Origin of the sequence: Bremerella sp. JC817 (assembly GCF_040718835.1) — a bacterium.
Taxonomy (GTDB): Bacteria; Planctomycetota; Planctomycetia; order Pirellulales; family Pirellulaceae; genus Bremerella.
In genome coordinates this window covers 57,672-115,342 of record NZ_JBFEFG010000268.1, presented here as the reverse complement: position 1 = coordinate 115,342, position 57,671 = coordinate 57,672, and the positions used below count along the sequence as shown (strand labels likewise).

Annotated in this window: 43 protein-coding genes (2 of these 43 cut by a window edge); 20 read left to right on the top strand and 23 right to left on the bottom strand. The window is 56.1% G+C overall.

The window, feature by feature from the left end:
- A protein-coding gene (locus tag AB1L30_RS11970) for an SWIM zinc finger family protein (protein WP_367013658.1) crosses the window boundary here: on the bottom strand, window positions 1-1,217 show its 5' portion. Its footprint begins 211 nt before the window's first position; 1,217 of the gene's 1,428 nt are visible here — the first part of the coding sequence; its start codon is at window positions 1,215-1,217; its stop codon lies beyond the left edge, outside the window.
- Window positions 1,218-1,461: 244 nt separating this feature from the next.
- Between AB1L30_RS11970 and AB1L30_RS11965 the strand changes: the two genes are divergently transcribed.
- Complete coding sequence (locus AB1L30_RS11965; RefSeq protein ID WP_367013657.1) at window positions 1,462-2,667, top strand: SHD1 domain-containing protein; 1,206 nt, start codon at window positions 1,462-1,464, stop codon at window positions 2,665-2,667.
- A 78-nt stretch (window positions 2,668-2,745) separates the two neighbouring features.
- The gene (locus AB1L30_RS11960) at window positions 2,746-4,542 is read left to right on the top strand and encodes a serine protease (protein WP_367013656.1); all 1,797 of its coding nucleotides are present in this window, start codon (window positions 2,746-2,748) and stop codon (window positions 4,540-4,542) included.
- A gap of 8 nt (window positions 4,543-4,550) precedes the next feature.
- Here the strand turns inward: AB1L30_RS11960 and AB1L30_RS11955 are convergent, their stop codons facing one another.
- Window positions 4,551-5,624 carry a methyltransferase gene (locus tag AB1L30_RS11955; RefSeq protein ID WP_367013655.1) on the bottom strand — a complete coding sequence of 358 codons (1,074 nt, stop codon included), beginning with the start codon at window positions 5,622-5,624 and terminating at the stop codon, window positions 4,551-4,553.
- Between the two features lie 348 nt (window positions 5,625-5,972).
- Here AB1L30_RS11955 and AB1L30_RS11950 point away from each other — a divergent pair, with 348 nt between their 5' ends.
- The 10 genes from AB1L30_RS11950 to AB1L30_RS11905 all read left to right on the top strand — a co-directional run bounded on the left by AB1L30_RS11950 (window position 5,973) and on the right by AB1L30_RS11905 (window position 21,519).
- Complete coding sequence (locus AB1L30_RS11950) at window positions 5,973-6,911, top strand: DUF1559 domain-containing protein (protein WP_367013654.1); 939 nt, start codon at window positions 5,973-5,975, stop codon at window positions 6,909-6,911.
- Window positions 6,912-6,970: 59 nt separating this feature from the next.
- A complete protein-coding gene (locus AB1L30_RS11945; protein ID WP_367013653.1) occupies window positions 6,971-7,405 on the top strand; it encodes a hypothetical protein in 435 nt (144 codons plus the stop codon).
- A gap of 43 nt (window positions 7,406-7,448) precedes the next feature.
- Entirely contained in the window at window positions 7,449-11,042 is a 3,594-nt protein-coding gene (locus AB1L30_RS11940; protein ID WP_367013652.1) for an exo-alpha-sialidase, read from the top strand.
- Between the two features lie 14 nt (window positions 11,043-11,056).
- Window positions 11,057-11,971 carry a dihydrodipicolinate synthase family protein gene (locus AB1L30_RS11935; RefSeq protein WP_367013651.1) on the top strand — a complete coding sequence of 305 codons (915 nt, stop codon included), beginning with the start codon at window positions 11,057-11,059 and terminating at the stop codon, window positions 11,969-11,971.
- A 46-nt stretch (window positions 11,972-12,017) separates the two neighbouring features.
- Window positions 12,018-14,606, top strand: a complete 2,589-nt coding sequence (locus AB1L30_RS11930; protein WP_367014094.1) for a sodium/solute symporter — start codon at window positions 12,018-12,020, stop codon at window positions 14,604-14,606.
- Entirely contained in the window at window positions 14,606-15,790 is a 1,185-nt protein-coding gene (locus AB1L30_RS11925; RefSeq protein WP_367013650.1) for an AGE family epimerase/isomerase, read from the top strand. The genes AB1L30_RS11930 and AB1L30_RS11925 overlap by 1 nt, the downstream gene beginning before the upstream one ends.
- 186 nt (window positions 15,791-15,976) lie before the next feature.
- Window positions 15,977-17,125, top strand: a complete 1,149-nt coding sequence (locus AB1L30_RS11920; protein WP_367013649.1) for a substrate-binding domain-containing protein — start codon at window positions 15,977-15,979, stop codon at window positions 17,123-17,125.
- 359 nt (window positions 17,126-17,484) lie between these two features.
- On the top strand, window positions 17,485-18,441 hold the full coding sequence (locus AB1L30_RS11915) for an isoaspartyl peptidase/L-asparaginase (RefSeq protein ID WP_367013648.1): 957 nt from the start codon (window positions 17,485-17,487) through the stop codon (window positions 18,439-18,441).
- A 66-nt stretch (window positions 18,442-18,507) separates the two neighbouring features.
- Window positions 18,508-19,575 (top strand): isoaspartyl peptidase/L-asparaginase, encoded by a 1,068-nt coding sequence (locus AB1L30_RS11910; RefSeq protein ID WP_367013647.1) that lies wholly within the window; start codon window positions 18,508-18,510, stop codon window positions 19,573-19,575.
- A gap of 675 nt (window positions 19,576-20,250) precedes the next feature.
- On the top strand, window positions 20,251-21,519 hold the full coding sequence (locus tag AB1L30_RS11905; RefSeq protein ID WP_367013646.1) for an MFS transporter: 1,269 nt from the start codon (window positions 20,251-20,253) through the stop codon (window positions 21,517-21,519).
- Here AB1L30_RS11905 and AB1L30_RS11900 read toward each other — a convergent pair.
- From AB1L30_RS11900 to AB1L30_RS11880, 5 genes are read right to left on the bottom strand one after another with little or no spacing between them, the layout of a single operon-like run.
- The gene (locus AB1L30_RS11900) at window positions 21,511-22,701 is read right to left on the bottom strand and encodes a glycosyltransferase (RefSeq protein WP_367013645.1); all 1,191 of its coding nucleotides are present in this window, start codon (window positions 22,699-22,701) and stop codon (window positions 21,511-21,513) included. The two genes, AB1L30_RS11905 and AB1L30_RS11900, sit on opposite strands and share 9 nt — an antisense overlap.
- A 44-nt stretch (window positions 22,702-22,745) precedes the next feature.
- Entirely contained in the window at window positions 22,746-23,396 is a 651-nt protein-coding gene (locus tag AB1L30_RS11895; protein ID WP_367013644.1) for an acyltransferase, read from the bottom strand.
- 25 nt (window positions 23,397-23,421) lie between these two features.
- Complete coding sequence (locus AB1L30_RS11890; RefSeq protein ID WP_367013643.1) at window positions 23,422-24,582, bottom strand: DegT/DnrJ/EryC1/StrS aminotransferase family protein; 1,161 nt, start codon at window positions 24,580-24,582, stop codon at window positions 23,422-23,424.
- 8 nt (window positions 24,583-24,590) lie between these two features.
- Entirely contained in the window at window positions 24,591-25,940 is a 1,350-nt protein-coding gene (locus AB1L30_RS11885; RefSeq protein ID WP_367013642.1) for an ABC transporter ATP-binding protein, read from the bottom strand.
- Window positions 25,941-25,945: 5 nt separating this feature from the next.
- Entirely contained in the window at window positions 25,946-26,833 is an 888-nt protein-coding gene (locus tag AB1L30_RS11880) for an ABC transporter permease (protein ID WP_367013641.1), read from the bottom strand.
- A gap of 360 nt (window positions 26,834-27,193) precedes the next feature.
- Here AB1L30_RS11880 and AB1L30_RS11875 point away from each other — a divergent pair, with 360 nt between their 5' ends.
- Window positions 27,194-28,555, top strand: a complete 1,362-nt coding sequence (locus AB1L30_RS11875; RefSeq protein ID WP_367013640.1) for a glycosyltransferase family 4 protein — start codon at window positions 27,194-27,196, stop codon at window positions 28,553-28,555.
- Window positions 28,556-28,574: 19 nt separating this feature from the next.
- On the opposite strand, the gene AB1L30_RS11870 is transcribed toward AB1L30_RS11875, so the two are convergent.
- From AB1L30_RS11870 to AB1L30_RS11820, 11 genes are all read right to left on the bottom strand, one after another.
- Entirely contained in the window at window positions 28,575-31,673 is a 3,099-nt protein-coding gene (locus AB1L30_RS11870; RefSeq protein WP_367013639.1) for a CusA/CzcA family heavy metal efflux RND transporter, read from the bottom strand.
- 62 nt (window positions 31,674-31,735) lie between these two features.
- Window positions 31,736-33,199 carry an efflux RND transporter periplasmic adaptor subunit gene (locus AB1L30_RS11865; RefSeq protein ID WP_367013638.1) on the bottom strand — a complete coding sequence of 488 codons (1,464 nt, stop codon included), beginning with the start codon at window positions 33,197-33,199 and terminating at the stop codon, window positions 31,736-31,738.
- Window positions 33,200-33,372: 173 nt separating this feature from the next.
- Window positions 33,373-33,837, bottom strand: coding sequence for a hypothetical protein (locus tag AB1L30_RS11860; protein ID WP_367013637.1), 465 nt, complete (start codon window positions 33,835-33,837; stop codon window positions 33,373-33,375).
- Between the two features lie 150 nt (window positions 33,838-33,987).
- Complete coding sequence (locus AB1L30_RS11855; protein WP_367013636.1) at window positions 33,988-34,734, bottom strand: class I SAM-dependent methyltransferase; 747 nt, start codon at window positions 34,732-34,734, stop codon at window positions 33,988-33,990.
- A 38-nt stretch (window positions 34,735-34,772) separates the two neighbouring features.
- On the bottom strand, window positions 34,773-35,543 hold the full coding sequence (locus AB1L30_RS11850; RefSeq protein WP_367013635.1) for an ABC transporter ATP-binding protein: 771 nt from the start codon (window positions 35,541-35,543) through the stop codon (window positions 34,773-34,775).
- Window positions 35,540-36,604: an iron ABC transporter permease gene (locus AB1L30_RS11845; protein ID WP_367013634.1), complete on the bottom strand. Its 1,065-nt coding sequence runs from the start codon at window positions 36,602-36,604 to the stop codon at window positions 35,540-35,542. The genes AB1L30_RS11850 and AB1L30_RS11845 overlap by 4 nt, the downstream gene beginning before the upstream one ends.
- Entirely contained in the window at window positions 36,597-37,757 is a 1,161-nt protein-coding gene (locus AB1L30_RS11840) for an ABC transporter substrate-binding protein (RefSeq protein ID WP_367013633.1), read from the bottom strand. Before AB1L30_RS11840 ends, AB1L30_RS11845 begins: the two co-directional genes overlap by 8 nt.
- Before the next feature lie 47 nt (window positions 37,758-37,804).
- Window positions 37,805-38,962, bottom strand: coding sequence for a PepSY-associated TM helix domain-containing protein (locus AB1L30_RS11835; RefSeq protein ID WP_367013632.1), 1,158 nt, complete (start codon window positions 38,960-38,962; stop codon window positions 37,805-37,807).
- Between the two features lie 28 nt (window positions 38,963-38,990).
- Window positions 38,991-39,482: a carboxypeptidase regulatory-like domain-containing protein gene (locus AB1L30_RS11830; RefSeq protein ID WP_367013631.1), complete on the bottom strand. Its 492-nt coding sequence runs from the start codon at window positions 39,480-39,482 to the stop codon at window positions 38,991-38,993.
- A gap of 37 nt (window positions 39,483-39,519) precedes the next feature.
- Window positions 39,520-40,464 (bottom strand): DUF1559 domain-containing protein, encoded by a 945-nt coding sequence (locus tag AB1L30_RS11825; RefSeq protein WP_367013630.1) that lies wholly within the window; start codon window positions 40,462-40,464, stop codon window positions 39,520-39,522.
- Window positions 40,465-41,061: 597 nt separating this feature from the next.
- Window positions 41,062-42,297 (bottom strand): MFS transporter, encoded by a 1,236-nt coding sequence (locus tag AB1L30_RS11820; RefSeq protein WP_367013629.1) that lies wholly within the window; start codon window positions 42,295-42,297, stop codon window positions 41,062-41,064.
- A gap of 191 nt (window positions 42,298-42,488) precedes the next feature.
- Between AB1L30_RS11820 and AB1L30_RS11815 the strand changes: the two genes are divergently transcribed.
- From AB1L30_RS11815 to AB1L30_RS11800, 4 genes are all read left to right on the top strand, one after another.
- A complete protein-coding gene (locus AB1L30_RS11815; protein ID WP_367013628.1) occupies window positions 42,489-43,118 on the top strand; it encodes a sigma-70 family RNA polymerase sigma factor in 630 nt (209 codons plus the stop codon).
- A gap of 40 nt (window positions 43,119-43,158) precedes the next feature.
- Window positions 43,159-46,083 carry a serine/threonine-protein kinase gene (locus AB1L30_RS11810; protein ID WP_367013627.1) on the top strand — a complete coding sequence of 975 codons (2,925 nt, stop codon included), beginning with the start codon at window positions 43,159-43,161 and terminating at the stop codon, window positions 46,081-46,083.
- Window positions 46,084-46,426: 343 nt separating this feature from the next.
- Entirely contained in the window at window positions 46,427-47,740 is a 1,314-nt protein-coding gene (locus AB1L30_RS11805) for an HlyD family efflux transporter periplasmic adaptor subunit (protein ID WP_367013626.1), read from the top strand.
- The gene (locus AB1L30_RS11800; protein ID WP_367013625.1) at window positions 47,737-50,931 is read left to right on the top strand and encodes an efflux RND transporter permease subunit; all 3,195 of its coding nucleotides are present in this window, start codon (window positions 47,737-47,739) and stop codon (window positions 50,929-50,931) included. The genes AB1L30_RS11805 and AB1L30_RS11800 overlap by 4 nt, the downstream gene beginning before the upstream one ends.
- A gap of 15 nt (window positions 50,932-50,946) precedes the next feature.
- On the opposite strand, the gene AB1L30_RS11795 is transcribed toward AB1L30_RS11800, so the two are convergent.
- The gene (locus AB1L30_RS11795; protein ID WP_367013624.1) at window positions 50,947-52,302 is read right to left on the bottom strand and encodes a PLP-dependent aminotransferase family protein; all 1,356 of its coding nucleotides are present in this window, start codon (window positions 52,300-52,302) and stop codon (window positions 50,947-50,949) included.
- Window positions 52,303-52,495: 193 nt separating this feature from the next.
- On the opposite strand from AB1L30_RS11795, the gene AB1L30_RS11790 reads away from it, so the two are divergent.
- The 3 genes from AB1L30_RS11790 to AB1L30_RS11780 are packed head-to-tail and all read left to right on the top strand — an operon-like array spanning window position 52,496 to window position 54,866.
- A complete protein-coding gene (locus AB1L30_RS11790; protein ID WP_367013623.1) occupies window positions 52,496-54,271 on the top strand; it encodes an NADPH-dependent assimilatory sulfite reductase hemoprotein subunit in 1,776 nt (591 codons plus the stop codon).
- On the top strand, window positions 54,268-54,453 hold the full coding sequence (locus AB1L30_RS11785; protein WP_345092803.1) for a hypothetical protein: 186 nt from the start codon (window positions 54,268-54,270) through the stop codon (window positions 54,451-54,453). The genes AB1L30_RS11790 and AB1L30_RS11785 overlap by 4 nt, the downstream gene beginning before the upstream one ends.
- Window positions 54,454-54,488: 35 nt before the next feature.
- Complete coding sequence (locus tag AB1L30_RS11780) at window positions 54,489-54,866, top strand: DUF983 domain-containing protein (protein WP_367013622.1); 378 nt, start codon at window positions 54,489-54,491, stop codon at window positions 54,864-54,866.
- Between the two features lie 275 nt (window positions 54,867-55,141).
- On the opposite strand, the gene AB1L30_RS11775 is transcribed toward AB1L30_RS11780, so the two are convergent.
- From AB1L30_RS11775 to AB1L30_RS11760, 4 genes are all read right to left on the bottom strand, one after another.
- The gene (locus tag AB1L30_RS11775) at window positions 55,142-55,918 is read right to left on the bottom strand and encodes a class I SAM-dependent methyltransferase (protein WP_367013621.1); all 777 of its coding nucleotides are present in this window, start codon (window positions 55,916-55,918) and stop codon (window positions 55,142-55,144) included.
- Window positions 55,919-56,042: 124 nt separating this feature from the next.
- Entirely contained in the window at window positions 56,043-56,993 is a 951-nt protein-coding gene (locus AB1L30_RS11770; protein WP_367013620.1) for a hypothetical protein, read from the bottom strand.
- 157 nt (window positions 56,994-57,150) lie between these two features.
- A complete protein-coding gene (locus AB1L30_RS11765; RefSeq protein WP_367013619.1) occupies window positions 57,151-57,519 on the bottom strand; it encodes a fumarylacetoacetate hydrolase family protein in 369 nt (122 codons plus the stop codon).
- Window positions 57,465-57,671: the 3' portion of a DUF6797 domain-containing protein gene (locus tag AB1L30_RS11760; RefSeq protein ID WP_367013618.1), read on the bottom strand. It continues 2,958 nt past the right edge of the window; 207 of the gene's 3,165 nt are visible here — the last part of the coding sequence; the start codon falls outside the window, past its right edge; it ends in the stop codon at window positions 57,465-57,467. Before AB1L30_RS11760 ends, AB1L30_RS11765 begins: the two co-directional genes overlap by 55 nt.

Here is a 57,671-nt window from a genome sequence, read left to right as displayed (position 1 = left end):
TTCTCGTCGACTAGTTTCCTCGCGCCGCGAAGGCGTGGCTGATCGGTCTCGACGACCTGCGGATTCATAGGCAATCGCCGCTGAAAATAGAAACCATTCGCCAGGTCAAAACCTGCCAGTCCACTGGTTGCCAGGCCTGCCAGTGCGATGTTCGCATCTGCCACACTCCACCCGAGGGCGCTCGCAATCTCGGCCGGGTCAATCGTCTCCTTCGGTGGCTGACCTGCTCGACCTGTGGTTTCACCCGCCAGCCAATCTTCAAGGTCGTCGACACGATCTTCCCAAGCGCCGTTGGCGAGTGCCGATAGAACTTGTCCCTCGCCAGAGAATCCACGGTAAAGCTCTGGCGAAACCACCAACCAATAGCGAAGCGATTCCGATTCGGCCATCCAGGCATGCACGCCAGACTCTGGATCGCTGTAAAGTTGAACTTCGCGAATCAGCGGCAAGATCGAACGGAGCGAATCGAGTCGGTTCAGTCCGCCGACCGGGATCGCTCCTGGCGACATTCTGGGGGACAGCCGGGGCCGCCCTGCTTGGACGAGGAGGTAGTTCAACTGTCCCCGACTTCGACCGGCTCCGCTGCGTGCCGTTCCGCCGCCTGCTTGTTGAAGTAATGGCATCAATAATCCTGGCGAGAATCGATGCACGAGTTCCAACCTGGTCTGGTAGACCTGAACTTCGCACAAGCCTTTGATCCAACGTTTAGGCAACGTCACCTTCTTCTCGAAGACTTGGGCGCCGCTATGTTCGACCGAAATGCCTTCATGGGAAATATCGAGCGAGACATTCGTATCACGGCCGATTCGATCGAGATGCTGAATCATTTCGCCATTGAAGTCGACATTGGTTGTTCCCCACCGCATCTCTTGTGTCTGAAGTGCTTCACGGTCGATGTCGAGGCGTACGTAAACGCCACAGCAGCCACTAAACCCTTCAAACCGAACGACGCTAGGACTGGTGGTCACGATCGGATCGAGTTGTGGTGGCCGAGCATCGAAGTAATGCGTTCGCACAACCCGGCTCAGAGCTCGCAGCATCCTGGCTGTTTGGCGAGGGTAAACAAGCTGACTGCGGAGAAATGGCCCGGCGTGAACTTTATCGGCCGAAGTTGCCGAAGTCCGAAGCTGATCGCAGGCCGCCAATTGGATGCCGTGATCGTCGACCGCGGAGGCGAACGAGTAATGGTAGCCAAGCTGTTCTAACGTCGTGCTCATGGCGGCAGGCAAGTCGTCCGCGAGTCGAAGAGAAGATTAGGTTGCGAAGAGTTTAAAAGTGTCGGCGGCGAATTGCCACCGTTGTATCACCACCAATCGTGACACACCACAAAATTAACAGTCGCATTGTGAATTTAACATTTGCCAAGTGTCTGCTATGAAAGGCTTTCGCAGACTTGTACCTGAATATCAGAACGGTACCATGGGGCTTGATTCTGACTCATCTTTTCTGGGGCACATCTCGATGGTTTGGACACGACCTGGCGCGGTGCTATTGCTCGTCATGCTTTCGACGACAATGGTTTCGGGCCGTGAATGGACCGACTCTACTGGCAAATTCAAGATCGATGCGGAATACGAATCGTTCCGCGACGGCGCGCTTACGCTTCGTAAGGCAAATGGAGACATGGTGACCGTTCCGTGGGAACGTCTTTCTTCTGCCGATCAGCAATTCCTGAAATCTCGCCCAGAGGTCAAAGCCTATCTCGGGGAACAATCGCCAGCAGCGGTTGGACCACCGAGCGTCGTGAAGATCTCGACACCGACCGGCGTGACCGAGGGAGAGGTGCGACGTTTTAAAGCTCCGCTGTGGGGTTTCCGAAACATCACCTTTTCGCCGAGCGGGGCCTGGATCGCTGCTGGCATGTCGAGTGGAAAGTTTCAGCTGCTCGACGTCGAGCATGAGGCGGTTCTTAACGAGATATCGAAACTCGATGATCTCGGCGACATTCTCGCTTGTTGCTTCTCACCTGACGGGACGAGGCTTGCCACCGCTGGCTACCGAAAACAGATCGCGATCTGGAAAGTCAGTCCTCGCGGTGACCTCAGTCGTGCTGGCACTTTGACAGGGCACAAGGGTCCCATCAGCAGTATGGCCTTTTCACCTGATTCGACGAAGCTACTTACCGGTAGCTCCGATCAGAAACTGATCTACTGGGATCTCGCGACCCACCAAATGATTCACGAGTTCAAAGAAGTTCATGCGGACGTAAAAGAATGTGTCTTCACGCCCAATGGCAAACAGGCACTCGCGACCGAAGGCCGGAAGTTGCATCTCTTCGATCTAGAAAACAAACGTTTCCTGGAAACGATGGAGTTTAACAAGAGCTACCCGCAACGAGTGACCATCTCGCCAACTGGCGAGTACGTTGCCGTTTCCAGCAGCTATGACATCCGCATCGTCAACACAGTGACTGGCGTGGGTCGTTTGATGCACGATACGGAGATTCAGTGGTCGCTCAAGTTTCTACCGGATGGCAAACGCCTTGTAACCGGTGCCAAGGCGAAGCTGAGCGTCTGGGATATCACCACCGGTGAATATCTCAAGACGATCGAGCTGACCAATATCCGTAACGTGCAGGAACTGGCCTGTTCACCCGATGGTGATCATGTCGCGGTCACCGGCGTCGGTCCGAAGCAAGACGTGATCGTCGTGCGAATTTCTGAATAGACCAACTCGCGACTAAAAAATCCCCCACCCTCATCACCTCACTCTCGAAAGCCGTCCACCATGGCTTGTCGCAATCGAATGTTTTGGAAACGCTTAGCTCTGCTCGCTCTCCTCGTCACCGCTTCGGCGATCGGCTGCAATACCGATGTCTCGCCCGACGGTTCCAACTCCGGCGGACTTCCACTATTTGGACGAAAGGGGAACGGAAGTGGTGGTGCGCTCTCGTCATTCGCCGATCAACCGGCGTATCAGATTCGCCCCACCGAATTGCAATACTCGCTAGTTCCGACGCGCAAGATGACCTACAAGATCCAAACCGTTCTGACCCTGCCTGACAAAGAGCAGTATCACGGTGGCAAGATCTCGTATGAAGTCAGCACTGGCGATCCGAATCGCCTGCTGGAAATCAAAGATGGCGAATCGACCGGGACCGCCTTCGTCGTCCATCCCGATGGTTTCCTCGTAACGTGCGCCCACGTGGTTCAAGGGGCGGTCAACGTCGATGTCCATCTGGGTGGCAAAACCTACATTGCCAAAGTCGTTGACCTCGACACGCGGAACGACTTGGCGTTGATTCGGATCGATGCCCACAACATGCCGGCGCTGCCGATCATCGACTCGTCGACCATTCGTCTCGCGGAAGAAGTTCGCGTGGTTGGCTTCCCGCTGACTGATGTGCTGGGCGAAAGTCTGAAGATTGCCCGTGGCACGGTCTCCGGCATCAACGAAGGCAAGCCAGACCAGATGTTCCAGCTCGACGCGACCGTCAACCCAGGCAACAGCGGCGGTCCTGTCGTCGACGAAAAAGGGCAAGTGACGAGCGTCGCGTCGGAATTACTCTCAGGCGATGGCGTCTCGAACGTTGGTTTCGCCGTCCCATCGAACCTGGTAACCGCCATGCTCGCGCGGAACAACATTTCGTTCACGGCCGGTTCCAGTTCCGCTCCACAGCTTTCAGGTCCTGACCTGGCCGAACATGTGAAGCCATCAATCGCACTAATGAAAGTCAGAACCGGTCCCAAGGGGGTTGGGTCCAGCGATAACCGACTGGTCCTATTCAGCTTTTTTGTCAGCGAGCAAACGAAAACCGGTAACCTCTATCGCGATATTCGCGGGACCACGAAACAGGAATCTGGCCGATTGGTCCTCAACCCGTTCGGTGAAACCCAATACGACGATGGTATCGAAACGTTGCCTCTGTTTGTGCGAGAACTCAGCACGATCGCCTTCGAGCCGCTCCCTCGTTTCACGTCCGATACCTGGGAAACGTCGAGTGTGCGGATCGTTCCGCAGAAAAAGAACTCGAAGTTGGTAATCGAGGAAGACCCACGCATGGCGGAACTGGCCCGAATGAATCCGCTCCTCCGTGGCCGCTTGCCATATGGATTCAATCCCAAGGTCAAAGAGGTTTCCTCGTACGAATTCCACCCCGCAATTGAGCAAGCCACCTATCGCGTCAAGTCACGCGTCACGAAAGACATCGCGGTGGAAAAGACCCATGACTTGAAAACCGTTCAAAAAGATCAGGCGATTCCCTTCTTGCATTTGAAAGGGAAAGCACACATGGTTTTTAGTACCAGATCTGGGGTGTACAGTTCGATTGATTACGAGGGAACTGCCGACATTACCGTGGATGGCAAGACACTCACGATTCCTATCAAGTACAGCTGTTCGCTCGTGGAAGACCGGCCTTCCTATCTGGACCAGACGGCCCCTTCCAATCGCCCTTCCTCGACGACTCCCTCGTCCTCCGCTCCTTACTCGCCTGACGATTCACCTAAGACCAGTGGTAGGGTGAGTCGTCCTGAAAAGAGACGTTATACCGAGGAGCTACCGAAGGTGAAAGGACTTTCGCAGCTCGATCTAAGCCGCTAAGACATCGACTACCTGGCGTGGCGTGTTCCTGGCAGCACGCCGCAGTGAACCAGCGTCGGCGCGATCGGTCCTGGGGTCAGCCCGGCTGCTTCGAGCATTCCGCGATACTCAGCAGCGCTGTAAGCTCGTCCTTCGGTGAACGAGAACAGCGACGCCGAATACAAAGCGATTGGCAACGGACCGTCGAGTGCGTCGTTCAAGAAGACGTCGTGAATCAGCAGTCGACCCCCTTCGGGCAACGCTGCGGCACACTTATCGACCAGTAGCTGGCATTCGGCTTCGTCCCAGTCGTGCAGAATGTTCGAGAGCAGAATCGTATCAGCCTTCTCAGGGAACGGGTCGGCGAACATATCACCTCGGACGAACTCGCAGCGATCGGCCACATCATACTCTTTCGCCATCTCTTCGGCGATATTCAGCACCATCGGTCGGTCGAAGATGATCGCTCGCAGATGCGGGTTCTTTTGGAGCATCACGTACGAATAGATCCCTGTCCCGCCACCGACATCGAGCAGGACCTTGGCATCGTCCATCGCGACCGCTTCGGCCAGCGCTGGTGCGACATTCTTGGCACGACCGGAGAGTGCCAACGTGAAGTGCCGCGCGAGATCTTCCGCTTCCATCGCCGACTTGATCCCATCCCGATAGATATACGCCGCGCCGCTGGCATCATCACCATCGCTACCCAGTGGACGATTGCTCTCTAGCAGGTTGACCATCGTCAACACGCCAGGGGTCTGGGCTGCCAGTCCCAAATAGTTTCCACAATCGAACATCTTGCCCGGCACCAGATGCTCGCTGGCCAGCTCGGTGAGGGCTAACTTGCCATCGGACTCGGCAATCAGCCCCATCGCTCGCAGCGCCGTGATCAACACGACGGCCGGACGCTTCTCGAGCTGCAGCTCTTTCCGCAGCGCGTCGAAGGTCAGCGGCGTCTTTTCTAAACGGCCGAACAGATCGAAGTGAGCCACCGCCGCAGTCAGCAGTTCCGAACCATGCATCCCGCGGAAATGCTCGAAGATCGGCGTTGGATCGGTGGTGGGCTGCTGAATGCCAGCGCTGTTGTGGGTTGGGTTTTGCATGGGAAGTTGCCTGAGATCTGATTTTTTGGGGTGGTGCTATCGAAAGCCCGCCTGATCGCCGTTTACGACCCGTTCACTGAAAAAAATATCACCCGGGTCATTTGCGCACATAAGCATGCCATTTTTCGGCAACCTATCCAAACGGGTCCTGTTAGTTTCGTGTATGTCGTTGATCCCATTCAATCCCCACGCCTCGGACCGACGTCGCTACGCCATTGGTAGCCCCTGCATTTCGCGATGCGGATTCGATCCTCGGCTTTCGTCCAACACGACACACACCATCGATGCATTTGATTCCGACTTATTCATTTTCATTCTCCGGATACCATTGCAGAAGGTTGAAACCCCATGAAAAGGAACGGCTTCACGCTCGTTGAGTTGTTGGTGGTTATTGCCATCATCGGCGTCCTGATCGCATTGTTGTTGCCTGCCGTCCAGCAAGCTCGCGAAGCGGCTCGACGCATTCAATGCACCAACAATTTGAAGCAGTTGAGTCTCTCGCTGCACAACTATCACGATACGATCGGTTCGTTTCCACCAGGCTGGATCTATTTTCAGGAAGGGCGCGGATCGAACACTCTCGGTCGGGCCTCGTGGGGCTGGGGAAGTTTCCTCTTGCCTTACATCGAACAGAATGCCCTCTACGACCAACTTCAGGTCGGAATCGTCGGCCTTGGTGTGGCGAACTTCGATCTGACGCAGACGCTGCTTCCAGCATACGTCTGTCCTTCGGACAATCCTGATCCGATCGTCGTCAACGGCGGCTTTCGCTTCGGGGCCTCCAACTATAGTGGCGTTCTGGGGCGATACGATACGGCTCAATCCGGAGCTGCCTGGTCGCCAGCCCTTTCGAGTTCCTCGAATCCCTTCTACGGTCGAACCGACTCCCAAATGGCGACCTATCAGTTTGAAGGGGTCCTCGGCCCAGGTCGCGGCGTTCGCTTCGCCGACATCACCGACGGGACGAGCAACACGCTGGCGATCGGCGAGAAAAGCCAGCTTCACGGCAACCAGATGGGCGTCTGGGCTGGAACGCGACTCGACAAGTGTGCGAACTGTTCGACCGGAGCGGTCTTTGCCATCACCGGCGTGGTCGATTTCGCGATCAACGAAGATGGTGGCAACAATGGCTTCCAGGAAGAACGCGTCTTCACCAGTCGACACCCAGGCGGAGCGATCTTCGCGTTGTCGGATGGCTCGACGACGTTTCTGCCCGAGACGATCGATATGACCACTTACCTGCGACTAGGCCAGCGGAACGATGGCCAGGTGGTCGGAAACTTTTAATCAAGGTCCTGCAGCGACTTCATCCTTCGTCAACTCATTTTTCGATTCAGGTGAATTCCATGTCGACACGATCGTTACTCGCATCCGCCGTTACCCTCGCCCTGCTGGCGGCGACCGGGTGCAGTCCCGCTGCGAATACGCAGAAGCTGATTCCGGTCTCTGGTACGGTCAAGGTAAACGGCTCGCCCGTCTCTGGCTTGAAAGTTTACTTTGAACCGACCGAAGGGCGTCGTTCTTCCGGCCTGACCGATGCCAACGGAAACTATCAGATGATGTTCTCCGACTCCGCCCTCGGAGCAACGGAAGGCCCGAATCAGGTACGCATCGTATGGAGTGGCGAAGATCCAAATGAAGACGAGTTCGCCGCACCTGCCACCGTCGATCTGACATCCGGCACGGCGCTGGCGATTCCGTCGCGTTACAACGCACGGACGCAACTCAATGCCGACGTGAGCGAGCAGAACAATCACTTTGACTTCGACCTGAAGATGTAGCCACGTTCCTCGATCGTCGCCTGTCTACGTGAAAGTTGCCTACATGAAATCTTCGCTCACAACAATCTGGATCAGTGCCCTGCTGCTGATGGCCGGTGCGGCGGTTGGCTTCGGTCAGGAGCAGCCCTCCGTCCAAATCTCGCCAGCGACCAGCTTCGAGACGATGCCCGCGGGTAATCTGCAACGCGCCAGCGATCTCTCAGGAACGTGGTCCGCCGAAGCGGGCCATGCGGAGATCACTCGGGCACACCATCGTTCGGGCCAGCAGTCCTTGCGTTTGTTCGGAGGCTCCATGCGCGAGATCCTCTGGACGCCAGAACCCATTTCTGGCGGCGTCGATCGCCTCGATCTCTGGTTCGAACGATGGACTTCCCGGCCCCCATTTCAATTCACGATCGAAGGCAAGTTCGATGACCAGTGGAAGATCCTTTACCAAGATAGCGGCAAGGCCCAGGTTGGTTCGTTCCGCCATCACCTCACGTTACCGTTACCCCAACAAGCACCCACGCAGGTTCGCTTTCGTAGTACTTCCCCGGCTGGAAGTGGTGTCTTGATCGACGACGTCTCGCTCGTTCGCGATGCCCCGATGCAGGTGAAACAGGTCAACGTCAACTATCCCGTGGTGCCCGTTCTTACCGGCTGCCGATACAACGCCGTCGCGGAAATCACGATCGAAACAGATGGCAATCTAGAGCCGCTAAGCATTCAGCAAATCGAACTCGAACTTGGCGGCACGATTGCCAAAAGCGATATCGAATCCATCGAGCTGCTCCGCTCTGCCGATGGAACCAAGCCCAATTGGAATCACCCTGAAAGCGTGGGGCCTGGTTTGCAGATCTTTGGTGGTGCTCACCCCCCTTCCAACGAGTTGCGATTCAATGGCACCAGTCCGCTCCAACCAGGAACGAACACGATCTACGCTTCCATCCTGTTGAGGAAGGACGCCGATCCTTCGCACACAACATTGCTTGTGTGCAAATCGGTCACCGTGGCTGGCAAGTTATACGAAGCCCAATACGAAAGGCCTGCAGCTCCCCTGCGGATCGGCCATGCGATTCGCCAGTCGCAAGACGACGACGTTCATACCTACCGAATCCCTGGGCTGACGACGACGAATGACGGGACACTGATCGCCGTTTACGATATCCGCCACAGTAATGGAGGAGACCTGCCTGGCAACATCGACGTTGGCATGTCGCGCAGTACTGATGGCGGAAAGACGTGGGAGCCGATGCAAGTCATCCTCGACATGGGCGAGAATCCCAAGTGGCGATACGATGGCGTCGGTGACCCGGCCGTGCTGGTCGATCGCAACACCGGCACGATCTGGGTAGCGGGACTTTGGAGTCATGGGAACCGTGCCTGGCATGGCTCTGGCCCTGGGCTTACCCCCGACGAAACGGGCCAGATCGTGCTTACGCGTTCCGATGACGACGGTAAGACGTGGTCGAAGCCGATTAACATCACTTCGCAAGTCAAACGCAAAGAATGGTGCTTGCTGCTGCAAGGTCCTGGCAAGGGAATCACGATGCAGGACGGCACGCTCGTCTTTGCTTCGCAGTTTCAAGACGCCAAACGATTGCCTCATTCGGCGATCATCTATTCCCAAGATCACGGCAAGACCTGGCATAGCAGCACGGCGGCCTGGCCAGATACGACCGAGGCGCAAGTCGTCGAAATCGAACCAGGCAAATTGATGCTCAACTGCCGTTATAACCGGGCCGGGTTACGCGTCGTGATGACGACGACCGACATGGGAAAGACCTGGCAGGAACATCCCAGTTCGCAAAAGCTGCTGATCGAGCCGGGAGCGTGCATGGCAAGCTTGATCAATGTTGCCTCAGAAACGACAGGTTCGCCGGGTCCTCGGCTGCTGTTCTCGAACCCAGATAGCCGAGCGGCCCGCGAACTGATCACCATCAAAGGCTCGCCCGATTCTGGGGAGACCTGGCCGCAAGAGTATCGCGTTCTTCTCGATGAAGGACGTGGGGCAGGATATTCTTGCATGACCATGATCGACGACAAGACGGTCGGCCTTCTGTACGAAGGAAGCCGATCGCAGCTCACCTTCCAGCGTATCCCGCTGCAAGACATCTTCGCACCGAAGCCACCTCGCAAACCAACACCAGAGAAGACATCGTTATCGCTTCCGAAAGTGTTTGGCGACCACATGGTGCTTCAAGCCAACTTTCCTGTCACCATTTCAGGAACAGCCGAACCAGGAGTGCCCGTTGGCGTCACGTTGGGAGCCGATACGATCGCGACAACATCCGACAGCAACGGAAGTTGGTCGGCAAGCCTTCCGGCCAGGAAGGCCAGTTTTGAGCCGCTTCGCTTGACGGTCTCCGCCGCTGGCGACTCAATTGAATTCAACGACGTTGTGGTTGGCGAAGTATGGCTATGTGCCGGGCAATCGAACATGGATTGGCCGCTTCGATCGACGCACGAAGGCAAGGCGGAAATCGCCATCACGTCTCAGCGCACGCTTCGGCTGCTCGATCTGGAAGATTCCGCCCCTGGCATTCCCCGGGCCAACAGCCACGCGCTGAACGAGACCTTGAAAGTCGCCAACTTCAAACAAGGCACTTGGGCGCGAGCTACCTCAGAGTCGGCCCAGAAGTTCTCGGCGGTTGCCTGGTACTTTGGTCGGCAACTCGAACAGCAGTTGCAGGTCCCGGTCGGGCTGATCGATGTTTCCTCGGGTGGATCGCCGACCGAAGCTTGGATTCGTCGCGGATGCCTGGAGGGCTCTGACGAACTTCGTCCATTGGTGCAAGGCAATTGGCTGAACAATCCGCTGCTGGGAGACTTCTGCCGCCAACGCGGCTACGACAACCTGTTGACCGGCATGCAAAATGGCGAGCCAATCGCAGGCGATGATCTTGGCCCAAACCATCCCTTCAAGCCTGGGTTTCTGTGGGATTCGGCGGTTGCCCCGATCGCTTCCTTTCCATTCCGGGGCGTGTTGTGGTACCAGGGGGAATCGAATGCGGAAACGGAAGCTCGTGCCGTGCAGCATGTGCCCCTGCTGGATGCCTTGATCAGCGACTGGCGAGAACAGCTGGCCCGGCCAGAGCTTCCGTTCCTGTTCGTTCAGCTTCCCGTCATCGAACGACCAGCGTGGCCCCTGTTCCGCGAAGGGCAACGAGTCGTGGCGGAACGAGTTCCTCACTGCTCGATGGCAGTCACGGTTGATACCGGCGAGCGGACCAATGTTCATCCAGCGGAGAAACGTCCGGTCGGCGAGCGACTCGCTCGGTTGGCCCTCTCTGAGGTCTACTCGATCGACATCGGCTCCGACTGCACGGGACCGCAACTAGTCGACTCAGTGGTATCCGGCAACGACCTCGTTCTTTCGTTCACCCACGCCAAGAGCGGACTGACTTCGTCCGACGCCAAGCCGCTGCGTCACTTTGAAGTGGCAGGCACCGATCGACGGTTCTACCCTGCGACGGCCAAGATCGAAGAGGACACGATTCGCCTCACTTCGTCCCAGGTCACCACGCCTCAGTTTGCTCGGTATGCCTGGGCACCATTTCCAGAGCCGCCAGTTAACTTTTTCAATGGCGAAGGCTTGCCTGCTTCTCCTTTCACTACGGAACCATTCCCGTTCGCTCCCACGACGAGCCAACCTTAGGATATCGCTTTACCATGACCGATCGAATCCACGGCCTTGTTGCCGCAACTTATACGCCGTTCGATGCCCACGGCCGTCTCGATGTGACACCAATTGAGGCTATGGTCGAGTACCTGATTGCCAGTGGCATTCGCGGCCTTTATGTCTGTGGAAGCACAGGGGAAGGCATGAGCCTGACGACTGACGAGCGCTGCCGTGTCGCGGAAGCCTATGTCCAAGCGGCGGCCGGTCGCGTTCCAATCTTTGTTCAAGTCGGGCATAACAGCCTGACCGATGCCAAGATGCTCGCGGCCCATGCCGAGTCGATCGGAGCCGATGCGGTATCCGCAACGTGCCCATCGTACTTCAAGATCGCCAGCACGGAGGGGCTGATCGAGTGCATGCACGAGATTGCCTCGTCCGCACCAGGCTTGCCGTTCTATTACTATCACATTCCGGTCTTGACCGGTTCGACGGTCGACATCGTCGACTTTCTCAGCCGAGCCGGGCAGGCCATCCCGAACCTGGCCGGTCTGAAGTACACCGATACCAAGCTGCACGAGTTCCAGCAGTGCTTGGAACTCGAAGGTGGCCGGTACGACGTGGTCTGGGGCTGCGACGAGATGATGCTTGGGGCGCTCGCTACTGGGTCCCGAGGTGCGATTGGCAGTACGTACAACATTGCCGCCCCTTTATACGAGCGAATGAGCGCCGCCTTTGAATCTGGTGACATGCAGACAGCGCGGCAACTTCAAAGTAAGTCGATCGAAATGATTCGGATCCTCGGGCAGTTCCCATTCCATTCCGCAATGAAAGAAGTCTTGCGGATGCTGGGCTTCGAGTTCGGGACCTGCCGCTTACCTCAGCAGTCACTCACTCGCAACCAAGTCGCCAAGTTACGGGAAGATCTGGTCCAGCTTGATGTGCTGGCAGAATTGATTGCCCCGTAACGTTCACATTCCTGCCACCCTTACCGAGGCCGATGCCTGCTTAGTCATGTTCCGCCCTTTCATCCTTACGATTGTCGCATTCATCGGAATTGGTGCTGGCCAACGTCCGACAGCTGCCCAGTCGCTGCTTGAGTGGCAGGAACTTCCGGCACTCCCAAACGAACTCGGCGTTGCAGGTGCGTTTACCGGAGTGAGTCATGATGCCCTTATTGTCGCCGGTGGTGCTAACTTTCCACGACCTGTCTGGGAGGCAGACAAGCAGTGGACCAACGCCATTCACGTGCTGACCCGGACCGACAATCGCTATGTCTGGCATGACGGTGGGGAGCTGCCCAGGCGGATTGCCTATGGTGCAAGTGTCACAACACCGCATGGCGTTCTGTGCATAGGTGGCTGCGACGCCGAACGTACCTACGCCGATGTCTTCTTGCTGCGTTGGACGGACGACGGCATCGAATGTGTCGAGTGCGCTCCGTTTCCTCATCCGGTTGCGTATGCCCAAGCCGTGGTTGTCGGTTCGAAGGTCTATCTCGCTTGTGGTCAAACAGGTTTGGACCTTGCCAGTGCCACCAACGAGATGTGGGTCCTTGAAATGATGCCGAACGTTCCACCAACCCAATGGAAGTGGCACGAACTCGCTCCCTTGCCTGGCGTGGCTCGTGCCTTCAATCTGGTCGCGGCACAGCACGACGGTTTTTATGACGGGATCTATGTGATCGGAGGCCGATCTGCAGTCGAAAACGAAACGAAGTTTCTTGCGGATACTTGGGAATATCGCCCCACAACCGGCGACTGGGTCCAACGCCGGCAGGCCCCTCGCGTAATGATGGCAGGCGAAGCAATCGGGATGGGTCAGAGCCACCTCCTGATTCTGGGAGCTGCCGATGACAGCCACTGGGGGGAGGCGGAGGAACTGAAAGACTTGCACCCTGGTTTCCCGAAAGAGGCTTGGGCCTATCACACGATCACCGATACCTGGACGCGCGCAGGAAAGACGCCCGAGAACCTGGTGACGACGTCGGCCGTTCGCTGGGATAACGCAGTCGTCATTCCCACTGGGGAAGTTCGACCAAGAGTTCGTTCGCCCAAAATTTGGCTGGTAACCCTGGTGGCGACTTCGTCTGGGTTTGGGTGGATCAACTACGGCGTTTTGTTTGCCTATTTGCTGGCGATGGTCGGCATCGGTGTTTACTTTACTCGCAGAAATAAGAATACCGACGACTACTTTCGCGGGGGCAAACAGATACCGTGGTGGGCCGCTGGCTGCAGCATCTTTGCCACGATGCTCAGTTCGCTGACCTTTACCGGACTTCCCTCGAAAGCCTTCGCTCAGGATTGGGTCTACGCGATTGGCAACTTGACGATTCCGCTCGTTGCTATTCTCGCAGTCTACGTCGCCCTTCCCTTCTACCGACGAATTGATGCGACAAGCGCGTACGAATATCTGCAGATGCGCTTTGGGCGGCCGGTGCGGCTACTCGCGAGCATGAGCTTCGTACTCTTCCACCTGTTTCGGATGGCGGTTGTCATGTCGCTAACCGCGTTGGCTCTTGCAGTTGCCACCCCACTCAGTCCGAGCCAGTCGGTGTTGCTGATGGGAGTGCTCAGTATCGCCTACTGCACTTTGGGTGGAATCGAGGCGGTGATTTGGACCGATACCATTCAAACGTTTGTCCTTCTCGGTGGTGCCTTCCTGGCGGTGGGCTTACTGCTGTTGGGGGTTGATGGAGGCATGAGTGGCTTTTGGGAGATCACACAGCAATCGCAGAAATTCAATTACGCGAACTGGCATCACGACATCTCCAGTGCCCAGGTCGCGCTGTGGGTGATCATCGCTGGTGCCGTAGGACAGAACGTTGCTTCGTACACTGCCGATCAGGCTGTCGTTCAGCGTTACGTCACGACCCCTACCGAGCAGCTTGCAGCCCGTTCGATCTGGTTGAGCGCACTACTCACGATCCCTGCGACGATCCTCTTCTTCCTGATAGGCACGGCGCTGTTCGCCTTTTATTCCAGCCATCCCGAGAAGCTCGATCCGACCATCACCACCGATCAGATCTTTCCGCTCTTCATCGCGCGTGAGATTCCGGTCGGGCTGGCCGGTTTGATTGTTGCTGGCGTGTTCGCCGCGGCCCAATCGACCGTGTCGACCAGTATGAATTCTTCGGCGACGACCATTATTGTTGACTTCCTGCGGCCGCTGGATCTTTGCACCACGGAAGGTGGTTACCTGTGGGCTGCTCGGGCCTGCACTTTGATCATTGGAACGGTCGGCACGATGCTTGGCCTGATGTTTGTCCATCCCGATATTCGTTCACTGTTCGACGCCTTCATCATGATTCTGGGCCTCTTCATGGGTATGCTGGGCGGGCTGTTCCTACTGGGGGCACTCACGCGAAGGGCAAATCAGTGGGGTGCCATGGTCGGCGCCATCGCCGGGACACTCTCGATGCTGGTGATCTGGAGATACACGCCGGTTAATGGTTACTTCTATCCGGCTGCCAGTGTTTCAATCTGTTTCGTGATGGGCTACCTCGCCAGTTTCCTGAGGGGTGGTCAGCCGAGAGACCTGGCTGGTCTGACGATTTATGAATCAACCCCTGCACCGGCTCGTGATGAAAAGGTAACACTCTAGTGGACGAAGTTCGGCGACAATCACTTTTGACCACCTATCGCGATGGGCTTTTGAACGACGTCCTTCCTTTTTGGATGCGGTATAGTATTGACCGCGAACATGGGGGCTTCATCACGTCGCTGGATCGCGATGGAACGATCGTCGATACCGACAAGGGAGTCTGGCAGCAAGGGCGATTCACTTGGCTCTTAGGCGAACTCTTCAATCGAGTCGAGCAGCGTCCCGAATGGTTAGAGCTGGCACAACATGGTCTGACGTTCCTCGAACAGCATTGCTGCGATCCAGCCGACGGGCGCATGTGGTTCCACCTGACTCGCGAGGGTAAACCACTGCGGAAGCGCCGCTATGCGTTTTCGGAGTCGTTTGCCGCAATTGCCTACGGTGAACTTGCCAAGGCGACCGGCAAAGAGCAGTATGCCGACCGAGCCAAGTTGCTCTTCGACCGTTTCGTGAATCATGTGGTTGAACCCAAGTTCACCGACGTGCGCCCCACGCGCGGCATCGGTGTTCCCATGATTACCATTAACACGGCGCAGGAACTTCGCGGATCCATTGACCTGCCAGGGGCCGACGCTTGGATCGATCGAAGTATCGAGGCGATCGAATCGTTTCATATTCACGACGATTGTCACTGCGTGATGGAAACCGTTGGCCTCGACGGTCAGCGGCTCGATCATTTTGACGGGCGCACCTTAAACCCAGGGCATGCGATCGAAGGGGCCTGGTTCATCATGTGGGAAGGTCACCAGCGAGGTGACTCGCAACTCGTCTCGTTGGGGACAAAGATGCTCGATTACATGTGGCCGCGGGGCTGGGACGAGCAGTATGGAGGCATTCTTTATTTCGTCGATATCGATGGTAAGCCAGTCCAAGAATACTGGCACGACATGAAGTTCTGGTGGCCGCAAAATGAGACCATCATCGCGACCCTGCTTGCTTATCGGCTCACGGGAGACTTGCGCTATGCCCAGTGGCATCAGATGGTGCACGATTGGGCTTATACGCATTTTCCCGATCCCGAGTCGGGCGAATGGTTCGGCTATCTTCATCGCGATGGACGCGTTAGTTCGACGCTGAAAGGTGGCCTTTGGAAAGGACCATTTCATCTGCCGAGGATGCAACTGATGTGCTGGCAAATCATGGCGGATAGTCAGTTTCCGGTTCATGAATGCGTCTTGCCGTAGTTCAGTCCCCCGCTTTGGAAGAATCTCGCTCCCTTGCCATGGGGAACCGGATTGGCTAATTTGAACCGACCTGGTGGAATCGTGTCTACAACAGACTCAACGCGTCGTCCAGCCTCTTCCGACCGGCGACGCCGCTCGCCAGACCATGCGGGATGGCAACTTCGTCAACCTCTTTCTCGTGCCACGATGCCCCATAAAGTCGCGCTCGTCGTCATTCCCTATTCGGACAATCAAGTCCGCATGATTCGGGGCGTGATGCAATACGCGGCGGAGACCGGGCAGATTCAGATCATCAAGCACGCCGCGATTCCCTATGTTCCCTGGGACACGCTGGCTCAGGCCGACGCTGACGGCGTGATCGCATATGCCGAAACCGCCGAACAGATTGCGTTTCTGCAGTCGCTCAAGGTTCCCTTTGTGAATCTTACCTTGCACGAAGAACCTTCTCCTAGCCAGGCCATTGTGCATTCCGATAACCTCGCGATCGGCGACCGCCTGGCAGATCACCTGCTGAGTCTGGGGCTGAAACATTTCGCGTTCGTCGGCCACTTTGCCTGGCATCACAATCGTCTCCGTCGGGAAGGCTTCTTACGCAGACTGCACGAGGAAGGGCACCATGCGACCTCCATCGAGATTGCCTTTGAATCGATCGTCAATGGCGACGTCATCGATCGGCGAATCGATCAAGCGGCGCTCCAATCGCAGCTTGGTGGGTTACCACAACCTTGTGGCGTGGCGACTTGCCATGACGAGTTCGCCCATGAAGTAGTCGAAGCGTGCAAAAGCCTGGGCATCAACGTCCCTTTCAGCATGTCGGTCGTCGGGGTGAACGACTACCGGCTGATTTGCGAGACGACGATGCCTCCCCTTTCCAGTATTTCGCAAAACTCAGAGCGGATCGGATTTCTAGCGGCCCAGCTTCTCGACGGAATGATCCAAGGCGAGCCGATTCCGCCAGAGCCAATCGTCGTCCCACCGGGCAACATGTTTGTACGACGATCTTCCGAGTTTCTCGCACTCGAAGATTGCGACGTGGCTGCAGCAATCGAATTCATCCGGGCACGCTGCAATCATCCGATTACCGTGACCGACGTGGTCGACAATGGCGAGATGAGCCGCAAGACGCTTGAAAAGCGATTTAAGTCGTTGATCGGGCATTCGATCGCGCAGGAAATCCGGCTATCGCGGATGCGTCATGCCCAGCATTTGCTGACGTCGACAACGCTCAGCATTGTCGATGTGGCTGTGCGGAGTGGATTCGATAGCACCAGTGGGTTCATCCGTGCATTTCGAGAACATACCGGCATTACCCCCGCCGAATATCGCACCGGTTAAAGGTACTCTCTCCGCCAAGTAACTGCCACTTGCGAAGCAAGGCGAAAAACTGCCATACCGCAAAAGTTTTTCCTAGGCAGCCGCGCGGCAATTGTTCTGATCTGCGGCTGCCGCCGGCGTATGGAAAGTCGACACATTACGGTCATGCGCATTCGGAAAATCGAAATGCGCTACTGTGCATTGGAACGACAATCTGGTGTGATAGTCTGTCTTATGTCGAACATCGGTGAACGATCGCCAACCACTGCTGACGTGCCACCCAATGGAAGCAGAATCGTTGCTTTTGTTTGCCTCTTTAGCCTCTCGAAAAGGTCGATTCCCTGATTACTTCACCTAGTTCTTCGCGTTGGGCGATCGCTTTGCATGGCGGCGCCGGTTGCCTGCCAGATAATGTGACGCCCGAGCGTGTTCTCGCGTACCGCCAGTCGCTCGATCGTATCCTACGTCTGGCGGAAGATCTGCTGACCGCAGGTGAAACGGCGCTCGACGTCGCCGAGCGGACCGTGATGGCGCTGGAAGATGACACCCTCTTCAACGCCGGCAAGGGTTCGGTCCCTAATCAGTTGGGGTACCACCAGTTGGATGCCTCGATCATGGATGGCCGACATTTGGCTTGTGGGGCTGTCGGCGCGGTCAGCACGCTCCGCAATCCGATCCGTGCCGCGCGACTGGTAATGGAACAGACCCGGCACATTTTGCTCGTCGGAAAAGACGCCGACGATTTCGGGCGACTGCACCAACTCGATCAGGTCTCGCAAGACTACTACTTCGATCCAGTCCGTTGGGAGCAGTTTGAAGCATCGCAGCAGCAACTTGGCTACCCGGTACTGAAGACACCTCCTTATGGAATGCCTGAACTGCCAGAGCCCCCGATTGCAACCGGCGACACGGACATCTCGCGAGGTACCGTCGGCTGCGTTGTGCTCGATTCGTCAGGCAACCTTGCCTCGGCGACAAGTACCGGAGGCACATCGTCGAAGACCTGCGGCCGCGTTGGCGATACCGGCATCATCGGCGGCGGAACCTACGCCGACAATCGAGGCTGCGCCATCAGTTGCACCGGGCACGGCGAACAGTTCATGCGGCATTCGATCGCGTTCCAGGTCAACTGGCGTGTCAGCCGTCAAAACGAATCACTGCAAGATGTCGTCGTCGACTGCATCGACAATGTGTTGCAACCAGGCGGAGGGGGCATCATCGCGGTTGACCATCAGGGCAATCTTGCCCTGGAGATGAACACCAAATCGATGCACCGGGCGTGGGCCGATTCCACCGGCCAGCGCGGCGTCGCCGTTTATCGAGACGAAAAGCGTTAAGCCGGTCGCCATCCTTCGACTCTGCGAACTTCCCACAACCACTTCCAATCCGAGGGACTTGTCACCATGGCCACTACTCTCTTGAAGTGTCTGAAGAGGCTCGCGTTCGCCGTGATCATGTTCGGATCGCTTTCGGCGCTTCATGCCGAGGACGCTCGCTGGGCCATCGCCTTGCACGGGGGCGCCGGTTCGGTCGCCAAAGATATTTCCCCGGAACGTCTGGCGGCCTATCAAGCAGGGCTACAACAGGCACTGAAAACTGGCGAGGAGATCTTGAAAAAGGGAGGCACTTCCCTCGAAGCGGTCGAAGCCACCGTCATGGTTCTGGAAGACGCCTCATGCTTTAACGCGGGACGCGGGGCAGTCTTCAACGCTGCAGGATTTCATCAGCTTGACGCGTCGATTATGGATGGCAGTACCCTCGCGTGCGGGGGTGTGTCTGCCATGGAACGAACTCGTCACCCCATCCAGGCTGCCAGGCTGGTCATGCAGAAGACGCCCCACGTACTTCTCACCTCGAAAGCGGCCGACTCGTTTGCTGAATCGCAAGGAATCGAAATGGTGACGCCTGACTTCTTTTTCGATGCCACGCGCTGGAGTCAACTCCTGAAGAAGCTGGAGCGAGACGGTGTCCCACCTTTGAAGGAACCTGCCTATGGCATGCCGCCAATTGCCAACAATGCTCCGGCAACCAAAGACTTCGATATCTCTCGCGGTACGGTCGGGTGCGTGGCATTGGACCAGCATGGCAACCTGGCTGCTGCGACCAGCACCGGTGGAATGACGGGCAAAATGGTAGGCCGTGTCGGCGACTCGCCTATCATCGGGGCGGGAACATACGCCGACAATCAAGGCTGCGCCGTCAGTGGTACCGGCAGCGGCGAAGAGTACATTCGGAACGCCATTGCCTTTCAGGTAAATTGGCGCGTCAAGCAAGACCAGCAGTCGGTTGCCGAAGCGGTCGATGCCTGCTTAACCGAAGTCTTGAAGCCAGGTGATGGCGGGATCATTGCCGTCGATCACGAAGGCAACATGACGCTCCAGTTTAGCACCGGAGCGATGAGCCGTGCCTGGTCCGATTGGAAAGGCAATCGCGGAACGGCCATCTGGGAAGAACCGTTTGAAGACAACTAACCACGATTAATACGGTTCGCACTGTCCCTTTAACTTTCGCCGAGCGTCTCGTCGCCTTCACCGTTGGGCGAAGCCTAGAAGCTCGTTTTTGGCAACTTTGGCAAGAACTTCATGTGGAAGACGTCCAGCCCAAAGATTAGCGTCTTGTCAGGTCGATTCGACCAGCTGGAAATCTAATCACGGCCATCGAGATCGCGTTCTACAACATTGTCTCCGCCACAAACAGCGGTTCTTGGGAACATTCTCTCCCGTTCGTTTTGCCTGTCGAGTAAGTCAACGAAGGTCGTCATCGAATTGAGAATAGTTTCTCATTTTGACTTTCATCGCAGCTAGCGATCACCAGTAGCTGCTGGGCCCATTTCTGCCCCCATAAGACCTTTTATCGGTATAGCTGAGTGGTGACGATTTTACCACTCACCATGCTTTTTGCCGCGGGAGCGGCATCTCACCTTGCCTTAAATCAATCGACTCGTACGATTTTGGATAAGCCAGTTGTTTCGTTGAGTTCCATGAATTGAACGCGACGTGAAAACTACGGCTTCAACCCGCCATGTGAATCGTAACCGTCGAAAACCCCAAGTCGACATAGACCATCGATCGAAGGATCGATACGAGTAACACGCAGCCGGCTTGTTTGTCGGTTCGTGACCTTCCATTGAGATTGTCAGCATCACCATGAATTCGGTGTCTTTGGCCGGCGACATCGCCGCCACGCGTGAAGCAGTAGATTCGATCACGGATGTAAAGCAGCCAGGTGCCTGTCCTCCATCGCTGTTGGCCTTAACGATGGGGTGCTTCTGCATTGGAACAACCGAGTTCCTGCCAGCCGCCCTGTTGCCAACCATTGCCGCGGACTTGAAGGTTACGCTTTCCTCCGCAGGACTCTTGATCTCAGGCTATGCCCTGGGCGTGACGTTGTTGACACCGTTTCTGGCGTCGTTCTCATCAGGGATCTCTCGGAAGCCGCTACTCATTGGGCTGATGGTGATCTTTGCGATCACCAACCTTGCGGCTGCCTTCGCCCCGAACTACGAAACTTTGCTGGCAATTCGCTTTCTTTCCGCGATTCCGCATGGCGTTTTCATTGCCTTGGCATCGACGGCCGTTTCGAGCCTTGTCGCCAAAGGGCGCGAAGCCGGCGCGATTGGGATCTTGTTCTCAGGGCTCTCGATTGCCATGGCCACCGTTGTGCCTGCCGGAGCCATCCTCGGCCAGCTGGTCGGCTGGCGAATGGCCTTCGCGGCGACATCGGGACTGGGTCTGTTGACGATCATCAGCATTGGTATGTTCGTGCCGAAGCTTCCATTGTCAGAAAACCGGCTCAGCCTTGGGCGTCAATTCGCTGCCCTGATGCATCCGCAGTTGCTACTCGCGCTCGCGATGACCGCCGTCGGCTATACGGGCACGTTCGCAACGCTGAGTTACCTGACTGCCTTCCTCGAGGAAGTCTCTGGGTTCAGTCCAACGATGGTCACCATGTTGTTCGCCTTGCTGGGCGTCTGCGTCACGTTTGGAAACCTGGTAGGCGGCCGAGTCGCTGATCGTGGTTTGCACCCGGCCCTGGTGGGTGGCTATGCGTTGGTGGCCGTTAGCCTGTTGGCCCTGTGGCTGGCAGCACCTTATCAAATCGCCGTGGTGCCCGCATTTTTGCTGTTTGCTTTCACGATGTTCGCCCCCGGCGCCGGCTTGCAGCTCCTCGCGGTTGAACAGGCCCGTCGATACCTGCCCGGTGCCGAAGACGTCGCCGCAGGCCTAAACCAATCTGCCTTCAACCTGGGCATTGCGATCGGTGCGCTGGTGGGTGGCCAAGTGGTCGCCTCCCCATTGGGTCTGGCCGCGACGCCCGCCATCAGTATCTTACCGGTCGTCCTGGCAATCGGGCTGAGCGCGTGGTCTTGGAAGCGTGATACGAATTCACGTGAACTAGCCGTCGAATCAGCCTAGTCTCTCCCGACCGGCCTCGATTGGCGATTCGACATTGCCCGAAGACCTTCCGGCGGCGACCAAGTCATAGATCGCTTCCAAACGATCGATGTTGTCCTCGCTGTGCTGTTGTCGCACCACTTGGATTGCGTCGCTTGCCAGCGCGGGCCATCGCATATGGTCATCCCGAATCTTGACCAGTTGCGAAGCCAATCCTGCGACATCGTTTTCTTCCGCCAGATAATCTTGATAGGCGGAACAGACAAAAGGAATGTCGGCGTGCGTTGTCCCGACAATGGGTATTCCCATTGCCATGGCTTCCACCAATATCGTAGGAGCTCCCCCTTCGGTATCGCCATCCGACGCCGTCCGACTCGGCGCGACTAATACATCCGCGTTCGAGAGCTGTGCGATCATTTCACTTCTGGAACAAAAGCCGCGAAATTCGACCTCCGCGGCAATTCCCAGTTGGGCAGCAAGTTCTTCCATCCGTTTTCGGTCGTCACCGTCGCCGATGACTGCCAGAGAAAATGCTCCGAGTTTCTCTTTTGCTCGTTGGAGTGCCTGCAAGAGAACAGGCAGCCCTTTCTTTTCCACGAACCTTCCGACGAACGCGAATCGAATCTTCTCTTCTGGCGGGCAGCTTCGCGTACGAAACTCGTAACCGTCGCGACAGATCAGTGGAACGATGTGAACCCGATCACAGGGAGCCCCTAGTCTGACCAGACGCTGCTTCATGGCGGGGCCTTCAACAACGAACGCATCTCCCTCGGAGAAGAGCTCGTCGTATCGCTTCCGCCAATCGCCCTCGCTTGGTATTGCTGATGCATCGCGACCGTAGAAGCTCGTCATCAGGGGAATGGAATGCTTCCGACAAAGAGGCAGAGCTTCCCAGCCGCGTGGTCCAAAATGAGCATGCACGACATTCGGCTTCGCTTTCCGAACGAATGTTCGCGCGTCGAGACGTGCCCCATGTTTGCTGCGCCGAAATGGCCGGGTGATGAACTGACGCAACGCCCCACTTTCCTCTGGCCGCAATTCGACCCGGTCACACGGAAACAGATCGCGATTCACGCGTTCCGCCGCATAGACCCAGCTCTCGTAACGCCGGGCAGCCGATACGAAGTCGTGAACAAACGTTTCGGTCAGCGCGAAGGCGGCATGGACGAAATGGGCCACGCGCGGTGGAGATTGCTGATTCATACTGGTTTACTGAAGTCCATTCCCAAACGAGGAACGAATCACTTTCATTCAGGCAAGTTCGCGGAAACGACTTCGGTCATGTTCGCTTCCTGCCACTGGTCATACCACGTCCGAAACTTCTCGCTTTTCAGAGCCCGTTTATCGAGTGTTTCAGTACTGCCGACGACCTGGGCAGGACTACCTTCCACGATCGCGAAAGGAGGCACCGACTCTCGAACTAGAGCTCCGGCACCAATCAACGCTCCGTCACCGATCGTCACACCTGGCAACACTTTCGCTCCTGCCCCGATAAAGACATACTTGCCAATCTTGACTTTCTTGACGACGTAGAATTCTTTCTCGTCTTCTGCGACATCCGTGTAATGGCGACCGTAGATGCGGATCGCTTTGTGCGAACTGTGGGTGAAAATGCCGACCCACGCTCCGATCTGGCATCCCTCGCCAATTTCGATTCCCCCGGTACCATCCAAGATGGAATGATGCCACACAAAAACGTTATCCGCTATGTGAACACGTTCCGGATGATAAACGTAAGCGGTGTTACTTAAGCGTGTCTGGGCGCGAAATCCATCGGGAGACTGATAGCCCCAAACCATCGTGGGTAGCTGGCTTCGACGAATTTCATCGGCGGCGATCTGGCGAATGACCTGCACGATGGATCGCTTCAGACTGCCTGGAATCAACCAACGTAGCATGGAAGGAATGCTCACCATGCGCCCCCTAATTCAACTGAGTGACGCTGAGAGTCGACGTCATCGCCGAAATGATTCGGTCGACCTGGTCGGCGGTTAGCTTTGCCGACAGCGGCAAAGAGATCGTCCGTTGGCTAATCCAGTTCGCGTTCGGAAATTGATCAGCTTCGTATCCGTAACGCTCGCGATAATACTGATGCAAATGCACCGCACGATAGTGAACGCCCACGCCAATTCCCAGTTCATGAAGTTCCTGCATGACCTGATCGCGGCTCTTTCCTAATTGATCGATATCCAGGAGCAGCGTGTACAAATGCCTGGCATGTCGGGTTTCGCTTGCAGCTGGCGATGGCACCCAACAAGGCAATTCGGCAAACGCTTCATCGTATTGCTGCCAGATTTCTTCGCGGCGACGCAACCATTGTTCAAGTTTTGGAAGCTGACACAGACCAAGGGCTGCCTGCAAGTCCGTCATATTGTATTTGAAGCCAGGATAGACAACTTCGTAATGCTGATACCCATCGTCGCTAAAGCGGCGCCAGGCATCGCGCGACAATCCATGCAGCGCATGCATCTTCAGCGTTGTCGCGAGTTGTTCGTCGTTGGTGGCAATCATCCCACCTTCGGCGGTCGTCATGTTTTTGGTGACGTAGAAGCTGAAGCAGGTCAGCGGGCTAATTGAGCCAATCTTCTGTTCCTGATACCTGCCTTCGATACAGTGGGCCGCATCTTCGATCACCTTTAGGCCAAATCGGTCCGCAATGGCTCCGATCGCCTCCATTTCGCACGGACGTCCGCCAAAATGAACCGGCAAGATCGCCTTCGTGTTTTGCGTAATCGCTGCTTCGATCTGGCTGGGATCGATGTTCATCGTTTCCCGGTCGACGTCCACGAACACAGGCATCGCCCCGGCGTGTAAGATCACATTCGCGGTCGAGGCAAACGTCAGAGGTGTGGTGATGACTTCATCCCCTGGGCCTACTCCGGAGGCAAGTAGGGAAAGATGTAATGCTGCCGTACAACTATTCACTGCCACCGCATGGCGTGCTCCGACGTAGTCGGCAAATTGATCTTCAAACCGGGCAGTTCGAGGCCCTGTTCCAATCCAGCAACTGCGGAGCGCGTCGGTGACCTCCGCGATCTCTTCGTCCCCCAGAATTGGTTGTCCAAAAACGATGTAATCTGACATAATTGCCGCTAGGTAACCTGTTGAATTCGTTGTTCTTTGCGGACGGCTGCTGTCGTGCTTTCAACGGACCATTGCACCGGCGTCCAGTGAACACCTCCCCAACGACGATCCGGGTAGTGAACGGTACCGTCTTCGACCGCCTGCCACCGTACTTCCAGAAGTGGGTAATCCATAATCACGTCATAGGTGCGACCGACGGCAATATCGGAGATTCCGATCTGCGAAACATACTTGCCAGGGGCGAGTGGCAAACCGAAGACGTCGCAACGAACGACCTGTCGCCCCTTCTCCAATCGCAAAGGGAACTCCGCATCTTGCGTCCAGACGACCGTTACCTGCGATCCATCGACACGGGCAATGCTGAACCCCATCCTGGCTTCCGTTTCGATACTACTTTCAATTTCGCACTCGAATCGAAAGTCTTCCCCAAACTCGATGACCGGAGAGAATTCCGCCTCGGTGTCGTCTACTCGGCATATTCCGATGCGTTCTGCCCGAACATGAGTCCCGCACAAATGATCCCGTCGAAACGCATTAAGATCAGGAAACCCATCGACGAGGTCGTCACTCGAAGGCTGAGCCATTTCGAGATAGTGTCGGATTGCTTGATCCGATTCACCCTGGAAACGGAGTTGCCCTCGATCGAGCACCAGGCAACTGTCGGTAAGTTGTCGAATCGCCGATAGTTGGTGGCTGACAAAAAGAACCGTTCTCCCCTGCGTCGACACCTCTTTCATCTTGTCCAGACACTTCTTCTGAAACTGGGCGTCTCCGACTGCCAGGACTTCATCGACGATCAGGATTTCTGGTTGAAGGTGGGCGGCAATGGCGAAACCGAGTCGGACATACATTCCACTGGAGTATCGTTTCACCGGGGTTTGAAGGAAGTCTTCAACCTGAGCGAAGTCGACGATTTCGTCGAAGTGCCGTTTGATCTCTTGCCGCGACATCCCCAGCAGGGTTCCGCTCAGGTAGATGTTCTCGGCACCGGTCAATTCAGGATGAAATCCGGTTCCTACTTCCAGCAGGCTTCCAACACGCCCCCGCAAGCCAAAGCGACCGGTCGTTGGCTCCGTAATCCGAGACAGAATCTTAAGCAGTGTGCTTTTGCCCGCCCCGTTGCGACCAATTACCCCGACGACTTCGCCTTCGTTGATCGTAAAATCGAGATCCTTCAAGGCCCAAAATGGATTGCTGGTTGATTGGCTGTTCGCAGAATTGTCGCCTCTTGGGATGAAGCGATTCCATAATGCCTTCGGCAAGCGCACCAGCAGCTCACTGAATCGCGAATAGGGTTCGCTCGTGCCACGTTGATAGCACTTACTCAAGCCTTCGACAGAGATGGCAACGTTGGACATCGAGCTTAGATCCTATCCACCACCTGGCGTTCGACCTGGCGGAAGTAAATCATTCCTCCAACCAACAGAAGCCCCAAAGTTACGAATGAGATCGCCAGCGAACTGAACGTCGGTGCCGCGTGCCCGAGAATGCACCAGCGGGCTCCTTCCAAAACACCGACCATCGGATTCAAGGCATAGATGCTGCGATATTGCTCGGGGATCAGCTGATCCGTTTCGTAGATCACAGGGCTGATAAAGAACCCGACCTGCAAAATAAAGGGGACCACATATCCAATGTCGCGATACAGTGCGTTCAAGGCAGAAAGCCAAAGCCCTGCCCCGATTGAAATGAGCAGCGACAAAAGAACAAACAGCGGCAATAAAAGGATCTGGACTGGCGGCGTGACACCGTACCACACCATTACACCAAGCAGTAATACGCAGGCAATACAGAAGTCGATTAGCCCTCCGACCGTTGCCGAGATCGGCAATACAGCCCGAGGAAAATAGACTTTGCTGATCAAGTTCTGATGAGCAACCAGGCTTTGCGTGGCCGCTCCCAGAGTCGAAGCGAGTAACTGCCATGGCAGGTAACCACACAAGAAGGTGACAACGTACGGTACGTTCCCTTCCGAAGGCTGCCGTCCGAGGAGCTGAAAGAAGATACTGAAGACCAGCATCAGCAGCGCCGGTTGAAGCACGGCCCAAGCGACACCCACCGCCGTCTGTCGATATCGCACTTTGACATCGCGGACGACCAGCATCCACACCAGGTGGCGATAAATCCAGAGCTCGTAAAAGCCGCGGAGCGAGATGCCACCCTCAGATTCGAAGTACTGCATCGGGACGTCGCTGCAAGGCACGTCATCGGCCAAATCGCGTTCTGAGATCTGGCTTGCGGACGTACTCATTCAGCTTGACTCCCGGCGTTGGTCTGCCGGTCCCGAGAATTGGAGGTCATACTTGAGGTAGCCGACGGCACTTTCGATATTCGTTCCTACCAAGGAACGGAGTCGACCGCCTGTCAGCATTCCCCAATGTCGCGTCCGACACGGAAAGCTGGTTGAAGACCACGTTAAGGTTGTGTAAATACGCCCCTTGCCCCTGGACCTCGACGGGGCCCCGGGTACAACCTGAAGTCTGCAATTGCGGCGGCTACTCCCCAGAAAAGTGGGCGTTCGTGCTGCCCGAGTCGCACGAAACACCCTTGTTCTTAGGCCAGATTCCATGAAGAAATCGCTTCACAAACTTCGAGGTCGATGTGTGAGGTAATGAATGTTAAGCCTCTTCACATTCTTGTTTTCGCACACAGTGCCACACTGTCGCATGGCGGAGGTCGTTCGCTTCATGAACTGTTGATCGAGCTCAGCACTCGCCCCGATATCCGTCTCACCGTTGTCACGCCGGGATATGGTTCGTTTGAATTGGCCGCGAGAAAGTTAGGGGCCGTCGTCCTCTGCTTGTCCGACCTGGTCCCTGAAGTCTGCTTCGAGAGTCTGCTCTGGTGTGCCGACGAACATCAGGGTTTTGGATGGACGGTACATCCAACGAGGCTTATGGACTGCGTCGCAGCGATTTCTCGCTCGCTCGAAGAGAGGCCCGACGTCGTCTATACGAACACGACGGTTTGCCCCCTGGGGTCGTTCGTTGCGGCACGATTGGAGTTGCCTCACGTATGGCATCTCCGTGAGTTCGTTGATCGCGACTTCGATTGGACTTTCTATCTGGGTAAGCCGGGTACATACGGCTTAATCGATACGCTTTCTGACGAAATAATTGTCAATTCCGACATCCTTGGTCAGGCTGTCCAGCCCTACCTTCGGGAGAACACGATCTCCACAGTTCCTAACGGCCCACTGGCAGATGACTGGCTAAAGATCGAACAGCCAAACGCTCCAGCGAAAGAGGACCCGCTACAACTCTGTCTGGTTGGCACCATCGCTGAGCATAAGGGACAGATCGATGCGGTCGAAGCGGTTGCTTTGCTCAAGCGTCGAAATGTTCCTGTCGAACTCCACCTGTTTGGCGATGCCCAGCCCGATTATCAAGCGAAGCTTCGTGAAGCAGTGAAAAACCACGGCATTGGGAAACAGGTTCGTTTTCGCGGAACAACAGCCGATCCGCGTCAGGCTCTCTTAGAGGGGCACATTGCCCTGGTCACTTCCCGATTCGAAGCCTTCGGCCGAGTCACTGTCGAAGCAATGGCTACGGCGCGCCCCGTCGTCGCAACCAACACTGGGGCAACACCAACGATTATTGATGATGGCGTCACCGGTATTCTTTACGATGTCGGCAACGCCGAGCAGCTTGCCTCAGCGATTGAACGTATTTACAACGACCCTGCTGCTGCTTGCGAAATGGCAACCCGTGCCCGGGACCAATCGCTAACGAACTACACGCGGGTCGAATACGGCCGACGTGTCGAAGAGATATTACGAAGAGCAGCCGCCACGCCCGAGCGCAAGACGTCGGTCCAAGCCCTTCTTCCGCATCTGGATACAATTGCCCATGGCGTTTGCGCCAGCATTTCTCATGGGCAGATCCCGGCCCTCGCTAAGCGGACCGAGACCTTAGAGAAGTCTTGGGGCATCTATCTAACGCGAACGATCGGGCGAATGCTAGGTCTTGCATAAGCCCGACCGACACAGGCATCTACTCGTGGGCTGCCACGTCGCCCGCTGGTTCAAACCAACGATAGATCGCCGGTAGCACCAATAGGGTTAGCACCGTACAGGTAATCAGTCCCCCGATCACCACGGTTGCCAGCGGCCGTTGGACTTCAGCACCGGCACTGCCAGAGATGGCCATCGGAACGAAGCCCAAGGCACCGCACGTTGCCGTCATCAACACTGGGCGAAGTCGGTCCATCGAACCTGTTGTAACCGCGTCTTTCTGCTCGAGCCCTTCATGCCGCAAATGTCGGATGTGTTCGATCAGAACCACACCGTTCATAACCGCGATACCAAACAAGGCGATAAAACCGACCCCAGCGGAAATCGAGAACGGCATGTCACGTAACCATAGTGCGAAGATCCCGCCCGTTGCTGCGATCGGAACGTTCAAGTAAATCAGCATCGTCAGCTTGGCGGAACTAAATGTGATGTAAAGCAACGAGAAGATCAGGAACAACGCGACCGGCACCGCGATCATCAGGCGTCTCGAAGCCTCTTCCAGGTTCTGGAATTGGCCGCCCCACGCCAGCGAGTAGCCGGCCGGAAGCTTCACTTCGTTGGCAATCGTTTCCTTGGCATCGGCTACGAAACTTGCCAGGTCCCGGCCGCGCACGTTGCACTGGACCAGCAAGCGTCGCCGGATCGCGTGGCGACTGATTTCCGATGGGCCATCTTCGACGATGATATCGGCGAGCTGCGTAATCGGAATTTTTCTGCCTTGCGGGTCTTCGATCTTGATCTGCTCCAGCTTCTCGGCGTTGTAACGCCACTCGGGTGCCAGGCGAACCTGCAAGGGGAAGCGACGTTGCCCCTCAAACACTTCTCCGACCGTATGCCCACCGACAACCTGAATCGCCTGCAGAATATCAGCCGCGTTGATTCCGTATCGCGCAATGGCATCGCGGCGAATGTTGACTCGCAAGTACGGAAGACCAGCGATCTGCTGGGCCTGTACGTCGGCGGCGCCTTCGACCCCGTTAAGGGCACGAACGATACGATCCCCCTGCTCTTTCAAGACATTCAGATCGTCGCCGTAAATACTCAAGCCGACATCGGATCGCACTCCTGCCACCAGTTCCTGCACGCGCAGTTCGATCGGCTGAGTGAACCCGTACGAGTTGCTAGGCACCGCCTCTTCGAGGGCGACCTGCATCGCTTCGACAAGGTCGGTCTTTTCGATTTCCTCCGGCCATTCTTCCTTTGGCTTAAGCCTCACGAACACGTCGGTCTGATGGACGCCCATCGGGTCGTTGGCAATTTCTGGACGTCCGGTCTTCGATACGACGCTTTCGACCTGCGGGAACTTGAGCAAAGTTCGCTCCATCGCCTTGGTCATTTCGATCGACGTTTCGAGCGACACGCTAGGTAAGCGAGTGGCCTGAATCGCGATGTCACCTTCATCGAGCTTCGGCACAAACTCCACTCCGAACCCCGTTGCCACGACGACACTTACTGCGAACATCCCGATCGCCACGCCAAACATCGGCAATGGGCGACGCATCGAAAATGCCAGTATCGGTTCGTACCACTTCTTCAGCCAGGTCACCAGGAAGGTATCCTTCGAGCTGACGCGACGGGCGAGAAACAGCGACGCCATCACAGGCATCACAGTCACGCTCAAAATCAGTGCGCCCGTCAGTGCCGACATGAAGGTGAACGCCATCGGGCGGAACATCTTTCCTTCCACACCCTGCAGGCTGAGGATTGGGAGGAACACGATGATCACGATCAAACCAGCAAATAGAATCGGCGTACCGACTTCTTTGGCCGATTGCTTGAAGACTTCTTTCGGGACTACCCCGCCACGCTCGCGTTGATAGCGACTCGCATGACGGACCGCGTTCTCAATCATCACGACCGCGCCGTCGACGATAATCCCGAAGTCGATCGCCCCCAGGCTCATTAGGTTGGCCGAAACTCCGGCGACTTTCATCGCGATCAAGGCACACATCGCGGAGAGTGGAATCGCCGCCGATACGATTAGGCCTGCCCGGATATCGCCGAGAAGGAGGAACAGCATCACAATCACCAGAATCACACCAACGCTGATATTTTCGGCGATGGTATGGATCGTCTTTTCCACCAACTCGGTTCGATCGTAGAACGTATCGATCACCACGCCTTCCGGTAGCGTCTCTTGAATCTCGGCGATCTTATGCTTCACGTCTTCAACGACTTGTCGCGAATTGCCTCCCATCAGCATCATCACCATCCCGGTGACCGCTTCCCGGTCGCCGTCACGCGTGACCGCACCTTGCCGCAGCATCGGGGCGAAGTTTACGCGGGCGACGTCCGAAATTCGAATCGGTGTGCCATCGCGGCGACTATCGAGGACGATGTCTTCGATATCTTGGAGATTACGAATCAAGCCTTCGCCGCGAATCAATCGTTGCTCGGCACTGTGGGTGATATAACCACCGCCTGCGTTGGCGTTGTTTTCTTCAAGGGCCTCAAACACGCGGTTTAGCGGCACGTTGAAGTTCTGCAGTTGATCAGGATTGACCTGCACTTCGTAGGTCTTCAGTTCGCCACCGAAGGTGTTCACTTCAATGACACCCGGGACGCTTCGCAGCTGAAAAGCGATTTGCCAGTCGAGGATCGTTCGTAGATCCATCAGGCTGTATTCGTGACCTTCTTCGGCCATCACCTCGAACTGGTAGATTTCGCTCATACCCGTTGCGATGGGACCCATCTGCGGATCGCCCATGCCAGGCGGAATGTTCTCGCGCGCTTGCTGTAGTCGCTCGTTCACCAGGTTTCGGGCCCAATAGATGTCGGTTCCCTCTTCAAAGGCGACCGTAACAGCCGACAAGCCGAAGCGGCTGATCGAGCGAATTTCTTCGACGCGAGGCAGACCGCTCAGCGCGTTTTCGACCGGGAACGTGATGAACTGCTCCACTTCGACCGGCCCCAGCGACGGCGACGTGGTCAAGACTTGGACCTGAACGTTGGTCAGGTCAGGCACCGCATCCAAGGGCAATCGCATCGCCGATACCACACCGGCACCAAGCAGAACGACCGCCAATAGCATGACGATAAAACGATTATTCAGGGACCATTCAATAATATGTTGAACCATTGTGGCCTCGATGAAAGAAGTTGAAATCGAGCAGGCAATTCAATCGATACCGGCACGCACGCTTACTCTTCAAGCAAGCTTGCCAGCATCTTCGATTTCAATGCGAAGCCACCGTGAACTACGATCTCTTCGCCATTCTTGAGTCCCTTCACAATTTCGACGACCTTATCCGTTCGTCGCCCCACCACCACGTCACGAGCCTCGAAGGTGTCGCCCCCTGCGTAAACAAACACGAACGAGCGTCCTTCAAAGTCTTGTAAGGCATCGGCCGGAACCTGAACGACCTGGTCGAGGCTGCCGGTCGGGAACAACACATGCACGAACATGCCAGGCTTCAGAGCCGCATCTTTGTTGTCCGCGATGGCCCGGAGCGTAATGGTTCGGCTATCGGGATCGACCAGATCGCCGGTGTAGAACACCTTGGCATCAAATGTTCGTCCAGGCCACGCATCCGATTGAAGCTGGATCGTTTTGCCTCGTACCTGATCCAAGAGCGGCAATTGCCCTTCGTAGATATCGGCCGTGACCCAGACACTGGTCAGGTCAGCCACACTGAAGATCTGGCTATCGGGTCCGACCCGTTCGGCCAGGACGACATCCTTCGAGATGATCGTTCCATCGAACGGCGCCATGATCGGCATGTGCGAGACCGCTTCGCCTTGGACTATCGGATTGATCTGCTCCAGTTCTGCATCCTTGAAGCCCAGCACCTTCAAGGCCGCTTCATCGACCGCCACGCGGGTTTCCATTTCTTTGACCGCATGCGAAGAACGCATGCCCTCTTGCACAGCCTCTTGCTGGATCTGTTCGACCAGTGACTGCAGCGTTGCCCGGGCGGTGTTCCACTGCGACTGGGCTTCGATCAACTGCTTGCCAGATACGGCACCACTGTCGGTCAACGGCGAAAGCCGCTTCACGGTCTGCTGATGGGTATGCTTACCGATGTACGCGGTAAGCAACTGGTTGCGGTACTCGCCAATCGGCTTGCCGGTGAACTTCTCTTCGATCTCCGCAACATCGGCTTCATCGCGGATCATGCGAATTAGCTCCTGGACGTTCGTCACGATCTGTTGCGTCCACTTGTCCTGGGCCGCGACCTGATCTCGTTTGAGGCGATCTTGATAGAGCTGAAGCTTGGCCTGGCCAACCTCGCGACTTTGCACAATCGCCAGGACATCCCCTTTCGTCACGTGATCGCCCAGATGAACCTGAACCTCGTCGACGACACCTTCCGCCAGTGGAAAGATGTGCGCTAGCCGATCTTCGTTGATCGCGATCTTGCCGGTCACTTCAATTCGCTTGCTGAACTGCTGCGACTTCACCGGTTCGACAACGATCGAGCCTGATTCCCAGCGGTTCTTCGGGAACTCAATCAGGTTCACGTCTTCGGAATTGTTTTCAACTGGGGCGGCAGGCGCCACAGCGAGTTGTTGTGAAGAGGCTGCGTGCTCTTCTTTCTGGTGCGAAGCTTCGGTCGCGCCGGTCAGAAACCACCAGGTTCCTGCCATTGCGATCGAAGCTGCCAAGACGACCGATACTATCAATGAACGGGACTTGTTAGGCGTTGCCGATGCCATAATTGGATTATCTCCCAAGAGATCGCTACAGAGAATTCGAATCAGGAAAGCGCAGCGGTGGCCTGATCAGATCGATCAGGAATTTCGCATGCGCTGATGCAAAAGCGAGCTAGAGGAGAGATCTAGCAGCGAACCACGCCGAAGCGCAGCGGAAGCGGAAGAGAGACCGCGTAAGTCGAGTGAAACGCGCCGATAGAGCACGATCGTGGTTCGGGAGAACCAGGCAATGCCGAAGCGACGCTGAAGTCAGGCGAGGTCAACCAGTCGATCGCGCGTGCATCGCCGACAACCGTGGCAGTTTCCGTTCCACCGCCGCCGAGAGATAGCCACTTCGCGGCCAGTCGTCGTTCCTTTTCGCTTCCTGGTTCACCGAAGTGAATATGCCAGCCGAAGTCAACATCTTCACACAGTGCCGCGTCTCGATGACTCGACGAGAGATGGTTGAATAACCAGAGCGAATCCATGCTGACCGCATTCAACAGCGAGCCATGGCAATGGAAGTAAGGGAGCGGACCAGTCCATACCGCCAGCAACAGAACGACTCGTACATACACCGAAAGTCGAGCGTATTTATGAGAGTGCGGCATCGGTTGCTTGCAAGGAAGGTAAGCATCTGGTCGGAAGGAAGATTCATCTCAGACTAGTCTTCCTGCCGGAAATTGTCAACGAAGCTCCGCGTAAACACCCTCAATAAGGGGATTCAGTTGTGAATGGACAGTTCGTCGAATTTAGGAAGTCTAATCGGGTCGACGTCCTACCAAAACATAGGGATTTCCCTGCAAAACACCATATTCCGGGTCTAACCTATCGTGGGCTTCGCGGGCCGAGATCACCTCCTCCATCTGTAGATTCTTAATCTCAATAAGCCCTGCTGCCTCCATCACCACGCGCAGCATCTGGTCGGTATGCTCGCGAAACGGAAGTTGGCTCATCGCTTCTCGATAGGTGTCGTCTGGCTTCCAGCCTTGGGCGGGTCGGAATGCTCGCTTTTGCTTGGCCGGATCGTCCGGAGGGATCTCACCAATTAACACCATCAGCCCGCCAGGCCGCAGCAGTCGAACCCAACGAGCAACCGCATAGCCAGGATGAGGCAACGTGAAAAGAACCGCGCGGCTGGAGAGCAGATCGAACGATCCCTCTTCCAGCGGTGGTTGCTCCGCATCTCCTTCCACGAAGTTAATCACCAGGCCCTTCTTCTTGGCAACCTCCTGCGCTGCCGCAAGCATTGTTGCTGAGAAGTCGACACCAGTGGTTTCAATTCCCATCGCCGCCCAAAACTGAGCGATCGTGCCAGGACCGGTTCCCATATCGACTGCCGAGGCCACGTTGCAGTCGCCGATCGCGTGCTTCAAGATCGACTGCCAGGCCTGGAAGGAGGGTTCAAAACCAAATTCCCCTTCGATGAATCGTTCGACGCGATGCTGGACCACGCTCGAGTTCGTCCAACCTTCGCGAAAGATCTGCTTGAGTTCGTCTGCTTGCATGAGAGATTCTTCTCTGCCGGAAGTCGATTGGGGAAATGTTACGGCGCGGGAAGCGTGCCGGTGACATGAATATACGTTTCGCCATCTTCCACGACGATATGGGCCTCGACCGAATAGACCGCGGCGATTGTTTCACGAGTCAAGACTGTCGCCGGAACTCCATGACTATGAATCCTTCCGTCTGACATCACTACGATGCGGTCCGCAAATCGGGCCGCCAGATTCAAGTCGTGAATCGCCACCACCGAAGCGGCCTCCTTTCGCTTCGTCCAATCTCGCACGAACGACAAGACTTCGAATTGTCGCCGAAGATCTAGGTTGGAAGTCGGCTCGTCGAGTAGCAGCACTTCAGGTTCTCGGACCAATGCTTGAGCAATCGCGACGAGTTGGGCCTGACCGCCGCTCAATTGATCGAGCCGCCGCTGGCCGAGTTCTTCGAGCTGCATCTCGCTAAGCATCGCCTCGACGCGAGCGATGTCGTCGTCCGACACTTGCCAGCCAAGGGTGTTCAGTCGTCCCAACAAGATGGTTTCGAAAACACTCAGAAGGGCTTGCGGTGCGAAGTCTTGCGGCAGGTAGCCGATCCGCTGAGCGGTTTGCATCGTCGGCCACTGTGCGATGTCTTCTCCGTCGAGACATATCTTGCCGTCACCCTTGAGTATGCCGCCCAGGCACTTCATCAGCGTGGACTTGCCAGCCGCGTTCGGTCCGACAATCGCTGTGATGCCAGGTTCAATCGTGAGATCGACCTCGTGAAGCACACGCATCGCACCATAGTGAAAAGACAATCGCTTTGCGGTGAGGATCACCAGTAAGTCCTCCTCGAACGCAAGGCAATTGCCGCCAGAAAAGGGGCACCAAGCGCCGCCGTAACAATCCCAATTGGAAAGACGGTTCCTGGCACCAGCACCTTGCTGACCACGGCCGCCAGGCTGACCACGATTGCTCCGATTAGTGTCGACAACGGTATGAAGTATCGTTGATCTTCCCCCACCACGGTTCGCGCCAGATGCGGAGCGACCAGTCCGACAAACCCGATCGCTCCAGTGAAACAGACAGCGGTCGCGGTCACGATGGACGCGACAATCAACGTCCGTAAACGGATGCGACCAACATCGATCCCGAGGCTTCGAGCATGATGGTCACCCAGTCGCAGCGATGTGAGTTGCCAGGCATCGCGCAAAAGCCACACCATCGCGATGACCAATACGGACGCAACAATGGCCGTGTTCTGCCAGGTTGCCCCTTCCAAGGTTCCAAAGATCCAAAAGACGATGGCATGCAGAGCATCGTCCGCCGCGATGAACTGCAGGAAGGCCACGCCGGCACTGAACAGGAAGTGCAAGGCAACTCCGCCAACGATGATAGACTCGGTTGCTCCACCGCGCATCTGACCTAACGAGTAAATCAGCATAGCGCTCGACAGCGCAAACGCGAACGCACTGATCGGAACCAACCAGGCGACTGGCAACCAGGTAATCGCACTGCCAAACACGAGCACAAGTGCCGCACCGAAACTGGCGGAAGCGGAAACCCCTAATGTAAATGGGCTGGCCAGCGGATTGTTGAGAATCGTCTGCATCTGGGCCCCTGCGATTCCGAGCGAAGCCCCGACAACGATCGCCATCAAGGCAGAAGGTAGGCGGAACGACCAAACAATTGTGCGATGGGCTGGATCCGAGTTCGTCGGACTGAACACGGCGGTTAGGAGATCGCCCCAACTTAGATTCGCAGGGCCCGTTACCAGATCGAGCCCGACCGCCGCCAACAGCAAGCCGATCGCGATTGCTAAGATTCCCAGTCGCTGCCGCGAAAGAGATCGATACGCGATGGCATTGCGTGATGGTGAGCGATTCGTGGCGTTACTCATCGTTGCTCTGCACAATCCAGGTTCCACTGAATTCAATTGGAAGGAACTCCTCGTGAAACTCCCGCAGTGAGTCCAGCGGATTTAAGTGAGCGAACTTCTCGGGATCGATCCATTTCGCCAACTGCTGGGCTGCGGCGAAGCTAGTGATATGACTGCCGAAGCGGGTATGGAGCCCGTAAACCTTTCTGTGCTTCACCGCATTCAGTTCGGACCAACCTTCTCGGTTGCTGTACGCTTGCAGGGCGGCTTGGGCAGGCTTCTCTTCTGCCAGATATCCCAAACGCAAGCTATCGGGGAACGAAGTCCAATGTGCGCCGGTCACCACCACGATTTCAGGATCGCTGGTCAGCAAATACTCAGGCCGAATCACTCCTAGTCCATACATCCCGCTGACCGCACCGTCGGCGACGTTGCGACACGGCAGTTGATCCAGAACACTTGCCCAGTTGGAAACGGCTCCCTGTTGCGTTCTTCCAAACGTATTGCCGTACTGGCTCGCGCCGTAGGTACCTGCTTCCATGTAGATCGACGGCTTGTCCTCTGGAAACTCGTGACCGAGCACCTCATCCAATTGGGCATCGACCCAGTCGGCCGCCTCGTCCGCTCTCTGCTGCCGACCGAGGACCTTCCCCAGCAGGCGAATGCTTCGCTGTGGATCGCGGAATGGATCGTCGAACTCCAGGTACAGAATCGGCACGCCTGCCGCTTCCAGTCGTTCAACTCCTATCGATTTCCGTTGCCTCATATAGGTGTTCATAATCACCAGGTCGGGCTTCAATCCCAGGACCGCCTCGGCACTGACGGCGTCCTTTAACACGTCTCCCAATTCGGTGACTTGGGCTAATTCTGGGAAACGTTCGACGAACTTATCGTAAGCATCGCGATCCCCTGTCTTCAGCGAACTATCCCAGCCGACTAGGCGAGAACCGGTTTCATCCCCGAGGACCGTCGCCAGTTCGTAAAGGCAAAGACTTCTCATCAAGACAATACGTTCGACAGGCTGCGGGATAATAACTTCGCGTCCCGCCAGATCGGTCACCGCCAGCGAATTCGTCTTGGGATGCTCGGACTGACTTTTCTGCTGCGGCGAGCAGCCGCCATTTTCGAACGCGGAGATTAGAAGCAGAACCAGAACGAATTTTCGAAACGCCATCGAGTATCAGCTAACCATGCTTTTAAAGAAGGTGCCTGACGAGAGAATTATTCGGCAGTTGTAGAGTCCGTGGACCGCTTCACGCGGTTTCGTTGTTGCTTGCGACGAGCTCTTCCTTTTCGCCACCACAAACAAAATCCCGTTACATAAAGCATAGCAGGCAGAAAGCCGACGACGAAGACGCACCAACGCCCCACCAAGCCAAACGCTTCTCCATTGTGCAGCGGGAATTGCCAGGCGAAGAACGTATCGACGGCATCTTGCTCGCGAATATCGCGGACCGAAAGCACCTCTCCGGAGTACTGCTCGACCCACGCGCGGCTACTTCCCATCCATTGTCGGATATCGCCCGGTTGTCGGGCGCGAATCATAAACACGCCGTCAGGCTTCGTCGGAAAGTGAATCCTGTTCAATTGGCTCTCAGGCAGTGCCGCCAATCCGATCTCGACCGCTTGATCAACCGTGATCGGCACGGGGTTGCTACCTGGTTCTGACTTGAGTTTCACTTCGGGTTTCGGTTCTTTGGTTGAAAACAACTTGCCAACTGGCGTAAACCAACCAGGGAAAACCATATAGACGCCCGTGAACGCAATCACCAAAAGAAATGGCACACTCACAATCCCCGGAGTCTTATGCAGATCGAACATCAGCCGCGAGCCAGAGCGGATTGCAAATGCCGATCGCCAGCTATGCTTCCACAGCGGCCACCATAAGTACAGTCCCGAGACAATCGAGACCAACAGCACGATGCCCGTCAGCCCGACGACAATCTCGCCGTTATGCCCGGCGAGAAGTTGGATGTGAAGTAAATAGAGCCAGGTGACGAGGTACGTTCCTCGCACGCGTTGACCGGTTACTTCGGCGGTATAGGGATCGACGTAGACGTGATGAAATGGCGATCCCGGGACGGCGTCGGATTGAAACCAAACCGTCCACACGCGATCCTCTTCACGGGGGGCGTCAGCGAATTTCAGGACTCTTCCGTCCTGTTGGCCCACGGATCGCGCGACATCGAAGACTTCGGCCAAGGGCCGCGGCTCACCTGATCGTTCCACACGAAGCAGGTCGGGCTCGATCCAGGCGTCGATCGCATGATGAAACACCAGAAAACTGCCTGTCAGTCCCAATAGCGCAAACAACAGCCCGACTGTCAGCCCCAGCCAGCGGTGTACGGTGAACCAATAGGCACGCCAGCGTTTACCCATATGCGATTCAAGTCGCCTCTAGTCCGCTTCAGTTAGAAGCGGATGGAAGCTTCGAGCCTTCTAAGATCTTGGCGTTGTCCAAAACGATCGGATCGACATTATTCTGACCATCCACAACCGTGAACTTCAGAACAGGTTTCTTAGAATCGCCGAACTTTCCGAGAAGGCGATCTGGTGGAGGTGGAGGCATGCCACCGCCTGGCGGTCGCCAGTCTGGGTCTGGCCAGGTGATCGTCACGACATATTCACCGAGCGGCGCCCCATCAGGACCTTCGTAAGAGGTCAACTGATAGGTCCCACTGGCATCGACCTTACCGACCGGTGAGATCGGATACTTGACGCCCGGCTGTACTGTCTGCGGCCAGAAGCGTACGAGTGCCCCTTGAGCAGGCACACCGTTGATGTGCACCGTGCCGGTTACCGGATGCGTCGCGATGGCGTCGTACGGCTTGCTTTGCGTGCAGCCAAACGTTGTCAGCATGCCTATTAACAGGCACAGCCGGAGCAGGTTGTTGGCCATCTCACTTGCCCTTTCTGTCTTGGAAAATGATTGGCGATTACAAGCCGTTCAGGACGAGGCCATCGTCACGACCAACGAACGCCCGGAAGGCTCCCTTGTCAACCGTTTCCGGTACAAAACGCACCGAGCCGTCGCCAACCGACGCGTTCATTCCGCCTGGATGGTACGAGAAAGCTCCACCCCAGTCGTTGGTGCAATTGACCACGCATGGTCCGTAGTACTGCTTCCCGTCGAACGTCCAGCTTCGGACTCGGTCGTGTTGGGTCGAAGCCCACCATCCTTGAAAGTTTGTATCGACCACCGAGGCATACGAGTAGTCCGCCGGATCCTTCTTCTGTTTGCCGCGGATTACGACGTTCGGGAAGTTGGCACGTTCAAAGAAGAACATCGTGTTCGACAGACCGTCGGTCGAGGCATTGAACCGGACCGGACGGGTATAACTTCCGTCGAAGAATGCCCCCACCACTTCTCGCGGCGTCATTGTGTCGTCACGGAAACTACGTGCAATGAAGTAGTCGCCGGGGGCGGCCGCCATGCTGGTGTTGAACGACGATGCGTCGTCTTCTTGTTCGATGATGCCCTGAATCAGTCCGCTGCGTGGGGTCGTTGGACAAACGAAGGCGCCAAGCTGAACGGTGACAATATCTTGATTTGCCTGATCCGAAACACCGTTGGTTGCCGTCGGATCGAACTGATCCCAAGCCGCACCTTGCTCCAGCATTGGCAGCAGTGCCAGGCCCCAGCTATTGACCCACTTGTTCCCGGACTCGAAGGTGATCCCAAGGTCGGGGAACGGAAGCGAATTATGGGTATCGTGATAGTTATGGACGGCCAGTCCCAACTGCTTCAAGTTATTGGTGCACTGGGCACGACGCGCCGCTTCACGGGCCTGTTGAACGGCAGGCAGCAGCAACGAGATCAGCACGCCAATGATGGCAATCACGACGAGCAGTTCGACGAGGGTAAATCCACGGCGACTCATAATTTTGATTCTTTCGGAAAGGCGATACATGTCCACAGCTTCGCCGATGGGTTTCGCGACTTCTGGAAACGACGGACGAAACAGGATAGGGCTCTCTTATCGCGTCGCAGAATGGCTGGGGGTCAGGCTGACCTACTTCCGCAACAAGACGGCCACGAACCATAGTTCAAGGCACAATCGAGACGGCGTTTTGGCTAATCGCTGGGAAAGTGAAAGAGTCCCAACTGACGGCTATTTCGTCTCTCGAGCAGTGATACTAATTCTCATTAGTCAGGTCGTAATGCTATCAAAGTTCGCCATTCTCGCAAGTCGTGCCGACAATTGAAAACCCAATCTGGCTGACCACAAGGCAGACTTCAGCAAGATCGATCAACGTTCGTCACTGCATCTCGCTTTCGTAGGCAGCAAGGGGATGCCCCGTCATTACCCCCAATTCCAGGCCATAGTGCGGACGATTTACATGTAGACGGCAATGCCCCCTCTGGTCAGGTAAACGTCCGATGTTCGCTCTATCATGTTGGAAGTCGTTTCCAACGACAGGCGTGTCGTTTCAAGAGACAGATCGCCATGCGAGAATTCGTTTGGAATTGTGAAGAATTATTCTGTGGTGACCGTGCGACGTCGCGTCGCATTCGAGACGAGTGCCCCCACAGCGATTGCGATTCCCAGCAGCGCGATCGGGGCGAAGCGATAGTCTGGTGGCATCTGGTCGACGGCAATTCCCAGGACTGGGGCGATGATGGCAATACCGATCGACTTTGCCTGCGACTCGACGCTCAGCACGGTTGCCATGGCATCGTCGTTGGCTTCGTCCGCGACACGACTGATCAGAATAGGACGCCACAGGTTTTGCATGATCGCCAAAACGACAAAGCTAAAGATGGCCAGTCCTGTCCAACTGGTGACAGTCCCCAACAGCAAAATGCCGAACGTTGCCGCGTAAGCCAACCAGAGCGACATGGCAGCGTTTTGTTCGTTTTCAAACCGCAACGAGAAAGGCCCTGCGTATCGCGAGGCAAAGCTTCCCAGCAGGTACAGCACCGCGTAGATCGCAGCGATCAATAGGGCCGTTCGCTGGGTCGCTTCCCACGTCACCAGCAGCGGCAACGCCAAAGCTGCGGATTGAATCAGAGGTTGAAGGTAGTCCTTACTGGCCCCGTAAATTCCCTCGAACCCCATCGATTCGGTAATCGGTCGGCGAAGTTTCGGCGAAGTAAAACATTGTAAGGTCGCCTTCCAAAGCATGCGCATCGCGTTCTCTCGCTGCGGCTTCTTATCACCTGAGAAGTCGAGCGACTTGGGATAGCTGAGGAAGTTCAAGATATTTAAAGCTGCGGGAACCGCACTGATCCAGAAGATCACCGTGTACTCTTCCAGCCAAAAGACCAGAGCAGCCGCCAATACGACGGACAAGGCCGATCCCATCTGAGACCAACTGCGTGTGATCCCATAGATGTGGGTCTTTTCCCGTTCGCGTCCTTGGCTTTTCAGCCAGGCAAAGATAATTGCTTTGTGGGTTCCGGTACGAAATGCCTCGCCTATCGCGAAAGCAAACATCGCGACAAACAAGATCGCAACGGACGACGCCAGGCCAAACATGACAAACGCAACGACATACGCAACATGCGACAGAATCATCGCCCCGCGTCGCCCGACCGAGTCGGCGATGGCTCCGGTGGGAATCTCGAGCACTGCCACACTAATCTCACGGAACCCGATCAGCAGCCCGATCATGGCGTAGGTGAGATCTTTCTCCAGAAACGCCAGAATCCAGAACGGCGCAAAGTACCGTTGATTTTTCAGGAAGCCGTACAAACAGAAACGGAAAATCAACGGTTTAATCTCAGAGGGTCACGCTACGAAGCTAGTTCGACGTTCAATCTTCGCGATCGTACCTAAGTTGACTAGGTTTGCAAAGCATCCTGAATGTACGCGCGGACCATCTCAACTGTCTCACGAACGGCCTAAAAGTGAGACGATTCGCGTTTGTCCCCGTTGTTTGTGCTGCGGCGTATAATGAAGTCATGACGAACGATCCCCAACACGAGTCCGAGTTTCAGCCTCTCCAAGCGGGGAATGACGGTCTGGCGTCGTTGTTTGCTGAGCATCGCGAACGGCTTCGCCGCATGATCGACATTCGGCTCGATTCCCGCGTGGCAGGTCGCGTCGATCCTTCCGACATTCTGCAAGAGACTTACCTCGAAGCAGCCCGGCAATTACCGGCGTTCCTCGAGCAACGTAACCTGCCACCGAAATTATGGCTCCGTTTGCTGGCGCGTCAGCAGATCATCGCCGCCCATCGCCATCACCTGGGCGTCCAGAAACGGGATGCCAAGCTCGAAGTATCGCTCAGTAATAATTCCCCTTCCTACGCAAACCCGGAATCGCTCTCGCAGTTTCTTGCCGCTGGCATGATGAGCCCCAGTCGCGATGTCGCGAAGCAGGAATTCCGCCAGCGACTGCGCTCGACGCTTGAGAATATGGATCCGCTCGATCGCGAGGTCATCGCCTTGCGGCACTTCGACGAGTTGTCGAACTCGGAAGTCGCGGTCGAATTGAACATCAGTAAGACGGCGGCCAGCAACCGCTATATCCGTGCACTCCAGCGATTGAATAAATTGCTGTCAAGCGCATCGTGGCTGCCCGACGCTTAGGTCTCCATCCACTACATTGCCATTCGTATATCACCTGCCCATGGAAGACTCGGACGAACAGCGAAATCCGGTGGAACTCTTAGGGGAAGAGTTCGTCGCGCGATTGCGCCGGGGCGAGAACCCTTCGATCAGCGAGTATGTGGAAGCGAACCCGGAACATGCCGAAACGATCCGAGCGTTGTTCGGAACCTTGGCTGCCCTGGAAGATCTTAAGTCCCACCCCGATGACTCCTTCCTGGAGCCTGCTGCGATCGTTCCAGAGACTCCCCCCGAAACCATCGGCGATTTCCACGTGCTTCGAACCATCGGACGGGGCGGGATGGGCATCGTGTATCAGGCTCGTCAAGAGTCGCTCGGGCGCACCGTAGCAATCAAGGTGCTGATCGATCACTTCTCAAGCTCCCCCCAGGCCGTTCGCCGCTTCCGCCGTGAAGCCCAGGCTGCCGCGCGGCTCCAGCATCCCAACATCGTGGCCGTGTTTGGCGTGGGTCAGTGGGAAAACCGGCATTACTATGCCATGCAGTTCATCGCTGGCCGCGGCCTTGATCGAATTCTCGCGGAGATGACCATTCAGCATCAGCGAGATGACCAACAACCTGCCCTCGCCCACCGTTCGGACTCCACCACCGACGTGCAAGATCCCCTGGGTGCTGCGATCGCCAAGGCATTACAGCATGGTCAATTCGATCCAGCGTTTTCAACGCCCAGCATGGCGGTAACCCCGCTGGACGCCAGTCCCGCTACGATACCGGTCGATCTCGATGAAGAAAAAGCGGAAGAGCCTTCCACTCGGTCGCTCCGGCCGGGGAAAGATTATTGGCGCAGCGTCGCCGGAATCGGCGTTCAGGCCGCAAACGCACTACACTATGCACACCAACAGGGCGTGCTACATCGCGACATCAAACCCGGGAACTTAATGCTTGATAACCGGGGGCACGCCTGGCTGATGGACTTCGGGCTCGCGAAATTGCTTGATGAAGCCGATCTGACCAACGCCGGTGATGTGGTAGGTACGCTGCGTTATATGGCTCCTGAACAACTCGAAGGCCGCGCGACGACGCAAACCGATATCTATGGTCTTGGCCTGACGCTGTACGAACTGTTGACACTGCGCCCCGCGTTTGCCCGTTCAGACCAATGCAGCGTACTGCTGAAGCAAAAGACATACTCTGCGCCGCCAACGCCCCGTTCTATCAATCCTCAGATCCCCGACGACCTGCAAACGATCGTGCTGAAGGCGATCTCGCCTGACCCACGACATCGTTACGCCAGCGCCCACGAACTGGAAGAAGACCTGCAGCGATATCTGGACGATATACCGATCAAGGCGCGACCGACAAGTGCCTGGGAACATGGCCGACGCTGGTGTCGTCGCAATCCAGCGATTGCCTCGCTGGCCGCGGTAACAATGTTGCTGATCGTTGCCAGCTGTTTCGCGGCGTTCTTTGGGTATGTGCGAGAATCTTATCTCCGAGCGGCAGCCGAAACAGAAAGCCGCCGGGCCGAGGCCAACCTTGCCCTTGCATCGGAAGCCTTCGATACCGTGTTTCGCCGCATCGGGGTTGATCCTCCTGGGCAATCGCTCGCCGATTCGCAGAGCGCGACCGAACTGGGCGATCTGCCGACGCCTCGACTCAGTAACAACGATGCGCAGATCCTCGAAAGTCTGCTTTCGTTCTACGATCGCTTCGCGGAGACCAATCGCAACAGCACGCACTGGCAGTACGACACTGCCCTCGCCTATCGCCGCGTGGGCGAGATTCAGCAGCGGCTCGGGAGGGCACACCGCGCGGAAGCGGCCTTCGAGCGGGCCATCGAACTACTCCAGCGTATCCCTGCTCAGGACGACTCGCATCCGACGCCGCCGCCCATCGAAATCGCCTCGATCTATCAACAACTCGGCACCCTGGCGATGGCGGCCGACCGCTTTGACAAGGCGTTTAACCAGTTTGAGCAGGCTAGTCAAACGATTATCCGTGCCCCCATAGCACTTCGCGAATTGCCGGAAGCGAACCTAAAACTGGCCGAAGCGTATAACGCCATGGCGCGGGCTCGTTTCATTTCTCAGATCATTCCCCATTCTAACTCCCCAGGGAAGTCCGATCCTGCAGAGATCCAGAAACTACAAAGCGAATCGGTCGCGATTCTGGAAAAGCTCGTCGACCAGTATCCCCAGTCCGGCGAGTACCGATTGGCCCTCGCCCAGAGTTGGGAAGACTTCGGGCAGATGGCAGGCTTTGTCGGAGATCGTGAGACGTCGTCAACTTACACGCAGAAGTCGATCCACCTGTTGGAGCAACTAGTTGGCGACTTCCCTGCCGAAGTGGATTATCGCCGAACACTGGCCTGGATCTATACGCATACAGCCGAGTTCGCCGATAAAGACGTGGGACGAACGCCGATGGAATTGCTGCAGGCCGCGCGGCAGCTCTTGGCGCCGCTACCTCCTGAGTATGCCGATCAGCCAGAGACTCGCGAAATCGAGGGGCGGATCTCTCAGCACATTGCCGAATTGAAACTAGATCAAAACCGGTTGGATGGTATCGATCAAGATCTCAAGCAATGCCATCGTACGCTGGTGAGCCTGGCCGAAGAGTTCCCCTTTACCAAACGGTATCAGTACGGCCTTGCGAGATCGTTTTACCTGGAAGCCATCGTCGCCTACAAACATGAAGATCTCCGCGAAGCGACGCGATGCCTCGAACAGTGTGTTGCTATTTGTGAAGTGGAAAGTAAGAGCCACATGCCGGGCATGCTACTGAACCTTGCCGCCAAGGCACAGCGAGGATTGGTGATGCTGCAAACACGCCAGGGGAATCAATTGCTGGCCGAAACGGCCGCAGACGAACTCGAAGTGCTTCAACAGAAGCTACTCCAGCATGACGTGCCCCCTCCACCGTTCGCGATGCGGAACGATCCCTGGCAGCTCGATCCGGCCACGCCGGAACCGACCTCCGCTGACTGATTTACCCTACTTCCATGGGGGCTTCCCCTCTGACAGGAAGCGAAACCTTTTTTTCCGCATGCCAGCAATTCCCTGTGGATCCTCTCGCGCATTTCTCTAATTAGTAGATGTAGGGCCGTTGTTGCCGCAATCGTTCACGATGAAGTAACAGCAGTCCCAGATTCAGGTTACATCTCTACATAGAGAGCGAAGCGTGTCTGCTGAACTGCAAACAGAGTATCCACATCGCACACACCCAAAAGAAACAACGCCGTCTTCGACGTTGTCTTCGGCAACCTCTGCAGACAAAGATCGAACCTCTCCTTCACTGTGGGGGCAGCTTCTATCACATGGCGTTCGTTTGGTGACCTCGCTGCTGATCCTGGGGGGAAGCGCAGCGATCTTCTTCGCATTGGGACAGAAGGACAAGCCAACTGAAAAAACGGAAACAGCCCCGACCTTGCCTCTGGTCGAGACTGCTGTCGTCGCGGAACACCACACCGGAATCGACTTCGAGTCGGACGGTGTGGTGGTTCCTTTTCAGGAAGTCTCGACGCCGGCCGAGGTCGACGGGCGAATCGCCTATCGCTCGCCAAAGTGCCGCATCGGGCAGGTCATCAAGCAAGGCGAGCTTCTCCTTCGCATTGCCGACACCGACTATAAGCTGAAGGTTCAACAACTCGAGCAGGAATATAACCAGGCCCAGGCCAACCTGCAGGAACTTAAGGTTCAAGCCGCCGCCGCCCAGGGACAGATCGCCCTGGCGGAAGAGAATGTCGAGATCAAAAGTCGCGAGATTCGTCGCTACGAATCCATTCAAACCAACGGAGCCGTTTCGAAATCGCAGCTCGATACAGCCCGTCTAAACGAACACGCGGCCAAGACTGAACTACAGTCGAAACGCGACTCTCTCGAGCTCTTGCTCGCCCAGAAGGCACGCCTTGAGAACGCCTCGAAGTTGGCCTCGCTGGCAATCGAACAAGCCCGGCTCGACCTTTCTCGTACCGAGATCCGTGCCCCGATTAATGGCGTCATTACGCAAGACCCGGTCGTCCAAGATAGTTACGTGAACCGCGGAGAAGTAGTGGCGGTGATCCAGGACTTCAGCCAAATGGAAGTGCGTTGCAGCATTCGTATGAACGAGATGGAATGGCTGTGGCAGTCTTCGTCAACCACTTCGGCTCAAACCCCACTGCTATCTTCGTACCGCTTTCCCGAGACACCGGCGACGGTGGTCTATGAAACCGAGTCGGCCCGCTTCGAATGGCCTGCGACGCTTCAATTCTTCGATGGCGGTAAACTCAGCGAGATAACCCGGTTGATACCGTGCCGTGTCACGGTCAACGGGGATGCCGAACCGGTCGTCATCGCGAAACGTCCGCTGACAATTTCGCCGATGCTGATGAGCGGCATGTTCGTCAAAGTGATCGTTCATGCGAGTCCCAACATTCCGCTGCTTCGTTTGCCCGAGTCGGCGGTACGTCCCAATGGGGTCGTCTGGGTAGTCCGCGATCAAAAGTTGAAGGAACTGCCCGTTAGTGTGGCGTATGCCGACGAGAACGACGCCATTGTCTACCTGGACCGGACAGGTCCGATTGCCGGCGACCAGGTGGTGACTTCGCCTTTGATTGCCCCTGTGGAAGATAGCTCCGTTGAAATTGTCGAGGCACGCCCATGAAAACCTTGGTGGATTGGGCGATGCGCAATCAGCCCGCAATGAACATCTTGATGATTGCGGCGATCGTTGGTGGTTTCTACTTCACTAGCCAACTCAATCGTGAACTGTTCCCTGACTTCGAAATGGAAACCGTGATGGTGACCGTTTCTTACCCAGGAGCCACGCCTGACGAAGTCGAGCAAGGGATTTGTCAGAAGATCGAAGAAGCGGTGCGTTCGGTCACCGGCATTCGGAAGATTACCTCTACGGCGACCGAAGGAAATGCCTCAGTCTCGATCGAATTGATGTCGAACGTCTCTGATCCGGACCGCGTGCTGAACGAAATCCGCTCAGAGGTTGATCGAATCTCGAGCTTTCCCGAGATGGCAGAAGATGCCGAAGTTCGTCGTCAGGCTCGCCAAGAAACGGCGATTCGCGTGGGCCTGCTTGGTCCCCCGCCCACCAGTGTCGACGCGGCCCTGAAGCTGCGCGAAGTCGCCGAGCAAGTTCGTGAAGAATTGCTTGGGCTGCCTGGCGTCGCGGACATCGACATTTCCGGGGCAAAGGACTACCAGATTGATATTGAGATCCCAGAAGAACGCCTCCGATCGTATGGGCTCTCCCTTTCCAAGGTCGCCTCGATCGTCGCGAAAGAGAACTATGAGCTTCCCGGCGGCACCATTCGTGATGATTCGCAAGAGATTCTGCTGCGGGGCCATAGTCGCAAGCTTTACGGCGAAGAGATCGCCGAGCTTCCGCTTCTGTCAGGCAATAGCGGAACTGTATTGACAATCGGTGAAATTGGAATTGTTCGCGATGAATTCACCGATACGGCCGCCATTTGCGAAATCAATGGTGAGCCAGGTCTGGCGCTGTCGGTCATTCGCAATAAGACCGACGACCTGCTGGCTGTGGTGGATGAAGTCTACCAATATGTCGAAACGGCCGACTTGCCGGATGGCTATCACCTGGTGACCTGGAGTGACCAATCCGTCGACGTTCGCGAACGTGTGCAACTCTTGATCGTGAACGGTCTACAAGGGCTGGCATTGGTTGCCTTTCTGCTGGCATTGTTTCTCGACCTTCGTGCCGCATTCTGGGTAGCGATCGGAATTCCGTTTTGCGTTTTCGTAACCGGGGCCTACCTGTATTTCTCCGGCCAGACGCTCAATATGCTCTCGATGTTCGCCTTCATCATGGCGCTCGGTATCGTGGTCGACGATGCCATCGTGGTTTGCGAAAACATCCATGCCCATCAGCAAATGGGCAAGACACCGTGGCAGGCGGCGTTTGATGGAACTTCCGAAGTCGTTCCTTCCGTGATGACCGCCGTGCTGACCACAGTTGCCGCATTCGTTCCCTTGCTGTTTGTCACAGGGCAGATGGGCAAGATGCTCAGTGTGATGCCGGTTGCCTTGCTTGCAATGTTGATCGTCTCGATGCTCGAGGCCTTCATGATTTTGCCATGCCACATGAGCCACCACGACAGTCTTGTCTTCCGGGCAATGCGTGTCATCTTCTACCCATTCATTTGGGTCGTGCACGTAATTGGTTGGCTTAATCGGTTGACGTCGAGAGTACTCGATACTTTCATCCAATACTTCTATTTGCCGACGCTCCGGTTAGTACTGGCCAACAAGTCGATCTCCATGGCCATGATCATTGGACTACTCGTTGTATCGGGTGGACTGATCCGGGCTGGGATCGTTCCGTTTGTTTTTTTGGGGAAAATCGATAGTAAGAATCTCGTCTGCTCGGTCACATTTCCAGACGGCACCCCCGTCGGCGAGACCGATCGGTGGACACGACGCATTACCGAAGCGTTCGAGACGCTGAATGAACGCTTCGCTGCAGAAGGAACTCCATTGGCACAAACCTACTGCCGAGTTGTTGGATCGCAAGTTTCGCTCGGGCCTCCGGGATCTGGCAGTTCGACCAGCGGAGCAAGCCACAAAGGAAGCGTCGAAGTTGAACTGGTCAGCAGCCAAGAACGCCCGTTGTCCAGCGCTGAGATCCTTTCCCTGTGGCGTGACGAAGTGGGTGAAATTCCGGGCGTCGACAGCCTGACATTCGACACCATGTTCAGCGGTCCTGGCGGAACGCCAATCCAGTTCAAACTGATGGCCAGTAGCGCTCATGCCGAAGAACTGAGCGGCGCGGTGGAACTGTGCAAGCAACAACTCGAACGCTTCCCAGGCGTGTTCGACGTTGCTGACGACGCGATCCCGGGCAAATGGGAGTACCGCGTTCGCGTCAAAGAAGACGCTATGCCGCTGGGGGTCACCTCGTCTGATCTCGCGAATACCCTTCGCAATGCCTACTACGGCGCGGAAGTGATGCGTATCCAGCGTGGGCGACACGAAGTGAAGATCATGGTTCGCTATCCATTGAGCGACCGCCAAAACCTCGCGAACTTCCGCGATGTGTGGGTCCGCACCGATGATGGTGTCGAACGCCCACTCTCGGAAATTGCCGACGTCGAGATCGTGCGCGGCTATTCCGAGATCAACCGAATGGAGCAGAAGCGTACCGTCACGATCTCGGCCGATGTCGACGAAGGACAAGCCAACGCGTTCGAGGTCGTCCAGTCGCTGCAAACCGACTTCGTTCCGATCTTGAAAGAGCAGTTCCCCAACGTCAGCGTTCGGTGGGAAGGCCAGCAAGAGCAAACGCAGGAATCGGTCAGCAGCCTGCTCACCGGTTTCATTGTGGCACTGCTCGCCATCTTGGTGCTGCTGGCCATTGAATTTAAATCGTATTTCCAGCCACTTTTAATCATGGCGATCATCCCTTTCGCCTTGATCGGGGCAGTACTGGGACATTGGTACCTGGGTCGTCCGTTGGAACTGTTCAGTCTGCTCGGGCTAGTCGGACTATGCGGGATCGTCGTGAACGATTCCATCGTGCTGGTCGATTTCATCAATCATCGCGTGAAGGAAGGTATTCCCCTTGGCCAGGCATTGGAAGAAGCGGGCACCCGGCGACTTCGACCAGTGCTGCTGACATCGGTGACGACAGTCGGCGGCCTGATGCCGTTGATGTTTGAAACGTCTCGACAAGCTCAGATGTTGATCCCGATGGCGACCAGTATTGCTTGCGGTTTGATGGTTAGCACCTTGCTGGTGCTGTACATGGTACCGGTCTTCTACGCGATCTATGTTCGTATTTACGAGATGACCATCGGCCCCTTCACAGCCGGTGGATCGCATTAATCGCGGTTCGCCTTGTTACGATTCGTAGTAAGGGCGAATCGATTCCATTGCCTGCTGGAGGGTGGCAAACGATACTGGCCCTCCCACGCAGAATCGAAAGGCAGGCGGGGCCACTTCTTCCGTACAGAACTCGTTGGCTGGAACAGCACCAATACGATATCCCCGCAACATGTCGACTAATGCCTTCACTGGCACTCGACGCGGTGTTTCAACCCAGGCATGAAAACAGAAGTCGTTCGTCTTACGAAATCGACCTGGAATTGTTTGCTTGAGGAGTTGAATCCGCTGCTTGGTCTCGTGACGAACTCCGACCACAATCTTGTCGGCCAAGCCGCTTTCAATCCAATGCGTTGCAATCGCGGTGGTAATCGGTGAGGCCATCACCGATACCGCGCGAAGTCGCTCCGTCACCTCGATCCGATCGGTTTGCTGCGGCACCAATAAATAGGCGATCCGCAGCCCTGGCCCGAGGCACTTCGCGAGGCCACCGACATAATAGGTGCAGTCTGGCGCCAGCATTACCATCGCCGGAGGGGGCTTAATGGGAAGGAAGCCGTAGGCATCGTCTTCGACGATCGGAATGCCAAATCTACGAGCGACCTCGATGATTTCGAGCCGTCGATTAAGCGGCATAGTTTCCGTCGTCGGATTGTGCAATGTCGGATTGAGATAGAGGACGCGGATATTCTTCTTGGGGATCGCTTCCGCCAATGCCTCAGGCAAGATCCCATCACGATCTGCGGGAATCCCATGGATGGGGCAGCGCAGCAGCCGTGCGATTCCAAACAGGCCTGGGTAGGTGACTTGCTCGCTGGCAATGGCACCTCCCTCCGCCAACTCAGCCGAAAGCACCGCTGTCAACGCGGCATGAGCACCGGTGGTGATGTGGAGCGTATGGCTTTCGACCGCGATCCCGCGCCGCGAAAGCCAGTGAATCGCCGCCCCTTTGTCTCGGACGTCGCCCCCTTCTGGCTGATAACGCAAGACCTGAGGAAATGCGTGCATGGCTTCCGCGGCCGAGCGTTTCATGCTCTCGACCAGGTCAGGCTCGACGTCGGGGGGCTGATTCATGGTTCGATCGGCCACGTCGGCTCGAACCGGAATCGTTTCGCTCGAGATCGCCGCTCCGCGAACGAAGGTGCCTGCTCCGACCCGTGATTCAATATGCCCCCGGCTGGCCGCCGTCGAATAGCCGCGGGCGATCGTTGTTACGTCCAGATCAAGCTTCTTGGCAAGTTGCCTTTGGGTCGGCAGATGATCGCCAGGCAGCAGTTTGCCCGCCGCGATGTCGTCGGCAATTGACTTGGCAATCGCCTCGAACAGCGGGAGATTAGGGGCATCGATTCGAGGAACCCAGTCCGTTCGCCGCATCTGTCGAATTCCGTGGGCGCAGTGGCAACGCTTCGCGGAAGAATTGACTGCATGATTGAATGGTTCATTGACCGGCTAAACAGGCCGAAACCGGGCATTGCCATCATTCTCAGCCGAGACCGTTGTCCGTTCAACCATGGGACCGATAAGCTTCCCATATCGACCCACGTTTTCACGCTTATCGAGCCCGATTATGTCATCCACTAGCCGTTCCAAGCCGAATCGCGTCGAGCAGATCAAGGCCGAAAGCCAGTTTTTGGCCGGTACGATCCGCGATGATCTCTCGTCCGATGCCGCCACATTCGGGAAAGACAATCTCCAGCTCCTGAAGTTCCACGGGACTTACCAGCAAGATGACCGCGATGCCCGGGTTTCGTTGCGGCAGCAAGGGAAAGACAAGGCGTTTTCGATGATGGTCCGCTGCCGCATCCCTGGCGGCCGGCTCACATCCCGGCAGTTTCTGGCCCATCTCGACCTATGCGATCTGCTCGGCAATTCGACGATGAAGATCACGACGCGGCAAACTATCCAGTTGCATGGGATCGTGAAGCAAGATCTTCGCCAGACCATCGCCACGATCAACTCGCTCGGGTTGTCGACGTTCGCAGCGTGTGGTGATGTTAATCGCAACGTGATGTGTTGCCCGGCGAAGAAGAACTCGCCCGTTCACCAGGCGATCGAGCAGCTCACGAAAGACCTCGCCGAAGAGCTAGCACCACGCACGACGACTTATCGCGAACTTTGGGTGCTGGACGATAAGACCGGCGAGCGGCACCTGGTCGAAGAACATTCGGCGACTCGTGAAATGAGCGATACGACCGAACCGCTTTATGGGCCAACGTATTTGCCACGCAAGTTCAAGTGTGCGGTGATCAGCCCGGACGACAACTGTGTCGATGTGTATACCCAGGACCTGGGCTTCATTGCGATCGTTCAGCAAAACGAAGTCGTTGGTTACAACGTCGTCGTTGGTGGTGGCATGGGTACCACGCCGAGTAACTCAGCGACCTTCCCGGCCTTAGCCCAGCCGATGGCGTTCTGTCTGCCGAAGCAAGCGATCGATGTGGCCAAAGCTGTTTTGATTGTCCAGCGCGACCATGGCAATCGGAGCGATCGGAAGGTGGCTCGCATGAAGTACTTGATCGCGAATTGGGGCCTTCCCAAGTTTCGTGCGGCCGTGGAAGACGTGCTCGGCTATTCGCTGGAATCCCCACGCGAGGTGGTAATTCGTCAGACCGATGACCATATGGGTTGGCAGTCGCAAGAGGATGGCTTGTGGTCGTATGGACTCAACATCGAGAACGGCCGAGTCAGCGACGGCAAGACGGTTCACCTCAAAAATGCCTTACGACAGCTGGCCGAGTTTCATCAGGAAGAAATTCGTCTGTCGGCCAACCAAAGTCTCATCTTCTGCAACATCCCAGCGGACAAGCGCGAACAATTCGATTCGATCTTGAAAGGGAGCCAGGTCCGATCGACCGAAGAGACCAGCCTTGTCCGGCGGCACTCGTTGGCTTGCGTAGCGCTGCCGACCTGCGGTTTGGCGGTGACCGAGGCCGAAAGGCGACTTCCTTTCGTAATGGACCAACTGGAAGCAGTCCTGCAGTCGCTGGAGCTCGATCGCAGCCAATTCACCGTCCGCATGACGGGCTGTCCGAATGGATGTGCTCGGCCCTATGCCGCCGATGTGGCGCTCGTGGGTAAAGCGGTCGATCGTTATACGCTCTTTGTCGGGGGAACGCTTCGTGGCGATCGGCTGGCGTTCCTGCTGAAAGACATGGTTACCAGTGAAGATATCGTTGCGGAACTAACCAGTCTATTCATCGCGTTTCGCAACCATCGTCTTAATGACGAAACCCTCGGAGACTTCTGCCACCGCCTAGGAGGCGAATCATTGTTATCGCTCTGCCATCAAAGTCGTGAGTCGGAAGATTTCACCACAGCCCTTTCCGCGAAAGGATCGTTATGAACCCCATCGTTGGCCTTTGGAAAGATACCTGGTACGTGTGGCTGCTGATCGGAGGCGTTCTGGCGGCTGGCGTCTATTGGGTGACCGCCATGTTTCTGGTGGGTTTCCCCGCGCTGCTGGCCTACTTCCTTTATTTCGCTTTCATCCGCTATGATCAGCACGGAAACAAAAAGTCGGCTTGAAACTGAGCCAATGGCTCCGTTCGAAGGACAATCGATTGTCGCGATTCCTGTTGATCTTCTGGCGTTCGCTAAATCTGCACTGCCCTTGCTGTGGCCGGGGAAGCATGCGGCGAGGTTGGTTTACGATGCCGCAGCATTGTCCTGAGTGCGGAATCGAAGTCGAACGCGAATCCGGTTTCTTCCTTGGCTCGATTTATTTCAACTGTGGAATCGCCACGGTTGTCACGGCGATCGCAATGCCGCTGTTGTACTTCACGCAGGTGATCAGCCATCAATGGACACTTGCCAGCGGAGCGATCTTCGCAATTGGCTTTCCGGTGCTGTTCTTTCCGTGGGCTCGTAGCTTTTGGTTGGGCCTGGATGAATTCTTAGATCCGCGGGTAAGGAATGAGTCACGCAAGCCTAGCTCTTAACAACAGGAAACGTCTCCCCACGGTAAGCAACGTGGGCTGAGTGTCACCTCACTCCAGCACGGAGATCATTTACTGGGGTGCCACCGTTCAATCCGTGAATTGGCGAGATGCCTGAATGGCGAGAATATGAGAATCACGACTTCTCTCACAATTACCCCCCGGTCCAGAACCAGGCCCCCAAAAGGTATCAAGAGAGCAACTAATGGATTGCCCAGAAGCAGGATAGGAGGCTGGGGAGTACGTATTCACCCGTGGGAGATGCGTGGCAACTATCCTTAAGCACTCAGTTGCCCCAGGAAGATCTCGGTATCGTACTCAAACCGGACAACCCCATCGCTTTCATGCTGTTCGAAGATCCGCTCAAGCTTCTCGAGCATTGGCTCATAGTTGGCATGGTCTTCGGTTGGAGCATACGAAGAGGAGAGTAGCCTGCCTCGCAGCGATTCCAGATCAAACTGCTGTTCGTTTTGGAGGACGAACTTTCTGAATTCGGTGCCGCCATAGAGTGCTTCAATGGTGGACTCCTGGCTTGTCAGCGCGCGGACCTTCAGGTAGTCGATTCCGTACTCGATCAGCAGTTGCTGGTAATCTTGGAGAAACGGACTGGCGTAATGCCGCGGAAGATTCCACAACAAGCTCACCCATCCGTTCGGTTTCACGATCCGTAAGAACTCTGTCCGGGCGTTCAACGGGTCAAACCAATGGAAGGCCTGGGCCACGACAATCAGGTCGACACTTTGGTTTCCAAGCGTGGTGTTATCCGCAGTCCCAGTGACACTCTGAAAACGCGAGAACCCTTCCAGCAATTGTTCCGCCGCAGACCGCATCTCGAGATTGGGTTCGACTCCAATTACCACGTTTCCGTGCTTCAGAAATAGACCGGCCGAGATTCCGGTGCCTGAACCGACATCCGCGACGATCCAATCGGTACCAAAGCCAATCTCCTGTTCAAGAACGGAGAGCACTTCCTGCGGATACCCGGGCCGAAAGCGAACGTAGTTATCGACACGACTGGAGAACCGCTCAGTTGACCGAAGATCGTGGGGAGCCATGGCGTTTCCGTTAAAAGGAAGTTCTTAGCGACGAACCGCACTTAATCATTGCAGATGGAATCCCCCAGGGCGATATCCCTAGCGTCAAAATGCCGCCCCAACCTTGGGCAGTCACTGAATCGAACTATGCCATCAGATATAACAGTGCGTCTTCCGCTTCTTGCCGCGTCGTGTCACTTTCGATATGCCGCCGCAAGGTGTAGAAACCATAAAGGGTCTTGATGCGATGGGTAAGACGAGCCTCGTCTCGTTTCAGCATCCCGTCCCAAAAAGCAGGCTTTCGCGGATCGTAGTCCGCTTTGACAACGATGCCAAGTTCCTGCTTCAAATCAGGAAGCGAACGTAACAATCGCAGGTGATGATGATGCGCCGGAAGCGCCTTCAGTGCCAACGCCTTGTAACCGAATCGATCGAGTTCCGTTATCGCCGCGGCATGGTTGATCAAATGCCACAGACCGCCAAAGCCCTGGCGTCTTATCGAAGCCGTCTCAATCAACTCCGTGATGGTGGCATTCACCATGTCGGGAATAGTGCGATACGCTGGCACCTCAGAGGGTTCTGGCAACTTAACCTGATTCCCAATCAGCCATCCTTTTTCGCGTCCATAATAGCCTCGACCTGCGTGCGCATTATCAAACCCTGTAATCAATTTGCGGGTACCGTTTATCGCGGATGGGGTCGCCAAGTCGGGATGATCGTGAAAGGCGCGGATCGCGATCGAAGCGAAGATGATGTTGTGCCCCGACTGGCGGGTCTGCCCGACGTTGCTTTCCAACGCTTTGGCGATTGATGGAATTTGCTCTGGCTGAGGTTCTTCCGCGGGAAGTTTCCGAAAGAGTTCCGTTGGCGTTAGTCCTTTCTGCTTGGCATTAAACCAGATCGCTTCTTCGCCAGCGATCACGCGATCAAGCTCTTGGCTGACACCCTGATAGACTGCGTCTGGAAGCTCGTTCTGATCTTCGCCAAAGAAATACCCTGCAAGGACCGCTGCCCCGAGATGCCCAGCCATCGTCCCGGCGTGATGAGCGTTGGCCATCCCATTGATTCCCTGAGGAAGGTAGTCGAAGGAAATCATTTGCCATATCTCGCAAAAGAATGAGGATCGAGAGCTTACCGTCTATTCTAACATGTCGTTCGACTCGCCCAATAATCGATCTCTCTTGGAATGCAACAAGCCGCTTACCAGCAAATACCCATCAGCCGCTCACATTCACTCTGTTGAGAGCAACTTGCTAGTCGCCGATGCAGGTTTGTTTCTGCGTTCCCAGGCCATCGATCGAAAGAGTCACTTCGTCTTCGATTTTCACGTAACGTGGCGGCTTCATTCCTAGGCCTACACCAGGTGGTGTTCCGGTCGAAATAAGGTCTCCCGCTTCCAATGTCATGAACTGCGAGAGGTAGTGAATGAGGAACGCCGGCTTGAAGATCATCGTCTTGGTATTGCCGGTCTGCATCCGCTCGCCATTTACGTCCAGTGACATCCGCAGGTTGGCAACGTCGGCAATTTCGTCAGTCGTTGCCATGAAAGGGCCCAGTGGGTTGGAGGCTATTCGACGATCAGCTCCCCGTTCATCACCATCCAGTGCCCCGGGAACGTGCAAAGGTACGGATATCGACCAGGTTCGGTTGGTGCTTGGAAGTAAATAAAGAACTCTTTCGTCGGCGGAACAATGTCGGTATACGTCAGAACGTCTGGCGACTCAGGAACATACTGCTTCAAAACGGCCGACGGATTCGCGACAAACTTATTCGC

Excerpts from the sequence above, each read along its gene's own strand:
- AB1L30_RS11965 (WP_367013657.1), top strand. The coding sequence starts at position 1,462 with ATGGTTTGGACACGACCTGGCGCGGTGCTATTGCTCGTCATGCTTTCG.
- AB1L30_RS11960 (WP_367013656.1), top strand. The coding sequence starts at position 2,746 with ATGTTTTGGAAACGCTTAGCTCTGCTCGCTCTCCTCGTCACCGCTTCG.
- AB1L30_RS11955 (WP_367013655.1), bottom strand. The coding sequence starts at position 5,624 with ATGCAAAACCCAACCCACAACAGCGCTGGCATTCAGCAGCCCACCACC.
- AB1L30_RS11950 (WP_367013654.1), top strand. The coding sequence starts at position 5,973 with ATGAAAAGGAACGGCTTCACGCTCGTTGAGTTGTTGGTGGTTATTGCC.
- AB1L30_RS11945 (WP_367013653.1), top strand. The coding sequence starts at position 6,971 with ATGTCGACACGATCGTTACTCGCATCCGCCGTTACCCTCGCCCTGCTG.
- AB1L30_RS11940 (WP_367013652.1), top strand. The coding sequence starts at position 7,449 with ATGAAATCTTCGCTCACAACAATCTGGATCAGTGCCCTGCTGCTGATG.
- AB1L30_RS11935 (WP_367013651.1), top strand. The coding sequence starts at position 11,057 with ATGACCGATCGAATCCACGGCCTTGTTGCCGCAACTTATACGCCGTTC.
- AB1L30_RS11930 (WP_367014094.1), top strand. The coding sequence starts at position 12,018 with ATGTTCCGCCCTTTCATCCTTACGATTGTCGCATTCATCGGAATTGGT.
- AB1L30_RS11920 (WP_367013649.1), top strand. The coding sequence starts at position 15,977 with ATGCCCCATAAAGTCGCGCTCGTCGTCATTCCCTATTCGGACAATCAA.
- AB1L30_RS11910 (WP_367013647.1), top strand. The coding sequence starts at position 18,508 with ATGGCCACTACTCTCTTGAAGTGTCTGAAGAGGCTCGCGTTCGCCGTG.
- AB1L30_RS11905 (WP_367013646.1), top strand. The coding sequence starts at position 20,251 with ATGAATTCGGTGTCTTTGGCCGGCGACATCGCCGCCACGCGTGAAGCA.
- AB1L30_RS11900 (WP_367013645.1), bottom strand. The coding sequence starts at position 22,701 with ATGAATCAGCAATCTCCACCGCGCGTGGCCCATTTCGTCCATGCCGCC.
- AB1L30_RS11895 (WP_367013644.1), bottom strand. The coding sequence starts at position 23,396 with ATGCTACGTTGGTTGATTCCAGGCAGTCTGAAGCGATCCATCGTGCAG.
- AB1L30_RS11890 (WP_367013643.1), bottom strand. The coding sequence starts at position 24,582 with ATGTCAGATTACATCGTTTTTGGACAACCAATTCTGGGGGACGAAGAG.
- AB1L30_RS11885 (WP_367013642.1), bottom strand. The coding sequence starts at position 25,940 with ATGTCCAACGTTGCCATCTCTGTCGAAGGCTTGAGTAAGTGCTATCAA.
- AB1L30_RS11880 (WP_367013641.1), bottom strand. The coding sequence starts at position 26,833 with ATGAGTACGTCCGCAAGCCAGATCTCAGAACGCGATTTGGCCGATGAC.
- AB1L30_RS11875 (WP_367013640.1), top strand. The coding sequence starts at position 27,194 with ATGAATGTTAAGCCTCTTCACATTCTTGTTTTCGCACACAGTGCCACA.
- AB1L30_RS11870 (WP_367013639.1), bottom strand. The coding sequence starts at position 31,673 with ATGGTTCAACATATTATTGAATGGTCCCTGAATAATCGTTTTATCGTC.
- AB1L30_RS11860 (WP_367013637.1), bottom strand. The coding sequence starts at position 33,837 with ATGCCGCACTCTCATAAATACGCTCGACTTTCGGTGTATGTACGAGTC.
- AB1L30_RS11855 (WP_367013636.1), bottom strand. The coding sequence starts at position 34,734 with ATGCAAGCAGACGAACTCAAGCAGATCTTTCGCGAAGGTTGGACGAAC.
- AB1L30_RS11845 (WP_367013634.1), bottom strand. The coding sequence starts at position 36,604 with ATGAGTAACGCCACGAATCGCTCACCATCACGCAATGCCATCGCGTAT.
- AB1L30_RS11840 (WP_367013633.1), bottom strand. The coding sequence starts at position 37,757 with ATGGCGTTTCGAAAATTCGTTCTGGTTCTGCTTCTAATCTCCGCGTTC.
- AB1L30_RS11835 (WP_367013632.1), bottom strand. The coding sequence starts at position 38,962 with ATGGGTAAACGCTGGCGTGCCTATTGGTTCACCGTACACCGCTGGCTG.
- AB1L30_RS11830 (WP_367013631.1), bottom strand. The coding sequence starts at position 39,482 with ATGGCCAACAACCTGCTCCGGCTGTGCCTGTTAATAGGCATGCTGACA.
- AB1L30_RS11825 (WP_367013630.1), bottom strand. The coding sequence starts at position 40,464 with ATGAGTCGCCGTGGATTTACCCTCGTCGAACTGCTCGTCGTGATTGCC.
- AB1L30_RS11815 (WP_367013628.1), top strand. The coding sequence starts at position 42,489 with ATGACGAACGATCCCCAACACGAGTCCGAGTTTCAGCCTCTCCAAGCG.
- AB1L30_RS11810 (WP_367013627.1), top strand. The coding sequence starts at position 43,159 with ATGGAAGACTCGGACGAACAGCGAAATCCGGTGGAACTCTTAGGGGAA.
- AB1L30_RS11800 (WP_367013625.1), top strand. The coding sequence starts at position 47,737 with ATGAAAACCTTGGTGGATTGGGCGATGCGCAATCAGCCCGCAATGAAC.
- AB1L30_RS11795 (WP_367013624.1), bottom strand. The coding sequence starts at position 52,302 with ATGCGGCGAACGGACTGGGTTCCTCGAATCGATGCCCCTAATCTCCCG.
- AB1L30_RS11790 (WP_367013623.1), top strand. The coding sequence starts at position 52,496 with ATGTCATCCACTAGCCGTTCCAAGCCGAATCGCGTCGAGCAGATCAAG.
- AB1L30_RS11785 (WP_345092803.1), top strand. The coding sequence starts at position 54,268 with ATGAACCCCATCGTTGGCCTTTGGAAAGATACCTGGTACGTGTGGCTG.
- AB1L30_RS11775 (WP_367013621.1), bottom strand. The coding sequence starts at position 55,918 with ATGGCTCCCCACGATCTTCGGTCAACTGAGCGGTTCTCCAGTCGTGTC.
- AB1L30_RS11770 (WP_367013620.1), bottom strand. The coding sequence starts at position 56,993 with ATGATTTCCTTCGACTACCTTCCTCAGGGAATCAATGGGATGGCCAAC.